General features: G+C 65.8%; 54 protein-coding genes, 1 tRNA gene and 1 other RNA gene (1 of these 56 only partly in view). 25 read left to right on the forward strand and 31 right to left on the reverse strand.

The genetic code is table 11. The features are described 5' to 3' along the window. Window positions 1–105: 105 nt before the first annotated feature. Window positions 106–1401, reverse strand: a complete 1296-nt coding sequence (locus ACQ3DC_RS10710; RefSeq protein WP_157239291.1) for an ABC transporter substrate-binding protein — start codon at window positions 1399–1401, stop codon at window positions 106–108. Window positions 1402–1748: 347 nt separating this feature from the next. Beyond that, complete coding sequence (locus ACQ3DC_RS10715; RefSeq protein WP_430752203.1) at window positions 1749–2969, reverse strand: ROK family protein; 1221 nt, start codon at window positions 2967–2969, stop codon at window positions 1749–1751. 148 nt (window positions 2970–3117) lie between these two features. Between ACQ3DC_RS10715 and ACQ3DC_RS10720 the strand changes: the two genes are divergently transcribed. The 5 genes from ACQ3DC_RS10720 to ACQ3DC_RS10740 are packed head-to-tail and all read left to right on the forward strand — an operon-like array spanning window position 3118 to window position 7746. Beyond that, window positions 3118–3858 carry a sugar phosphate isomerase/epimerase family protein gene (locus ACQ3DC_RS10720; RefSeq protein WP_430752204.1) on the forward strand — a complete coding sequence of 247 codons (741 nt, stop codon included), beginning with the start codon at window positions 3118–3120 and terminating at the stop codon, window positions 3856–3858. Further along, window positions 3855–4985 carry a Gfo/Idh/MocA family protein gene (locus tag ACQ3DC_RS10725; RefSeq protein WP_321215271.1) on the forward strand — a complete coding sequence of 377 codons (1131 nt, stop codon included), beginning with the start codon at window positions 3855–3857 and terminating at the stop codon, window positions 4983–4985. Before ACQ3DC_RS10720 ends, ACQ3DC_RS10725 begins: the two co-directional genes overlap by 4 nt. Continuing rightward, window positions 4982–6184 carry a Gfo/Idh/MocA family protein gene (locus ACQ3DC_RS10730; RefSeq protein WP_321215270.1) on the forward strand — a complete coding sequence of 401 codons (1203 nt, stop codon included), beginning with the start codon at window positions 4982–4984 and terminating at the stop codon, window positions 6182–6184. The genes ACQ3DC_RS10725 and ACQ3DC_RS10730 overlap by 4 nt, the downstream gene beginning before the upstream one ends. 1 nt (window position 6185) lies before the next feature. After that, a complete protein-coding gene (locus ACQ3DC_RS10735) occupies window positions 6186–7181 on the forward strand; it encodes a sugar phosphate isomerase/epimerase family protein (protein WP_321215269.1) in 996 nt (331 codons plus the stop codon). A 31-nt stretch (window positions 7182–7212) separates the two neighbouring features. Further along, a complete protein-coding gene (locus ACQ3DC_RS10740; RefSeq protein WP_323057712.1) occupies window positions 7213–7746 on the forward strand; it encodes a GNAT family N-acetyltransferase in 534 nt (177 codons plus the stop codon). A 19-nt stretch (window positions 7747–7765) separates the two neighbouring features. On the opposite strand, the gene ACQ3DC_RS10745 is transcribed toward ACQ3DC_RS10740, so the two are convergent. Together ACQ3DC_RS10745 and ACQ3DC_RS10750 are read right to left on the reverse strand one after the other, a co-directional pair. Next, window positions 7766–9904 carry an amylo-alpha-1,6-glucosidase gene (locus ACQ3DC_RS10745; RefSeq protein WP_157239305.1) on the reverse strand — a complete coding sequence of 713 codons (2139 nt, stop codon included), beginning with the start codon at window positions 9902–9904 and terminating at the stop codon, window positions 7766–7768. A 55-nt stretch (window positions 9905–9959) separates the two neighbouring features. Next, window positions 9960–11021 carry a glycosyltransferase family 4 protein gene (locus tag ACQ3DC_RS10750; RefSeq protein ID WP_430752205.1) on the reverse strand — a complete coding sequence of 354 codons (1062 nt, stop codon included), beginning with the start codon at window positions 11019–11021 and terminating at the stop codon, window positions 9960–9962. Window positions 11022–11241: 220 nt separating this feature from the next. Between ACQ3DC_RS10750 and ACQ3DC_RS10755 the strand changes: the two genes are divergently transcribed. Both ACQ3DC_RS10755 and ACQ3DC_RS10760 read left to right on the forward strand, forming a co-directional pair. Continuing rightward, the gene (locus ACQ3DC_RS10755; RefSeq protein ID WP_157239309.1) at window positions 11242–11940 is read left to right on the forward strand and encodes a DsbA family oxidoreductase; all 699 of its coding nucleotides are present in this window, start codon (window positions 11242–11244) and stop codon (window positions 11938–11940) included. A gap of 57 nt (window positions 11941–11997) precedes the next feature. Further along, on the forward strand, window positions 11998–12648 hold the full coding sequence (locus ACQ3DC_RS10760; protein WP_430752206.1) for a TetR/AcrR family transcriptional regulator: 651 nt from the start codon (window positions 11998–12000) through the stop codon (window positions 12646–12648). Between the two features lie 34 nt (window positions 12649–12682). Here the strand turns inward: ACQ3DC_RS10760 and ACQ3DC_RS10765 are convergent, their stop codons facing one another. Continuing rightward, window positions 12683–13357: a LytR C-terminal domain-containing protein gene (locus tag ACQ3DC_RS10765; protein WP_430752207.1), complete on the reverse strand. Its 675-nt coding sequence runs from the start codon at window positions 13355–13357 to the stop codon at window positions 12683–12685. Continuing rightward, window positions 13350–13649, reverse strand: a complete 300-nt coding sequence (locus ACQ3DC_RS10770) for a type II toxin-antitoxin system VapB family antitoxin (protein WP_199775313.1) — start codon at window positions 13647–13649, stop codon at window positions 13350–13352. The genes ACQ3DC_RS10765 and ACQ3DC_RS10770 overlap by 8 nt, the downstream gene beginning before the upstream one ends. 147 nt (window positions 13650–13796) lie before the next feature. Between ACQ3DC_RS10770 and ACQ3DC_RS10775 the strand changes: the two genes are divergently transcribed. Further along, on the forward strand, window positions 13797–14726 hold the full coding sequence (locus tag ACQ3DC_RS10775) for a hypothetical protein (RefSeq protein WP_430752208.1): 930 nt from the start codon (window positions 13797–13799) through the stop codon (window positions 14724–14726). 278 nt (window positions 14727–15004) lie between these two features. Then, window positions 15005–16420, forward strand: coding sequence for a stealth family protein (locus ACQ3DC_RS10780; RefSeq protein WP_430752209.1), 1416 nt, complete (start codon window positions 15005–15007; stop codon window positions 16418–16420). Between the two features lie 9 nt (window positions 16421–16429). Here the strand turns inward: ACQ3DC_RS10780 and ACQ3DC_RS10785 are convergent, their stop codons facing one another. The 3 genes from ACQ3DC_RS10785 to ACQ3DC_RS10795 all read right to left on the reverse strand — a co-directional run bounded on the left by ACQ3DC_RS10785 (window position 16430) and on the right by ACQ3DC_RS10795 (window position 19742). After that, window positions 16430–17383: a phosphodiesterase gene (locus tag ACQ3DC_RS10785; protein ID WP_321215264.1), complete on the reverse strand. Its 954-nt coding sequence runs from the start codon at window positions 17381–17383 to the stop codon at window positions 16430–16432. 164 nt (window positions 17384–17547) lie between these two features. Next, window positions 17548–18060 (reverse strand): glutathione peroxidase, encoded by a 513-nt coding sequence (locus ACQ3DC_RS10790; protein WP_321215263.1) that lies wholly within the window; start codon window positions 18058–18060, stop codon window positions 17548–17550. A gap of 113 nt (window positions 18061–18173) precedes the next feature. Then, the gene (locus ACQ3DC_RS10795) at window positions 18174–19742 is read right to left on the reverse strand and encodes a peptidoglycan DD-metalloendopeptidase family protein (RefSeq protein WP_430752210.1); all 1569 of its coding nucleotides are present in this window, start codon (window positions 19740–19742) and stop codon (window positions 18174–18176) included. 258 nt (window positions 19743–20000) lie between these two features. Here ACQ3DC_RS10795 and ACQ3DC_RS10800 point away from each other — a divergent pair, with 258 nt between their 5' ends. Next, a complete protein-coding gene (locus ACQ3DC_RS10800; RefSeq protein ID WP_430752270.1) occupies window positions 20001–20891 on the forward strand; it encodes an oxygenase MpaB family protein in 891 nt (296 codons plus the stop codon). Window positions 20892–20950: 59 nt separating this feature from the next. Here ACQ3DC_RS10800 and ACQ3DC_RS10805 read toward each other — a convergent pair. Then, window positions 20951–21035 (reverse strand) — tRNA-Ser (locus tag ACQ3DC_RS10805). Between the two features lie 311 nt (window positions 21036–21346). Here ACQ3DC_RS10805 and ACQ3DC_RS10810 point away from each other — a divergent pair. The 4 genes from ACQ3DC_RS10810 to recR all read left to right on the forward strand — a co-directional run bounded on the left by ACQ3DC_RS10810 (window position 21347) and on the right by recR (window position 25873). After that, window positions 21347–21670, forward strand: coding sequence for a hypothetical protein (locus tag ACQ3DC_RS10810; protein ID WP_430752211.1), 324 nt, complete (start codon window positions 21347–21349; stop codon window positions 21668–21670). A 45-nt stretch (window positions 21671–21715) separates the two neighbouring features. Next, an RNA gene (gene ffs / locus ACQ3DC_RS10815) (signal recognition particle sRNA small type) lies at window positions 21716–21812 on the forward strand. Between the two features lie 21 nt (window positions 21813–21833). Further along, window positions 21834–25199 carry a DNA polymerase III subunit gamma and tau gene (locus ACQ3DC_RS10820; protein ID WP_430752212.1) on the forward strand — a complete coding sequence of 1122 codons (3366 nt, stop codon included), beginning with the start codon at window positions 21834–21836 and terminating at the stop codon, window positions 25197–25199. 74 nt (window positions 25200–25273) lie between these two features. After that, complete coding sequence (gene recR / locus ACQ3DC_RS10825) at window positions 25274–25873, forward strand: recombination mediator RecR (protein ID WP_050056466.1); 600 nt, start codon at window positions 25274–25276, stop codon at window positions 25871–25873. Window positions 25874–25937: 64 nt separating this feature from the next. Here the strand turns inward: recR and ACQ3DC_RS10830 are convergent, their stop codons facing one another. The 3 genes from ACQ3DC_RS10830 to ACQ3DC_RS10840 form a co-directional block, all read right to left on the reverse strand. Further along, window positions 25938–27041 (reverse strand): hypothetical protein, encoded by a 1104-nt coding sequence (locus ACQ3DC_RS10830; RefSeq protein ID WP_430752213.1) that lies wholly within the window; start codon window positions 27039–27041, stop codon window positions 25938–25940. A gap of 108 nt (window positions 27042–27149) precedes the next feature. Beyond that, window positions 27150–28283, reverse strand: a complete 1134-nt coding sequence (locus ACQ3DC_RS10835; protein WP_430752214.1) for an ABC transporter permease — start codon at window positions 28281–28283, stop codon at window positions 27150–27152. Beyond that, a complete protein-coding gene (locus ACQ3DC_RS10840) occupies window positions 28280–29245 on the reverse strand; it encodes an ABC transporter ATP-binding protein (protein WP_430752215.1) in 966 nt (321 codons plus the stop codon). Before ACQ3DC_RS10840 ends, ACQ3DC_RS10835 begins: the two co-directional genes overlap by 4 nt. A 206-nt stretch (window positions 29246–29451) precedes the next feature. Here ACQ3DC_RS10840 and ACQ3DC_RS10845 point away from each other — a divergent pair, with 206 nt between their 5' ends. Beyond that, the gene (locus ACQ3DC_RS10845; protein WP_157239329.1) at window positions 29452–30810 is read left to right on the forward strand and encodes an aspartate kinase; all 1359 of its coding nucleotides are present in this window, start codon (window positions 29452–29454) and stop codon (window positions 30808–30810) included. Window positions 30811–30931: 121 nt separating this feature from the next. On the opposite strand, the gene ACQ3DC_RS10850 is transcribed toward ACQ3DC_RS10845, so the two are convergent. After that, window positions 30932–31147: a hypothetical protein gene (locus ACQ3DC_RS10850; RefSeq protein ID WP_104999594.1), complete on the reverse strand. Its 216-nt coding sequence runs from the start codon at window positions 31145–31147 to the stop codon at window positions 30932–30934. 115 nt (window positions 31148–31262) lie between these two features. Next, on the reverse strand, window positions 31263–31505 hold the full coding sequence (locus ACQ3DC_RS10855) for a hypothetical protein (RefSeq protein ID WP_157239332.1): 243 nt from the start codon (window positions 31503–31505) through the stop codon (window positions 31263–31265). 77 nt (window positions 31506–31582) lie between these two features. Here ACQ3DC_RS10855 and ACQ3DC_RS10860 point away from each other — a divergent pair, with 77 nt between their 5' ends. The 4 genes from ACQ3DC_RS10860 to ACQ3DC_RS10875 all read left to right on the forward strand — a co-directional run bounded on the left by ACQ3DC_RS10860 (window position 31583) and on the right by ACQ3DC_RS10875 (window position 34000). Continuing rightward, complete coding sequence (locus ACQ3DC_RS10860; protein ID WP_157239334.1) at window positions 31583–32065, forward strand: MarR family winged helix-turn-helix transcriptional regulator; 483 nt, start codon at window positions 31583–31585, stop codon at window positions 32063–32065. A 96-nt stretch (window positions 32066–32161) separates the two neighbouring features. Then, window positions 32162–32737: an SSI family serine proteinase inhibitor gene (locus tag ACQ3DC_RS10865; protein ID WP_430752271.1), complete on the forward strand. Its 576-nt coding sequence runs from the start codon at window positions 32162–32164 to the stop codon at window positions 32735–32737. Beyond that, on the forward strand, window positions 32709–33656 hold the full coding sequence (locus ACQ3DC_RS10870; protein WP_430752216.1) for a 3-methyladenine DNA glycosylase: 948 nt from the start codon (window positions 32709–32711) through the stop codon (window positions 33654–33656). The genes ACQ3DC_RS10865 and ACQ3DC_RS10870 overlap by 29 nt, the downstream gene beginning before the upstream one ends. Then, on the forward strand, window positions 33653–34000 hold the full coding sequence (locus ACQ3DC_RS10875) for a serine protease inhibitor (protein ID WP_430752217.1): 348 nt from the start codon (window positions 33653–33655) through the stop codon (window positions 33998–34000). Before ACQ3DC_RS10870 ends, ACQ3DC_RS10875 begins: the two co-directional genes overlap by 4 nt. A 95-nt stretch (window positions 34001–34095) precedes the next feature. On the opposite strand, the gene ACQ3DC_RS10880 is transcribed toward ACQ3DC_RS10875, so the two are convergent. Together ACQ3DC_RS10880 and ACQ3DC_RS10885 are read right to left on the reverse strand one after the other, a co-directional pair. After that, complete coding sequence (locus tag ACQ3DC_RS10880; protein WP_430752272.1) at window positions 34096–37200, reverse strand: S8 family serine peptidase; 3105 nt, start codon at window positions 37198–37200, stop codon at window positions 34096–34098. 279 nt (window positions 37201–37479) lie between these two features. Then, window positions 37480–37665: a hypothetical protein gene (locus ACQ3DC_RS10885; RefSeq protein WP_430752218.1), complete on the reverse strand. Its 186-nt coding sequence runs from the start codon at window positions 37663–37665 to the stop codon at window positions 37480–37482. 270 nt (window positions 37666–37935) lie between these two features. Here ACQ3DC_RS10885 and purS point away from each other — a divergent pair, with 270 nt between their 5' ends. Genes purS through purL form a run of 3 tightly spaced genes read left to right on the forward strand, consistent with a single transcriptional unit; the run spans window position 37936 to window position 41280 of the window. Further along, window positions 37936–38187 (forward strand): phosphoribosylformylglycinamidine synthase subunit PurS, encoded by a 252-nt coding sequence (purS, locus tag ACQ3DC_RS10890; RefSeq protein WP_157239345.1) that lies wholly within the window; start codon window positions 37936–37938, stop codon window positions 38185–38187. Window position 38188: 1 nt separating this feature from the next. Then, complete coding sequence (gene purQ / locus ACQ3DC_RS10895) at window positions 38189–38974, forward strand: phosphoribosylformylglycinamidine synthase subunit PurQ (RefSeq protein ID WP_157239348.1); 786 nt, start codon at window positions 38189–38191, stop codon at window positions 38972–38974. After that, on the forward strand, window positions 38971–41280 hold the full coding sequence (gene purL / locus ACQ3DC_RS10900; RefSeq protein WP_430752219.1) for a phosphoribosylformylglycinamidine synthase subunit PurL: 2310 nt from the start codon (window positions 38971–38973) through the stop codon (window positions 41278–41280). Before purQ ends, purL begins: the two co-directional genes overlap by 4 nt. Window positions 41281–41353: 73 nt before the next feature. Here purL and ACQ3DC_RS10905 read toward each other — a convergent pair whose 3' ends face one another. From ACQ3DC_RS10905 to ACQ3DC_RS10925, 5 genes are all read right to left on the reverse strand, one after another. Further along, window positions 41354–42295 carry a hypothetical protein gene (locus ACQ3DC_RS10905; RefSeq protein ID WP_430752220.1) on the reverse strand — a complete coding sequence of 314 codons (942 nt, stop codon included), beginning with the start codon at window positions 42293–42295 and terminating at the stop codon, window positions 41354–41356. Window positions 42296–42412: 117 nt separating this feature from the next. Continuing rightward, window positions 42413–42706 (reverse strand): DUF503 domain-containing protein, encoded by a 294-nt coding sequence (locus ACQ3DC_RS10910; protein WP_321215245.1) that lies wholly within the window; start codon window positions 42704–42706, stop codon window positions 42413–42415. 77 nt (window positions 42707–42783) lie between these two features. Then, the gene (locus tag ACQ3DC_RS10915) at window positions 42784–43101 is read right to left on the reverse strand and encodes a putative quinol monooxygenase (RefSeq protein WP_321215244.1); all 318 of its coding nucleotides are present in this window, start codon (window positions 43099–43101) and stop codon (window positions 42784–42786) included. Further along, entirely contained in the window at window positions 43098–43652 is a 555-nt protein-coding gene (locus tag ACQ3DC_RS10920; protein ID WP_430752221.1) for a DUF1990 family protein, read from the reverse strand. Before ACQ3DC_RS10920 ends, ACQ3DC_RS10915 begins: the two co-directional genes overlap by 4 nt. Further along, window positions 43642–44052, reverse strand: a complete 411-nt coding sequence (locus tag ACQ3DC_RS10925; protein ID WP_430752222.1) for an MmcQ/YjbR family DNA-binding protein — start codon at window positions 44050–44052, stop codon at window positions 43642–43644. The genes ACQ3DC_RS10920 and ACQ3DC_RS10925 overlap by 11 nt, the downstream gene beginning before the upstream one ends. 45 nt (window positions 44053–44097) lie before the next feature. Between ACQ3DC_RS10925 and ACQ3DC_RS10930 the strand changes: the two genes are divergently transcribed. Beyond that, entirely contained in the window at window positions 44098–45126 is a 1029-nt protein-coding gene (locus tag ACQ3DC_RS10930; RefSeq protein WP_430752223.1) for an isopenicillin N synthase family dioxygenase, read from the forward strand. A gap of 12 nt (window positions 45127–45138) precedes the next feature. Here the strand turns inward: ACQ3DC_RS10930 and ACQ3DC_RS10935 are convergent, their stop codons facing one another. The 6 genes from ACQ3DC_RS10935 to ACQ3DC_RS10960 all read right to left on the reverse strand — a co-directional run bounded on the left by ACQ3DC_RS10935 (window position 45139) and on the right by ACQ3DC_RS10960 (window position 50601). After that, the gene (locus tag ACQ3DC_RS10935) at window positions 45139–45564 is read right to left on the reverse strand and encodes a CoA-binding protein (protein ID WP_157239357.1); all 426 of its coding nucleotides are present in this window, start codon (window positions 45562–45564) and stop codon (window positions 45139–45141) included. Between the two features lie 60 nt (window positions 45565–45624). Further along, window positions 45625–46524: a hypothetical protein gene (locus tag ACQ3DC_RS10940; RefSeq protein ID WP_430752224.1), complete on the reverse strand. Its 900-nt coding sequence runs from the start codon at window positions 46522–46524 to the stop codon at window positions 45625–45627. After that, window positions 46521–47072 carry an RNA polymerase sigma factor gene (locus ACQ3DC_RS10945; RefSeq protein WP_321216336.1) on the reverse strand — a complete coding sequence of 184 codons (552 nt, stop codon included), beginning with the start codon at window positions 47070–47072 and terminating at the stop codon, window positions 46521–46523. Before ACQ3DC_RS10945 ends, ACQ3DC_RS10940 begins: the two co-directional genes overlap by 4 nt. A 305-nt stretch (window positions 47073–47377) precedes the next feature. Beyond that, window positions 47378–47731: a YegP family protein gene (locus ACQ3DC_RS10950; protein WP_157239376.1), complete on the reverse strand. Its 354-nt coding sequence runs from the start codon at window positions 47729–47731 to the stop codon at window positions 47378–47380. Between the two features lie 262 nt (window positions 47732–47993). Next, the gene (locus ACQ3DC_RS10955; protein WP_157239378.1) at window positions 47994–49283 is read right to left on the reverse strand and encodes an adenylosuccinate synthase; all 1290 of its coding nucleotides are present in this window, start codon (window positions 49281–49283) and stop codon (window positions 47994–47996) included. A 256-nt stretch (window positions 49284–49539) separates the two neighbouring features. Continuing rightward, entirely contained in the window at window positions 49540–50601 is a 1062-nt protein-coding gene (locus ACQ3DC_RS10960) for a M14 family zinc carboxypeptidase (protein ID WP_430752225.1), read from the reverse strand. 360 nt (window positions 50602–50961) lie between these two features. Between ACQ3DC_RS10960 and ACQ3DC_RS10965 the strand changes: the two genes are divergently transcribed. After that, window positions 50962–51594 carry a uracil-DNA glycosylase gene (locus ACQ3DC_RS10965; RefSeq protein WP_157239380.1) on the forward strand — a complete coding sequence of 211 codons (633 nt, stop codon included), beginning with the start codon at window positions 50962–50964 and terminating at the stop codon, window positions 51592–51594. Between the two features lie 151 nt (window positions 51595–51745). Here the strand turns inward: ACQ3DC_RS10965 and ACQ3DC_RS10970 are convergent, their stop codons facing one another. The 3 genes from ACQ3DC_RS10970 to ACQ3DC_RS10980 all read right to left on the reverse strand — a co-directional run bounded on the left by ACQ3DC_RS10970 (window position 51746) and on the right by ACQ3DC_RS10980 (window position 53987). Next, the gene (locus ACQ3DC_RS10970; protein WP_323057732.1) at window positions 51746–52168 is read right to left on the reverse strand and encodes a DUF3151 domain-containing protein; all 423 of its coding nucleotides are present in this window, start codon (window positions 52166–52168) and stop codon (window positions 51746–51748) included. Between the two features lie 2 nt (window positions 52169–52170). Continuing rightward, entirely contained in the window at window positions 52171–53190 is a 1020-nt protein-coding gene (gene fbaA / locus ACQ3DC_RS10975; protein WP_321215237.1) for a class II fructose-bisphosphate aldolase, read from the reverse strand. 137 nt (window positions 53191–53327) lie between these two features. Then, on the reverse strand, window positions 53328–53987 hold the full coding sequence (locus ACQ3DC_RS10980) for a TrmH family RNA methyltransferase (protein ID WP_157242735.1): 660 nt from the start codon (window positions 53985–53987) through the stop codon (window positions 53328–53330). Between the two features lie 79 nt (window positions 53988–54066). Between ACQ3DC_RS10980 and ACQ3DC_RS10985 the strand changes: the two genes are divergently transcribed. Next, window positions 54067–54841: the 5' portion of an HAD-IIA family hydrolase gene (locus ACQ3DC_RS10985; protein ID WP_157239385.1), read on the forward strand. 56 nt of this gene lie beyond the right edge of the window; 775 of the gene's 831 nt are visible here — the first part of the coding sequence; the start codon lies at window positions 54067–54069; its stop codon lies beyond the right edge, outside the window.

The raw sequence follows: 54841 nt of genomic DNA on the forward strand, positions 1-54841 counted from the left end.
TCCGTTTGGGGCCGGGGCCCGCAACCTTTGGGCCCGGGGGCCTGCCGCCCGGGGGGGGCCCCCCCCCGCGCCCACGACCGGAAGTCAGGACAGGGGGTGCCATGGTCAGAAGGTCGCCTTGGCGGTCTTGATCTCTTCAGCCATCTGCTTGGTTGCGTCATCCGCTGTGGCCGTGCCGGACAGGACCGCGTAGACGTTCTTGTTGATGGCCTGGGAAATCTGCGGGTACACCGGGGAGACCGGCCTGGGCTTGGCACCCTTGACCGAGTCGAGCAGTTCCTTCGCGAACGGCATCTTGGCCAGGACTTCGGGGGCGGAGTAGGCGGCCTCGTTCACCGGCGCCTGGGAGTTGTCCATGGCCACGTGCTTCTGCCACTCCGGGGAGGTGGCGAACTTGATGTAGGCCACGGCTGCGCCCGGGTTGGTGGAGTGGGCGGAGATGGCGAAGTTCCAGCCGCCCAGGACGCCGCTTGGCTTGGCGGAGCCGTCAAAGGAGGGCAGCGGTGCCACGCCGAAGGTGCCTGCCAGGTTGGTGGCGTTCAGGAGGCGGTAGACGTGGGGCCAGTTGCGCTGGTATCCGAAGTTGCCGGACTCGTAGGCCAGGCGTGCGGGATCTTCGTTGTAGGTCAGCACGGCACGGTCCGCGGAACCGTTCTTGATGCCGTCGGCCATGAAGTTCAGGACCTTGCGGGTGGTGTCGTTGTCCACCGCCACTTCGCCGTTGGCATCCAGGACCTCGCCGCCGGCGCTGTAGAGGAGTTCGAGGAAGTTCACCGTCAGGCCTTCATACTGCTTGCCTTGGTAGACCAGCCCGTTGCCTGGGGCCTTGGCTGCCTCTTTGTAGAGCTGCTGCCAGGTTTCCGGCTTGGCCACCTTGTCCTTCTGGTAGTAGATCAGGCCGGCGTTCGTGTAGAAGGGTGCGGCCCAGTACTTGCCGTCGTACTTCACCGTCTCAGTCGTGGACGTGATGAGGTTGTCCTTGATTCCTTCGACCAGTTCGGTCTGGTCAAGCAGCCAGCCCTGGGAGGCGAACTCGGCCGTCCAGATCACGTCCGTCATGAAGATGTCGCACTCGGTGGACTTGCCTTCAAGGCGCTGGACGGCCTGCGTGCGGGATTCGTCCGTCGTGGCACCGATCTCCGTGTACTTCGCCGTCATGCCCGGGTTGGCGGCGTTGAAGGCCGCCGTGGTGTTCTTGTGGATGCCGCTCGCGTCTTTGCCGCCGCACAAATGGATGTTTCCCTTGGCGCCTTCTGCGCTCTTGGGATCGGCTACGGCCGCGGCCGGAGCCTGGGTCGATTCCGATTTCGACGCCGGCTGGTTTCCGCAGCCCGCGAGCATGACTCCCGCTACTACGGTTGCTGCAACACTCTGGGCAAGACGACGGCGTCTTGCTGGCATGGATGCCTTCACGAGTTTCCTTTCGGGGTGGCCTGGTCCGCCCATTCGGTCCACGGCCATAATCGGACGGCCGCAGGTACCGGACAGCGGGACGATGAAGCGGTCAGCCGCAACTTTCAACCGCTATAGGTCAAAAGTATGTAGGCGAGCCGCTGTAAGCAGATTTCCATGGAGTGTGACCCATGTCAACAAGAATCGGATGGGATTTTTCGGTATCCGATTGGATCCCGGGGTACATCTGCCGGTATTCGAGGGCATGCCGCGGCGAGGCCTGCGTGCTTGGGTGCTTGCGTGCCTACGCGCTTGGGTGCACGGACCGTACAGGCCTGGAATTTGGGGGGACGCGCCTAATCAGCCTGGGTGGACGTCCGGATGGCGGTTTCCACCGCTTCGGGCGAGAGGACGTGGTCAATCACCATCCGGCTGGCACCAAGTATTGCGGCGTCTGCCGGAGCTTTGGACTGCTCGATGCGGAGCCGGGACGTGGCAAGCGGCAGCGATCTGCGGTAAACCGCCTCGCGTACCCCCGCCAGCAGCTGGTCGCCGGCGCGCGCCAGGCTTCCGCCCACCACAATGACGGAAGGGTTGAGCAGGTTCACGCAAATTGCGAGTACCTCCCCCAGGTCCCGTCCGGCCTGCCGCAGCGCATGGATGGCCTGGACGTTTCCCTTGGCCGCGAGTTCCACCACGTCTGTACTGGTGGTGGCCTCGATTCCTTCCGCACGCAGCTTACCGGCCAAGGCAGGTCCGGATGCCAGGGCCTCGAGGCATCCGCTGTTGCCGCAGCGGCACAGCACGTCCTCGCCGTCGGGGACCCGGACGTGCCCAAGGTCGCCGGAAGTACCATCTGCGCCACGCTGGATTTGGCCGTTGCTGATGATGCCGGCACCGATGCCCGTGGCCACTTTGACCAGCAACACGTTCTGGAATTCCTGCCAGTGGGCGTACCGCTCACCGATCGCCATGATGTTCACGTCGTTATCCACCAGCACGACCGTGCCCAGCTGCCGGCCAACGAATCCGGCCACATCGAACCCGTCCCAGCCCGGCATGATGGGAGGTTTCACCGGCCGCCCCGTGCTGTGTTCCACAGGACCGGGGAGTCCTATCCCCACTCCGGCAAGATCGCCGACGCGGCGTCCGACGTCTTCCAACAGCTTGCGCCCTATTTCGATGACGCGGTTCAGGACGGGTTCGGGACCTTCCCCAATATCGATCGCTTCGGAGTGCCTGGCAAGGATGGTGGCATTCAGGTCCGTGGCCGCCACCGAGGCATGGGTTGCGCCTATGTCGGCGGCGAGCACCAGCCTGACCCCCGCGTTAAACGCAAATTTCGACGGCGGCCGCCCGCCGGAGGAGGCCGCTTCGCCGGCCGGACCCACCAGGCCCATGGCAAGGAGGGCATCGATCCGGGCGGCAACAGTGGTCCGGGCAAGGCCGGTCAGGTCCGCCAGTTCGGACCGCGTGCGGGGCTTGCCGTCACGGAGCAGCTGGAACAGGTCACCGGTGCGCGAAAGCAGCCCGGCTTCCTGCTGTAGACGCGGTTGTTGCCTCGGAACGATCGCCATACCTAAGGAATAGCACATTCGGAAATACTTTGGTTCGAGTAATCCTTGACTTTTGATTGACTTGCGCCAAAAGTCGCCGTAATTTGTAAAAAACCCAACTCATGTGCTGCGGCGCATGCAACATCGAGCAGCAAGGAATGGGCAGGCCATGGACCACTCGCTTCAGCTTTACACTCTTCGGCGGCCCTTGGAAGAGGACCTTCCCGGAACCATCCGCAGGGTCGCGGACATCGGTTTCACCCGGGTGGAGCCCTACAATTTCGTGGCCACCGCGAGGGAACTGGGCAGTGCCCTGAAAGAGAACGGACTGACGGCGCCGTCCGGCCATGCCCCGCTGCTCAGCCAGGACCAGGACGAAATCTTCGCAGCGGCCAGGGACCTGGGCATCACCACGGTGATCGACCCGTTCATCCCCGCCGACCGCTGGCAGACGGCCGAGGACATCCGTGCCACGGCGGAGAAGCTGAACGAAGCTGCCAGAAAGGGCGCCGAGTACGGCATCCGGGTTGGCTACCACAACCACCAGTGGGAGTTGGAGTCAATCGTCGAAGGCCGGACCGCCCTGGAATACTTCGCCGACCTGCTTGACCCGGAACTGGTCCTGGAAGTGGACACCTACTGGGTGGCCGTGGGCGGGCAGGATCCGGTGGACATCCTCGCCAGGCTCGGTGACCGGGTAAAGCTGATCCACATCAAGGACGGCCCCCTGACCACGGATACCAGGGCCCAGCAACCGGCCGGCAAGGGCAAGGTGCAGGTCCTTGACGTCATCGCCGCAGCAAAGGCCCTGGAGGTGGGCGTGGTGGAATTCGACGACTACGAGGGAGACATCTTCCAGGGCATCGCCGAGAGCCTGGCATTCCTCAACAGCGCAGGAGCCAGCGCATGAGCACCCCCTCCCCCAGCAAAGGCCCGGTGGGCGTCGGCGTCATCGGCGCGGGCAACATCAGCAAGCAGTACCTGGACAACCTCACCACGTTCCCCGACCTCAAGGTCCACGTCATCGCGGACCTCTTCGAGGAAGCCGCCGAAGCCCGGGCCAACGAATACGGCATCCCCGAGTGGGGCGGGGTGGAAAAAGCACTGCACCACCCCGACGTCGAGATCATCGTGAACCTGACCATTCCCGCAGCCCACGTGGAAGTGGCCACAGCAGCCGTACACGCCGGCAAGCACGTCTGGACCGAGAAGCCTTTTTCCCTTGACCGCGAATCAGGCCTGGGGCTCCTCAAAACCGCAGACTCCGCGGGGATTCGCCTGGGCTGCGCCCCGGACACGTTCCTGGGTGCCGGGCTCCAGACTGCACTGCGCCTGATCCAGCGGGGCGACATCGGCACGCCCCTGACCGGCATGACCACCTTCCAGACGCCGGGTCCGGAGTCCTGGCACCCCAACCCCGCCTTCCTGTTCCAGTACGGCGCCGGCCCCCTGTTCGACATGGGCCCCTACTACCTCACCACCCTGGTCCAGGCCTTCGGCTCCATCCGCAAGGTGGCCGCCGTCGGCTCCAAGGCCAAGGACATCCGCGTCATCGGTTCCGGACCCAAGGCCGGCGAGGAGTTCACCGTGGAAGTCCCCACGCACGTCTCGGCCATGGCGCAATTCGAAAGCGGCGCGTCCTCCCACAGCGTCTTCTCCTTCGAATCTCCCCGCACGCGGATGGGATTCGTGGAGATTACAGGCACGGAGGCCACTATCTCCCTGCCGGATCCCAACAACTTCGACGGCGACGTCAGGCTTTGGCGCGCGGGCGACGAAGCCTGGACCACCATCCCGGCCACGGGCCCGGCGAACGGCCGCGGCATGGGCGTCCTGGACATGGCGCGTTCGCTGCGTGCCGGCGTCCCCCACCGCGCCCCCGGCAGCCTGGCCTACCATGTGCTGGACGCCATGGTCTCCATCTCGGAATCCATGGACTCGGGCACCTTTGTGGACGTGGAAAGCTCCGCCCCGGCCTCTGCTCCGCTCCCCGAGGACTGGGCACCGGAGACGCTGACCCTGGGGGAGGGCGCATGAGCCGGGAACCGGGAACCACGGCGCCACTGGGGGTGGCGATGATCGGCTACGCCTTCATGGGCAAGGCACATTCCAACGCGTGGCGGAACGTGGCCAGCTTCTTCGACGTCCCGGCGTTTGAACAAAAGGTCCTGGTTGGCCGCGATGCCGCCGCCGTCTCGGAGGCTGCCGGCAGGTACGGGTGGGCGGAAACGGCCACCGACTGGCGCACTGTCCTGGAGCGGGACGACATCCACATCATCGACGTCTGCGCCCCGGGCTGGATGCACGCCGAAATCGCCATCGCCGCCTTTGAGGCGGGCAAGCATGTGCTGCTGGAGAAGCCCCTCGCCAACACCCTGGCGGAGGCCGAGGCAATGACCGCTGCGGCGCAGGCCGCACGGGCCAGGGGCGTCCAGTCGATGGTCGGGTTCAACTACCGCAGGGTGCCTGCCCTTGCCCTTGCCAAGGAGCTGATCGCCGAGGGCAGGATCGGCACGGTACGGCACGTCCGTGCCGCCTACCTGCAGGACTGGCTGGCTGACGACCAGGCGCCCATGACCTGGCGGCTGAAGAAGGAAACAGCCGGCTCCGGCGCCCTGGGTGACATCGCCTCCCACGCCATCGACCAGGTGCTGTTCCTCCTGGGGGACCGGGTCACCGAGGTCACCGGCCGCCTGCACACCTTCGTGAACCGGCGCCCCGGCACGAGCGGTCCCGCAGGCGGCCTTGAGGATGTAACGGTCGACGACGCCGCCTGGGCAACATTGTCCCTCGCCTCGGGAGCAGTCGCCTCAGTGGAGGCCTCCAGGGTGGCCACCGGACGGAAGAACTCCCTCCAGCTTGAGGTCTACGGCGACAAGGGCGCCCTCCGGTTCGACCTGGAAAACCTCAATGAGCTTGCGTTCCTGGATGCCACCGCACCCGCCCGGGAGCAGGGATTCCGCCGGATCCTGGTCAACGAGCCCGAGCACCCGTACCTTAAGGCGTGGTGGCCGCAGGGCCACATCATCGGCTGGGAGCACACCTTCACCCACGAAGTCCGCGACTTCCTGCTTGCCGTCAGCTCCGGAACCGCGCCGTCGCCGTCGTTCGAGGACGGGCTGGCCGTCCAGCGCATCCTGGACGCCGTGGAGGAATCCGCCGCCGCGAAGAGCGCCCTCATCCAACTGGCCCCCGCCAACCCGGCCGCCACCGCCACCCACCCGCAAGGAGCCTGACATGCCCCGCCCGTTTACCCTGTTCACCGGCCAGTGGGCCGACCTGCCCTTCGAAGAGGTGGCCAAACTGGCCTCCGGCTGGGGCTACGACGGCCTGGAAATCGCCGTCTCCGGGGACCATCTGGACGCCTGGCGCTGGGACGAACCCGGCTACGTGGAGTCCAAGCTCGCCGTACTGGAAAAGTACAACCTGAAGGTTTGGGCCATTTCCAACCACCTCAAGGGCCAGGCCGTGTGCGATGACCCCATCGACTTCCGCCACCAGGACATCGTGGGCGCCAAGGTCTGGGGCGACGGCGACCCCGAAGGCGTCCGCCAGAGGGCCGCCGAGGAAATGAAGCACACCGCCCGGCTCGCCAAGGCACTCGGGGTGGACACCGTCGTCGGCTTCACCGGCTCCTCCATCTGGCAGTACGTGGCCATGTTCCCGCCCGTCCCGGAAAAGGTCATCGACGCCGGCTACCAGGACTTCGCCGACCGCTGGAACCCCATCCTGGATGTCTTCGACGAATGCGGCGTCCGGTTCGCCCACGAAGTCCACCCGTCCGAGATCGCCTACGACTACTGGACCACCGTCCGCACCCTCGAGGCGATCGGACACCGCGAAGCGTTCGGCCTGAACTGGGACCCCTCCCACATGATGTGGCAGGGAATGGACCCCGTTTCCTTCATCTGGGACTTCAAGGACCGGATCTACCACGTGGACTGCAAAGACACCAAGATCCGCCAGACCGGCCGCAACACGGTCCTGGGCTCCCACCTGCCCTGGGGCGATCCGCGCCGCGGGTGGGACTTCGTCTCCGCCGGCCGCGGCGACGTCCCCTGGGAAGCCTCGTTCCGCGCCCTGTCCGCGATCGGCTATGACGGGCCTATCTCCGTCGAATGGGAAGACGCCGGCATGGACCGCCTGCACGGCGCCCCCGAAGCCCTCGCGGCCCTCAAGAAGTTCGACTTCCCGCCGTCGAGCACGTCCTTCGACGCCGCCTTCAAGCAGTAGCTCCCGGGGGGCACGCACGTAGAATCCCTGCATGACCCACACCATCCGCCCGGCAACAACAGACGACGCCGGGGCGCTGGCAGCCCTGGCAACCGTCACCTTTCCGCTGGCGTGCCCGCCGTCGACGTCGCCTGAAGACATAGCAGCGCATCTGGCGAACACCCTCAGCGAACAGCACTTCCGGACGTACCTCAGTGACCCGGACGTCACCGTCCTGGTGATAGACGGGGAGGGCGCCCTCCGCGGGTACAGCCTCCTGGTGAACCGTCCCGCGGCGGACCCGGATGTGTCCGCGGTGCTGACATTGACGCCGTCGGTGGAGCTCAGCAAGTGCTATGTGCATCCCGGGCACCACGGCCTGGGCGCCGCTGCGGAGCTGATGCACGCCAGCCTCCAGGCGGCGGCCGGATCAGGCGCAGCCGGTGTGTGGCTCGGGGTCAACAGCCAAAACGCGCGGGCCATCCGCTTCTACGAGAAGTCAGGGTTCCGCAGGGTGGGAACCAAGTCTTTCCGGCTGGGAAATACCGTGGAGCACGATTTCGTGCTGGAGCGCGCCCTCCCGTGACCGGCCCCCCGCTGCCCTCTTACACGTACTCAGCCGGGTAAGCCAGTGGCGGGCGCGGTTCCGCCAGGAGCTTGAGGCCCGGCGGCAGCCCCTCCACGGTGCCGTGGGTCCCGGACGCCCTGATGTTGATGCGGGCGGTGTCCAGCAGCACGTTTTCGGCCCGGAACTCGCCCACCTCCTCCGGAAGGATCGGCGCCAGGTGCACTACCCCGTGCGTGAAGACGGGGTCGAAGCGGAGCAGGGCCCGGACCAGTTGTATGGGCGCCGCCGCCGCCCATGCCTGCGGCGAGCAGGCGGTGGGGTATGCCACCGGTCCGGAGAACTCGCCGCGGTCGAAACCGCAGAACAGTTCGGGCAGCCTGCCGTCAAAATGCTCAGCGGCCTCGAAGATGCCGGTGGCCACCCGGCGCGCCTCTTCCACGAATCCGTAGCGCATCAGCCCGGTTGCCACCAGGGCCGTGTCATGCGGCCACACCGAGCCGTTGTGGTAGCTCACCGGGTTGTAGGCGCCCATGTCCGAGCTGAGGGTGCGGATTCCCCAGCCGGTGAACATCTGCGGGGACATCAGGTGCTCCACCACGGAAGCCGCCTTGTCCTCATCCACGATGCCCATCCAGAGGCAGTGCCCCATGTTTGAAGTACACGCGTCCACCGGCCGCTTGTCCTTATCCAGCGCCACGGCGAAGTAACCCTTGTCCGGCAGCCAGAACTTCTCGTTGAAGGCGGCCTTCAAATCCGCGGCGCGTTCAGCCCAGTGCTGTTCCAGGGCGCGGTCGCCGCTCCAGCGGGCCAGCAGTGACCGGCCCACATAGGCGGAGTAAACGTAGGCCTGGACTTCGCAGAGGGCAATGGGCGCCTCGGCCATGGTCCCGTCCGCGAAGTTGATGCCGTCCCAGGAATCCTTCCACCCCTGGTTGACGAGTCCATGGTCGTTGGGCCGGATGTACTCCACGAACCCGTCGCCGTCGCGGTCCCCGTACTTCTCGATCCACTCCAAAGCCCTGTCCACGTGGGGCACCAACGGCTCCACAATGTCCTTTGACTGCCCCCACCTGCTCAGCTCGCCAACCAGGGCCGCAAACAGCGGCGTGGCGTCAGCGGTGCCGTAGTAGGCGCTGCCCCCCAGCGCCAGCCCCGCGGTGACGCCCAACCTCACCTCGTGCGGGATGCGCCCCGGTTCTTCCTCGGAGTCCGTGTCCACTTTCGTCCCTTGGAGGCCGGCCAAGGTCTGCAACGTCCCGGCCGCCAGTTTGGGGTCCACCATCAGGCTCATGTAGGAGGAGAGGATGGAGTCGCGGCCGAAGAGCGCCATGAACCAGGGGGCGCCGGCGGCGACGGCTACCCGTTCCGGATGGTGCGGGTCGAAGATCCGCAGGGATCCCAGGTCGCTTTGGCTGCGGTTCAGCAGATCCTGCAGGTTGGCGTCCGACACGGTGATCAGCGGGACGTTCTGCTCCCAGTGCCGGTGCCGGCGGGCGCCCTCCCGGTGGTGCGGCAGCCCGTCCTCGCTGAAGGCGTCGGCGGGGGCCTGCCCGTTGATTAGGGGGACCACAATGATGCTGGTAGCCCACTTGCCGCGGGGTGGAATGGTGGCCCGGAAGCGGAGCCCGTCTGTGCTGACGGCGGCGCCGCGGGCCCGGACGGCCGTTCCCCGCCGTTGGCCGTTGCGGGCGCTTTCAATCACGAGCTGGCCGTCGCGGACCGTTCGGACGGCCTCGGCATGCTTTGACGTGCGGCCCACCTTGACGTCGAAAAGATCGTCCTGGTCTGCACCAACGAGGAGTTCGATGTCGCATTCCACAGGCTCAGCCGAGTAGTTCTCCAGCGTGATGTCGTCCTGCAGGCCGGGGCCGATGTGGCGGGTTTGACGGACCACCAGCGGGCTGTCGAACCGGCCGTCCGGCCATTGGGCCCTCCCAACGAAGGTGGCTTCGAAGGGCTTGGGCCGTTGCGCCGCCAACGGTTCACGCAAGGAGCCATTTACTCGGAGGATCCAGTGGGAAATGATGCGCGTGTCCTGGTAGAAAGCACCGTTCGTGCCGGTGTCTGAACTGATGTCCCCGGTGCCGGAAGAGATGCAGAACGAGGATCCTTCCAGCACCGTCACCGAACCTGATTCGGATGCGGCGGCCTCGGTGTCGGCGTTCCATGCAGTCAAGGGAAAGGGCTCCTTCGCTAGGAGGCGGACTTACCGCGGTTCGGAAGACCGTCCCTTAAAGATTCTGGTGCAAACCGATCGCATCCGGAACCCCTGGGGGAGCCTCCCCTGCGAGCAGCTTCTCGAAGAGCCGGAGGTGCTCGTTCACCATGCGTTCCTCGCTGAACCGTTCCGCGGCGGCCTTTCGGCAAGCTGCACGGCTGAGGCTCTCCGCCTCATGCACAAAGCCCGCCAGCTGCTCCGTGCTTCCCAGGTACCCGGTCCGGCCATGGTCGATAATTTCGGGTGCGGAACCTATCCGGGTGCCTATTACAGGGGTGCCTGTGGCAAGCGCCTCGATCATGACCAGCCCGAAAGGTTCAGACCACTGAATCGGGTTGAGGAAGGCCAGCGCCTCGCCCATCAGCCGATACTTGATGGCGTCGTCCACTTCGCCGACGAAGTCCTCATTGGGCCCCAGCATGGGCTCGATGACCTCACGGAAATACCGGATTTCGTCGGGGTCGCGCATCTTGACCGCTATCCGCAGCGGCAGTCCCGCCTCCCTGCCGATCATAATGGCCTCCAGCAGTCCCTTATCGGCGCAGGCCCGCCCGACGAAGCACAGGTAGCCGCCGGTCCCCGACCCCATCGGAACGGAGGAAACGTCCATCCCGTGGTGGATGACCCGCGTCACCGGCACTTCCGGTGCGCGCGAGCACTGGTCCCGGGAGATAGCGATCACAGCCGCCCTCCGGCCGATGGCACGGTAGATATCCACTGCGTCCGCACTGAGCGGGCCGTGGATTGTCGTTGCCACCGGGACCTGGTCAGGCCGCTCCACGTACAGGGGGCCGGTGAGGGTGTGGTCATGGATGATATCCACGTCCCCCATGGCTGCGTACGCCCGGACTACGTGGCTCAGCTCAGAGATGGCTAAACCGAGTCCGTCACTGTGTGCAGGCCGCATGCCCGGAGCCCGGGGGACAGCGCATGTGCTGTCCGAGGGAGCTGCCAACACGACGTCATGCCCGGCCGCCGCAAAGCCTCTGGCGAGGCTGTCCACTACTCTTTCAATGCCACCGTACGTTACCGGTGGAACAGGAATCCAAGGTCCTGCAACCAGTCCTATCCGCATTCCTGGCCTCGCCTAGAACGGGCCTGGCTCCCCAGCCGGGCCGGGCAATACTGTCCGCGGAACCTGATATGTCCCGCGGTCTAATTCAGAATCATCCGGTGGCATCTGCTTAGCCTTCAACTCAGACTATGGCGCAGGATTGGCGGCAGACAAGACCCACTGTGCGGCAACTAACACCGGGCTCCGGAATGGCGGCCCGAAATCCGCGGTTACGTCCAACATGAAGATAGAGATCTGGTCCGATGTTGCCTGCCCGTGGTGCTTTATTGGCAAGCGGCGCTTCGAAGCTGCCCTGGCCGCCTTCCCGCACCGTGATTACGTGGACGTGACCTGGCGCAGCTACCAGCTGGACCCCACCCTTCCCGAGCACTATGACGGCACGGAACTCGAGTACCTGAGTTCCCGCAAGGGCATCCCCGCAGAGCAGGTCTCGGCGATGTTCGGCCACGTTGCCGGCCAGGCGAAGGCCGAGGGCCTGAATTACCGGTTCGACTCGGTGGTGGTGGCCAACAGCTTCACCGCGCACCGCCTGATCCACCTTGCCGCTGCCCACGGCAAGCAGGATGCTGCAAAGGAACGCCTGCTCAGCGACCACTTCGAGCATGGCAAGGACATCGGCAGCCGGCAGTACCTTGCGTCGCTCGGCGTCGAACTCGGCATCGACCCCGGCGCAGTGGATGAGCTCTTCACCACGGACAAGTACGCGGACGCAGTCCGCTTCGATTTCGAGGAGGGCCGGTCCCTGGGCATCAGCGGAGTCCCGTTCTTCGTGATCGACCGGAAGTACGGACTCTCCGGGGCACAACCCGTTGAGACCTTCACTGCCGCCTTGAACCAGGCATGGCAGGAAGCCAATCCCCTTGTCATGGTCAACTCCGGCGAGGGGGAGGCCTGCGGACCGGACGGCTGCCCGGCGTAGGAAAGTACGGCAGGAAAGGGCGGGGCGTTTACTGACACATGGCGGTAAAGTGTCTGTATGCCCAGGATTTCAGCGGCCAGTAATGCCGAGCAGCGAGCGGACACCCAGCGCCGCATCCTTACGGCCTTCGGCGAACTCCTTTTCTCCCATGGCCTGCCCGGGCTGACCATGACGGACGTGGCACGGCACGCCGGGGTGGGCCGGACCGCCGTCTACAACTACTACGCGGACATCGAAGAGCTGCTGATTTCCTACGCCCTGGATGAGACTGAGAAGTTCCTCTCCGAACTGCGGGACTCCCTGGGACGACTGGACAACCCCGTGGACAGGCTCGCGCTGTACGTCCGCGCGCAGGTGGTGGACCTCAGCCGCCGCCACCTCCCGCCGGGGCCTGCCATGGGAGCGGTGCTCTCGCCGTCGTCCTTTGCCAAACTCGCCAACCACGTGGGCGAGCTGAGCGTCCTGCTGCAGGGGATCCTGCGGGACGGAATGGAGCAGGGCTACCTTCCTGTGGCGGACGTCAACCAGCAGGCACAGCTGATCCTGGGCACGCTGTCCTCCAGCGCGGCCAGGGGCAGCGATGAGCCCGCCGAACTGGAAGCCCGGGTGGCCAGGACGGTCCGCTTCATCCAGCTCGGGGCCGGGGCAAGGTTCGACGACGACGGCCGCCCCGTCCGGCTGGCCCCGCTTCGCGCGGTGGCTGGCTGAGCAGCACCACAGCGGGTGGGCGGCCAACCCCGCGTCACGGAGTGGGCGCTGCAGAGGGGATGACTGGCCATTTGTCGTCGTCGGCAATCCGGCGGCTTTCCCGCGGACAACCCAGCTTTCCGGGCGTCTGGTCAACGAGCTCGGGCGGGGCCAGCGCCTTGTAGTCCTGGGAGAGGATCACGTCCACGCTTCCGTCTGTCCTGCTGTCCTGGAAGTAGTCCGAACCCGGCAGGTTGCGCTGGACACTGAAGGCAGCGGCCTGCCCGGCCGCCCCGGAAACCACGGCGGCAATGCCACGGTAGCCTGCGTCGATGTTGGACACCGCGCCCACTACGAACTTCCTGGCCAGGAACTCATCCGCCACCGAGCGGGCCAGCCCGGGCCTGCTGGTGGAGTTATAGACGTTGAGGTTGATCTGCTCGTGGGGGGTGTAGTCAAAGGTGGCGGCCGGGCAGGTGGAAACGGCCTCCTCGGCCGGCGCTGCGGCAGGAAACTTCAGCCGTTCATCGATGATGGCCAGCGCGGTGATGATGGCCGCAACGATCAGGCCGATCAGGAGGACCAGGACAACTCCGTGCAGCGCCCGGCGGCGCACGCGCGCCGTATCGTCGGCGTCGCGGGCGGCTTCAAAGGTGGCCCGCAGTTCGGGGCCGGTGACAACGTGGTGGCCGTGGAGGACACTGACGTCCTGCTGCTTTTTCCTAGCCATCTATCACCAGGACGCGAGCGTGGATTGCGGTGCGCTGGTGCAGGGCGGTGCGGACGGCGCGGTGCAGCCCGTCCTCCAGGTACAGGGTTCCCTGGTACTGCACCACGTGCGGGAAAAGGTCACCGAAAAACGTGGAGTCCTCGGCCAGCAGCGCTTCCAGGTCAAGGGTGCGTTTGGTGGTCACCAGCTCATCCAGCCGGACGGGCCGCGGCGGGAGCGAAGCCCAGTCCTTCGGCGTCATGTAACCATGGTCGGGGTAAGGGCGGCCCTCGCCCACAGCTTTGAATATCACCTTGCCACACTAGGCATCCTGCACGTCCAGCGAAAGTGCCCGGGCGTGCCTGTTGCAGGTTGTGGCCAAACAGTGACCATGTGTCACATGCGGTGCCCAAGGCCCGCCAGAACAGCCCGCCCCCGGCACTGCTGAGAGAATAGATGTATGACAGTATCCGAGTCCCCCGCCGTGCCCGCACCAGGAGCCCATGCACGAGCCACACCGCCTCTGGCACTCCTGCTCGACGTGGACGGGCCGGTGGCAAGTCCGGTCACCCGCGATGTGAAGCGGGAGATCATCGATGACCTGGTGGCCCTCGCCGCCGCCGGCATCCCCGTTGTTTTCAACACCGGGCGCTCTGACGCGTTCATCAGGGAACAGGTCATGGAACCCATGATCGCCGCCGGGATTCCGTCAGGCACCATCATCCACGCCGTCTGCGAGAAAGGCGCCGTCTGGTTCAGCTACACCGCGGCCGGGCCCGGCCCCATCCACGTGGACCGCGAACTCGCCGTGCCGGCAGCCTACGGGGACGACATCCGGCGGATGGTGGCAGAGGACTATGCAGCGCACATGTTCTTTGACGAAACCAAGCGGGCCATGGTGTCCGTGGAGCAGCACATCGAGGTGCCCAGCGCCGAGTACCTGGCGGAGCAAAAACTCTTCGACGCCGACGCCATGGACCTGATGGCCCGCCACGGGCTGGGAGTGGTGCGGCTGGACCACCACGCCCCCAATTCCGACGACGAGGTGGACTACCGGGTGGACCCCACCATCATTTCCACGGACATCGAATCGGTGCGGCTTGGGAAGGACCTGGGAGCCAGCCGGGCAGTGGAGCTGCTCGCGGCACAGGGCATCACCCCGGAGGCCTGGCGGACCGTTGGCGATTCGCGCACGGACTATGCCATGGCTGACTGGCTTCACCACAACGACCACCCGGTCAAACACGTGGATGTCCGGCCCGCGGACGGCATCCCGGAAAAACCGTACCAAGTCCTGACCGCCCAGGACCTGGGGCTTCCGGCGTCCGTAATCCATGACGACGCCGGCGGTGCTTTCCTGCGCAGCTGGCGGGAGGCGCTGGGCGGCTGAGCCCCTTCCGGGCATCGGCTGCCCGAACCCCTGCCGTTTTACCGGCGGGGCTATCATGCACATAGGAACGCTAACTAATACGCAGCACGGAGACCACCATTACAGAAGCACCGGTTCAAGACGAGGTCTACTACGGCGGCCAGGCATCCGTAGAGGAACAATTTCACGCAGAGATCACCTCCGCAGAAGCTGAGCAGCGCCTCAACCCGCGCCCTGACGTCATTACGCACAAGGGCCGCATCGCCCTGATCAACTACAACAGGACTCCCTACCAGGCCATGGTGGAGGACCTGCTGTTCGTCAGGAATGTGCTGGCCAACGCCGGCCTGGCATACCTGCTGGTCAGGGGCAACAACGACCGCCCTGTCGTTGCCTTGGACTGGAAAGACAGGAAGAAGCTCCGGGCCGCCCTGGTGGAAGCCTGCCAGGACGAACCCTTCTACTCCATGACCGTGGACGCCAAGAAGAAAACCTCCCTCCTGGTTGCGGACGGTGAGCTCTCCTCCAACCGGCAGGCGCGCATCTTCCGCCTGTACCGGCCGCGGGTGGAACCGGCCGGCGGCTTCGAGTTCGGTGCCTCCGCGGGTGTCCAGATTGAGCTTTGGTCCTTCAAGGGCGACGAGATCATCCTGCCGATCGAGAACTCCCTCACACGCAGGACCCTGCTCCGGCAGGACGCCGTCCGAGGCACCGTTGAACGCTACGGCCACACCTGGCCCACCATCGAGAACATGTTCGCGGACCACGCGAGCGACATCAGCTTCGACATCGACCTGGTGTTCTCCTGGGTGGACGGCAGCTCCCCTGAGTACATAGCCGCCCGGCGGGCCCAACAGAAGGACGTTGTCCTGGGCGAAGGCGATGACCACGAGGCCCGCTTCCGGCAGATCAACGAACTCAAGTACGCGCTGCGGTCCGTCTACATGTTTGCGCCCTGGATCCGCCGCATTTTCATTGCCACGGATTCACCGGCACCCGCGTGGCTGGCGGAACACCCGTCCGTGACCATCGTCCGCAGTGAGGAGTTCTTCTCGGATCCCTCCGTGCTGCCCACGCACAACTCCCAGGCGGTGGAGTGCCAGCTCCACAACATCGAAGGCCTGTCCGAGCACTTCCTGTACTCCAATGACGACATGTTTTTCGGCCGGCCGGTCAGCCCGGACCTGTTCTTCACCCCGGGAGGCATCACCAAGTTCATCGAGGCCGAAACCCGGATCGGCCTGGGCGAGAACGCTGCAGAGCGCAGCGGGTTCGAGAACGCGGCCCGCGTCAACCGCAAGCTGTTGTGGAACAGGTTCGGCCGCATCACCACCCGGCACCTGGAGCACACCGCAGCGCCGCTGCGGCGCAGCGTGGTGGCGAAGATGGAGCGCGAGTTCCCGGAGGAATTCCGAAAGACGGCGGCCAGCCGCTTCAGGGCGGCGGACAACATCTCCGTGACCAACTCCTTCTACCACTACTACGCCCTGCTCACGGGCCGGGCGGTAACCCAGACGGCGGCGAAGGTCCGTTACGTGGACACCACCATGCGGACGGGACTGAACTACCTGCCCAAGCTGCTGGCCAAGCGGAACATGGATTTCTTCTGCCTGAACGATGGCAGCTTCCCCGAGGTGGATGCCGACGAGCGCGCCGCACTGGTGACGGACTTCCTGGAGAAGTACTTCCCCATCAAGGCGCCCTGGGAAAAGTAGGCGGGCGGCCTACCGGCTTGTGGGGAGCCCGAGCTTCGCGCTGTTCGGCTGCTTGAGCTTCGCGCTGTTCCGCTGCTTGGCGGTTTCCGGAATCCGGATCCCGGCTGAGGCCAGCCGGAACTCGGTCTCTTCCGGCGAGACGTACTCCCCCACTGTCGTGGACCTTCCCAGCGGAACCACCGAGTGGACGATGGTGTGCTCGTACACATGCACCAGGTTGAAGGATTGCCCGCCGTCCTGGCCCCGGGTGCCGCCAACGGGAACATTGAGGTCCTGGGTGTAACAACTGGCCGACGCCACCGATACAGGGATGCCGGCGAAGCTCGCCGTCGTCGAATAATGCAGGTGGCCCGCGAGGATGGTGCGGACATCAGAGTTCCGGACTACTGCCTCCAGCGATGCCTGGTCACGCAGCTCCACCAGGACCGAGAGATCCAGGACGGAGGGTATGGGCGGGTGGTGCAGCGCCAGGATGGTGCCGTCAGGAGCGGGCGTGTCCAGCTCCCGCGTCAGCCAGTCCAGCTGCGCCGGGCTCAGCTCGCCGTGGTGATAACCGGGAACTGAGGTGTCCATGGTGATGACGCGCAGCCCGTTGACGAAGTAGCTCTTGTCCACCGGCGCGTCATTGGGGGCTTCGTCCAGCAGTCCCGCCCGGAAGTTTTCGCGGTTGTCGTGGTTCCCCATCGCCCAGATCACCTCGGCGCCGAGTTCCTCGCAGGCGGGCTCAACGATTGCCCGCAGTTTCACGTAGGCTCCCGGATCGCCCTTGTCGGCGAGGTCGCCGGTGAAGATCACGGCCTCCGGACGCGCCCCGGACGCCTTCACCTCTTCGAAGAGCTGAATAAGGCGTGCTTCGCTGTCAACGACGCCGTAAAGGGGATCCGGACCTCCCATCAAGTGGGGATCGCTCAGGTGGAGTAGGAAGTGGCGTGGCCGGGGATGTTCGGCCTCGATGTGCTCCATTGCTGCCTCTGTGGTCGGTGGGAAACGGCGCTTCCCTTGTACCCTTCAGTAATGTTTATCCAATCAGACATTTGGCAAACTTTGGGTGAATCGCCGTAGTTGATGTGAAAAAAAATGAAAGAACTGCGCTTTTCGGCCGTCCGGTTCGGCGAAGCGCCCCTTTTTCAACAGAGGGCCTCCTCGACGGCGTCGATAACCTCCGCCGAATCGGGCTCCACGGTTGGCGCGAAGCGGTTCACCACCTGGCCGTCCCTGTTGACCAGGAACTTCTCAAAGTTCCATTTCACCAATCCGGGCAGCAGCCCGCTTTTGAACTTGGTGAGCTCCGCGTAAAGGGGGTGCTGGTTCCTGCCGCGGACGTCCGCCTTGAGGGTGAGGGGGAAGGTGACCCCGAAGTTGCGCTGGCAGAATTCGGCGATTTCGCTGTCGCTGCCCGGTTCCTGCCCTGCGAACTGGTTGCACGGGACGCCGAGTACTTCAAACCCCCGGTCCCGGAACTTTTGATACAGCGTCTCCAGCCCCGTGTACTGGGGCGTGAACCCGCAGTTGGAGGCAACGTTGACCACCATCACCACTTTGCCCTTGAACCTGCCAAAATCGGTCGGGGAACCGTCGTTCAGGGTCAGCGGAACCCGGTACAGGTCAGTTACAGGCGGCTTCCCCAAGAAGTTGTCCATGCATGGAATTCGTTGCCAATGGATCACGGTATTGGTCCGGGCTTGGCGTTTCCAGCACGGATTTCCGGCGCACTTCAGGGCGCCGATGAGGAGCTGGTTGCCGATGCCGCCGGTTAGATGGGGGCCGGCTCGGTCGGGGCAGGCTCAACCGGGGCCGGCTCAATCGGCGCAGGCTCAACCGGGGCCGGCTCAATCGGCGCAGGCTCAACCGGGGCAGGCTCAACCGGGGCCGGCTCAATCGGCGCAGGCTCAATCGGGGCCGGCTCGATCGGCGCAGGCTCGATCGGGGCAGGCTCGATCGGGGCCGGCTCAATCGGGGCCGGCTCGATCGGGGCAGGCTCGATCGGGGCCGGCTCAATCGGGGCCGGCTCGATCGGCGCAGGCTCGGTCGGGGCCGGCTCGATCGGCGCAGGCTCGGTCGGGGCCGGCTCAACCGGCGCAGGCTCGGTCGGGGCCGGCTCGGTCGGGGCCGGCTCGGTCGGGGCGGGCTCAACCGGGGCCGGCTCGGTCGGGGTAGGCGTCCCAGTCTCAGTCGGCGACGGCGTCCCAGTCTCAGTCGGCGACGGCGTCCCAGTCTCAGTGAGCGACGGCGTTCCAGTTTCCGTCGGCGACGGCGACGGCGACGGCGTGCCAGTTTCCGTCGGCGTGGGGGACGGCGTGCCGGTGTCGACCGTCGCCACCAACAGCGACGAGGATGCTGGCCGCGCAGAGGAGCCAGCCGCCGTCGTCGGGACATTTGCCCAGGGGGCGGCCGAGGGAGCCTCGCTGCCCAGCCCCACCGGAATGGTCCAGCGTATGGGCCCCGTGGAGGCAACACCGGGGACTGGCAGGTAGGTCAGCAGCTCAGCGGGCCCGGCGCCAAGCGGGCGTACCGCCATGAGGCGCCATTTCAGCGGATTCGTGTGGCGTCCGTTGAGGATTGTTTCGAAATGCAGGTGGCATCCCGTCGACCACCCGGTAGTGCCTACCCGGGCAATGGCTTGCCCAACATTGACGAAGTCACCGCTGCGGACGGCAATGGACTCGAGATGGTTGTAGGTGGTGACGAGTCCGTTGCCGTGATCGATCTCAACCCGGTTGCCGCCGCCCCATGGATGCCATCCGGCGGCACGGACCACGCCTGAATCCGCCGCGTAGACCGGGGTCCCGCAGGGGGCCGAATAGTCCTGGCCCAGATGGAAGTCCCCTGCCAGCCCGGACAACGGGCTTACGCGGAATCCGAAGGGCGACGAGGGAATAAGCAGTTTGAGGGGCGCCATGAGATAGCCTGCCGGCGGCCTTCCCACCCCTGAGAGCCCTACCGTGACCGGCGCCGGAGCATCCTCACCGAGACTTCCTACGAGCGGGCGTGGAAAGGCAATTTCGGCTTGGGGAGCGGCCAGGACCGCGGCTGTCCGGGGAGCCGCCACAAGGCTGTCCGACGGCGGTCCCGCGGCGGCAAATCCAGTGGCCTCAGTACCAGCGACGGTGCCGGCACTGAGACCAGTCGAATTCCCCGCAGCACCGGCGCCCGGACGGGCAACGGATGCCGCTGCGGTTCCCGTTTCAGGAGCGCTGCCGGAGAGGTTGAAGGCGCAGACGGAAATGGCGAGCGCCCCCGTGGCGGCCAGTGCCCGCGCTACAGGCAGGCAAAAGCCCTTGGCGTTCTTATCGTCCTTCCCGGATACCGCGTGATTGCCCACAAGACTGACTCCAGGACTTGGCCACCCGCACGCGTCTTGACGGTACCTACCATGAGAGCATATGGCCGCAGCCCTGTGAACCCCGGAGCGGGGACACTGCGGGGTTTTTTGTGGAGACTGCCGTTTCCAGCGCCGCCAGGTGGTACAGGACCAGTCGCTGCGGCTGCACTAAAAGGTGCTTACGATAAGCTCTACAGCCGAGTTCTCCACAGGAGGGCGTGCACCATCAGGAACATTCTCAGTCCCATCAAGAAGCGTCTGGTCCGAACCTTCAGCAACGGTTCCGAAGGCGTTCAGCAGTGGCAATTGGATCTTGCGGAGGGCGATGACCCGGGGTACCACCTGCCCGGTTCCGCGGTATGGGCAGTGCACGGTTCAATGTCGCCCATTGTCGCCGGAATCCGCACTCTGTTGATGCAGTCCCTGCACCCCGGCGCCCTTGCCGGCGTCCACGAACATTCAAACTTCCGCGAGGACCCGCTGGGCAGGCTGGCCAACACCATCCGCTGGATCTTCACAGTGACCTATGGCTCCAAGGAGGCCGCCGAGAACGCCTCACGGAGGGTGCGCCGGCTGCACGAGGCCGTCCAGGGCAGCTACCGCGACAGCCAGGGGGCGCAGCGCACCTACAGCGCCAACGACCCGGAACTGGCCAGCTGGATCCATCTGGCCTTCACTGACGCCTTCCTCACCGCCCACAAGCTGTGGGGAGGCACGATTCCCGGCGGACCGGACGCGTACGTCCGGGAGTGGGCCCAGGCCGGCCGGCTGATGGGAGTGGAAGACCCGCCGCTCACCGAGGCGGAATTGCACAGGCAACTGGACCGCTGGTACGAAAGCGGTGATCTCCGCGGTGACGCCCGTGTGGCAGAGACAGTGGAATTCGTCTGCAACCCGCCCTTGAACCGGGTGCTCCGGCCGGGTTACCGGATCCTGTTCGCGGGCGCCGTGTACAGCCTGGAGCCAAGGTACCGCCGGATGCTCGGGCTGGACGTTCCCCGGCTGGGTCCCCTGCCGCTGCCGGTGAGGCTCGCGACAAAGCTGGTTCTCGGCGTCGTACGCCTGGCCTTGGGACGCAGGGGTCCAAGCGAGCTAGCCGCCAGGGAACGGCTTCGCCGGCTTGGCGTACCGTCTGCGGAGGCGGGATGATCGCTGCAACAAAAGAAAGGACCCTGCCCCCGATTGAACGGGGGCAAGGTCCTCACCGGCGGAGAATGGGGGATTTGAACCCCCGAGGGCGTTAACCCAACACGCGTTCCAGGCGTGCGCCATAGGCCGCTAGGCGAATTCTCCAGCTGCTTCTGAATCAAAAGCAGATACTAGGTTACCTGATGTTTTCCGCATCGCCCAATTGGCCGAAACCGGCTGGTCCTCCAGGGGCCCTAAGGACAGCGGCCCTGCTCCTTAACCACGAAATGGACGCCCCCAACGCGCCCATTCCCCGGACACCGTTGAGCTGCCGGGTCCGGCCCGTTCAGCCAGGCCACGCACCTCACAATCTGGAGATTGCCCCAATCGGTGTATGTACCCATATTCAGGGGAGTTGCCGGGATAAGCAACGGGTGTTGTCCGTTTGCCGGCCGCATTCGGGCACGATGGAAATCATGAATAAGCTGCATGCGCTGGTGGTCTACGTCCCCCGGTCCCACACGGAACGGGTCCTTGCGGCGATCGGTGACGCCGGAGCCGGCAGGATCGGCAATTACTCGCACTGTTCGTTCGTCATGTCCGGGACGGGCCGCTTTACTCCCCTGGAAGGCTCCGAACCGTACCTTGGGCAGGTGGGGAAACCGGAGGAGGCGGCCGAGGACAAGATTGAATGCGTGGTTGACCAGGCATTGCTGGGCGCTGTCGTTGCAGCGCTGCGGGCTGCGCATCCCTATGAGGAACCAGCCTTTATGAGCTGGCCGGTGGAGGGCTGGCGCTGATCGAAGGCCGATTCGAGTCGGGCCGGAAGTTCAGGTAAAGTGTCTGACGGCCCCTCATGTGGCGTCATCCTGTTGAACTCCCCCAGGACCGGAAGGTAGCAAGGGTAAATGGGCTCTGGCGGGTGCATGGGGGGTCTTTACTATTCCCCCACAGGGCGGCAGGATGTCGGCCCGGATTGGTAGGGTTTTCTCTGTGACAGTTACTACCGCCCTCTACCGCAGATACCGTCCGGATTCGTTTGCTGACGTTATCGGGCAGGAGCATGTCACCGAGCCGCTGATGACGGCTTTGAGGAAAAACCGGGTCAACCACGCCTACCTCTTCTCCGGCCCCAGGGGCTGCGGCAAGACCACCTCGGCCCGGATCCTGGCGCGCTGCCTCAACTGCGCCCAGGGCCCCACTGACACCCCCTGCGGCACCTGCCCCAGCTGCGTTGAGCTGGCCCGCGGCGGCTCCGGTTCGCTGGATGTCATAGAGATTGACGCCGCCAGCCACGGCGGCGTGGACGATGCCCGGGACCTCCGCGAGCGGGCCACCTATGCACCTGTACGGGACCGCTACAAGATCTTCATCATTGATGAGGCCCATATGGTCACGTCCGCCGGCTTCAACGCCCTGCTGAAGATCGTGGAAGAACCACCCGAACACATCAAGTTCATCTTCGCCACCACGGAACCGGACAAGGTCATCGGCACCATCCGCTCCCGCACCCACCACTACCCGTTCCGGCTGGTGCCGCCGGAACCGCTGATGGCCTACTTGGAGCTCCTGTGCAGCCAGGAGAACGTCCCGGTGGCCCCCGGCGTCCTGTCCCTGGTGATCCGTGCCGGCGGCGGCTCCGTCCGTGATTCGCTCTCCGTCCTGGACCAGCTGATGGCGGGCGCCGGGCCGAACGGTCTGGACTACGAACTTGCCGTGGCGCTGCTCGGATACACCCACGCTTCACTGCTCGACGACGTGGTCGAGGCCGTTGCCGCTTCTGATTCCGCTACCGTTTTCCGTGCCGTGGACCGGGTGATCCAAACCGGCCATGATCCCCGCCGCTTCGTTGAGGACCTGTTGGAGCGGTTCCGCGACCTCATCATCGTCCAGGCGATGCCTGAAAGCGCCCAGACCATTCTCCGCGGCATGCCTGCGGACCAGATTGCCCGCCTGAAGAACCAGGCCCACAACCTGGGGGCGGCCGAGCTGTCTCGCGCCGCGGACGTCACCAACACCGCGTTGACCGAGATGACCGGCGCCACCTCCCCGCGGCTGCACCTTGAGCTGCTGTGCGCCCGGATCCTTTTGCCCAGCTCGGAGCAAAACGAGCGCGGCATGGCCGCCCGGATAGACCGCGTGGAGCGCAGGCTGAACTACGCCGGGAACGACGTCGGTGCTCCCGCCGGGTCAAGTGCGGACGGCTCCACACCGGCCGCCGCCCCTGCCGCTGCCCCGGCACCCCATCCCCCGGCGTCCAATGCCCCTGCCCCGGAAACAAGGCCCTCTGCTCCTGAATCTTCAACTGGCGCCGCCGGTGCCAATGGTCCGGCTCGGGATGCCGCGAAAGCGGCGCCCGCAACTCCGGCCGTTGCGGGCCCGGCGCCCAGCGCCCCGGCCACGCCGGCAGCTGCCGGAGCGGGCTCCGTCGGGGAGGCTTCCCCTGCGGTCGGCGGACCACGCTCTCCCTTGACCGCCCCGCGGGTCAGCACCAGCGACTGGCCGGTAGAAGATTCGGCCGGGAACCGCCCGTCGCCCGCCTCTTCGGATCGTCCAGCCGGACGCGACCCGGGCTTTGCCTCGCCGCAGGCCCCGGTAGGGCCGGACGCTGCGTCCGGTCCGGCGCAAGGTGCCATGCAGACTCCGGGTTCCGGCCCGGCGCAGGCTTCGGGCCAGGAGCCCGCCTCCGAGCCCAAAGAATCCCCGTCTACCGGCCAGGCGGAGACGCCGTCCGCGCCGCCGGCGCCCGCCGCTGCGCCCGGACCCATGGGGGACGTGGAGGTCTTGCGCCGCGCCTGGCCCGACGTCCTGCAGACCCTGTCCAAAATCAAGCGCAGCACCTGGGCGCTCGTTGAACCCAATGCCCAGGTTGCTGCCTTCGACGGCCACAGCCTCACCCTTGCATTCACCACGTCCGGACTTGCCGGAGCCTTCGGCCGGGCGGACCATTCGGAGAATCTGCGCCAGGCCATCCACAAGACCGTAGGCATCGACTGCCAAATCACTGCGTCGGCCGGTGGCGGCACGCAGGCGAGCTCTGACCCAAACCCAAAAGTGCCCGCCAGCCGGGTGGCGGCGGCAACTTCGGCTGACGTCGCTTGGGGGCTGGCACCGGCTTCTGCCCCGACGGGCAGCGATGCCGCACGGCAGCCGGGCCCCGCAGGCGGGCCCGTTTCCGCGAGCCCGCAGCAGTCTGTGCCGGACGCAAAACACCAGCAAAAGGCACGTCCTGGGCAGGGACCGGCTGATCCGGGCCAGGCCGACGGCGTTGCGCCGGAAGGCGTAGCGGCCCAGGCAGCAGCCGCGGCACTTTCGGCCCCGCTTCCCGGAAGCGGCGCCGTGCGGCCCGCATCCGGACAACCCGCTGCGCAGGTCGCGGCCGGCGAAGGCTCCGCCCCGGTTTCGGTGCCACCCGCCGCCGTGGAGGAAGACTATTCATATTCCGACGACGACTGGGGTCCGGCCAGGGACGAGGACGCTCCGCCTCTGGACGAAGAACCTCCCCTGGACTGGGCCCCGTCCAACCGGTCCCGGCCCTCGGGAGTGCCGGCCGCTTCAGGCCCGTCGGGCACCCCCGGCACCGGTTCCGGTGTAAAGGGGCCGTCGCCGGCCACCTCCGGCCCCGTTGACGTCCCGGGCGTCCAGCCTCACGGGCCTGATGCTGCCGCCAGCACGGCTGCATCACCGCATGATCCTTGGACCCGCGCCGTGGAACAGGCCCCCGGGGTCTGGGTGGTCGGCGAAGAAAGCAATGTGGGCAGGGCAGCTTCCCCGGCGGCGCCGGACGAGGCACCAACCGGGCCGGTTGCCGCACCGCGCTACGAGCCCGCCACCGCCCAGGTGCCACCCTCAATCCCGGTCACCAGGGCCGGCGCCAGCCCGGAGCCGGACTGGGGCCTGGCTCCGTCTTCACCATCTCCAGGCGCCGGACGGTTTGGAACGGAGGAACCGGGCGGTGGCAATTCCTCACCGGACACCGCGAGGGCCCCGGAGTACGCCATGGCGTCAGCTTCCCCGGCTCCCGCAGCCGCTCCAACCCAGGCTGTCCCGGCCAAGGCTCCTCAGCCGTCCTCGGCTGCCGCAGCCCAGGCACGGCAAAGCCTTTACCAGCGACTCTCCAACAGCCCTGAAGCGGAAGCCGGCCGCGCCAAGGCCCCGGCCCGTGCCGTGGCAGCTGCTGCCACCTATGTCCAGGACATCCCGAGCGCAGATGATGAGACGATCGAAGAGTCCGGCGTGTTCGGCCGTGCCGCGGTGGAGCGTATTCTGGGCGGGAAGCTGATTGAGGAGCGCTCCCCCGACGGAAGTCCCATCACACCGCGATATTGACGGTTCCCGGTAAAACGGGGCCCCGCTCCAAGTCTTTGCCCTGCCCGCAATCCATCCCAAACTAAGGGGAAAACGTGTACGAAGGTGCTGTCCAGGAGCTGATTGATGAGCTCGGACGCCTTCCGGGGGTGGGCCCCAAATCCGCCCAGCGGCTTGCGTTCCACATCCTCGAAGCTGACCCCCAGGACATGAAGCGCCTGGTTGAAGCGATCACGACTGTCAAGGAACGGGTCAAGTTCTGCACCGTCTGCGGCAACGTCACAGAGCAGGAACTGTGCAACATCTGCCGTGACCCGCGCCGGGATCCGGCGGTGATCTGCGTTGTAGAGGAATCAAAGGATGTCCTGGCCGTGGAACGCACGCGGTCGTTCCGGGGCCGCTACCACGTGCTGGGCGGCGCCATTAACCCCATTGCGGGCATCGGACCCGAGCAGCTCCGCATCCGCGAGCTGCTGACCCGGCTCAATGACGGCGCCATCCAGGAAGTCATTATCGCCACCGACCCCAACCTTGAGGGCGAGGCCACTGCCACCTACCTGGCGCGTATGCTCAAGACAATCGGCATCACCGTGACCCGGCTGGCCTCCGGGCTGCCGGTGGGCGGCGACTTGGAATACGCGGATGAGGTCACCCTTGGCAGGGCGTTCGAGGGCCGCCGGAACGCCCTCACCTGACCTGGCCCGGCCCGGCCCGGCCCGGCCCGGGTAAGCGCGGCATGAGCCACACGCGCGACCTGCGTCAGGGCCGCGGACGCCGGCGCGAAACAGCCGCCCTGTTTCCGGCGGCCAGCAGCGCTCCAGCCACTATGGCCTGGCCGGCAATTCCCACCACAGGCAGGGGCATCCGGGCCGAATCCCTGGCCAGCGGTTCCCCGTTCACACAGGGGACCTGGGTGCCGTCCCCCGCTTCCTGGATGGCTGCCGGCACCCATCCCAGGACAGCCCCGGCCGGATCGGCGTCAGCGCCCAGCGCCAGGAAAACCACCGACGGGCTGATGGCGGCCAGCCACATGATGCGCTCGGTATGGTAGACCTCGGCTACGCCGGCCGGGACTTCCGAGCACTCGTAGGCCTGGCGTGTGCCGGCGGGCCCCCACTGCACATTCATAGCGACGGTTACTGGTTCCACCACCCGGACCAAAGGCACCAGGGCGGCAGCAGCACCGGCCGAGCCAGCCACCAGGATTCCCGCTAATACCCAGCCCGCCACACGGGCCGGTCCCGATTTCCGAACTGCAGCCGCCACCCCCACTCCAACGGCGCCGAAAACGGCGCCCTCAACAGCGGTGACCCCGGCAGCAGCTGCCGCCACAGCGCCTGATCCACCGGCCGCCAGCGACTGCAGCATCAGTACGCAGAGCGTTAGGGCAGCCAGAACGAGCCCACGGAATGTTGTGGCCAGCAACGCCGGGAGGATCCCGCCGCCCACGGCCGGCTCCCGGGCGGCGGCAACTTGTCCATGGCACTGCATGCCCCAGGCCACCGCGAGAAAGGCCGCGACGGACGGCACGAGGGTTGCGGCGAGCGCGTACACCAGCATCGGGGCGTTGTACCCGCCACTCCCCTGTCCCAGCGACGCAAACATCACTACGGCGGCGGCGGCAGCAGCCCAGGTTCCTACGACAGCGCCGCCCGCCAGCGCCCAGAACCTGACGCTACGGATGCTGCGGACCACATCAGCCAACGCCAGCTGCATGCCCGGCCGGCCGCCGCGCACCTGTTCCCGGCCGCCGTCGTCGTCATCCTCCCAGCTGGGGCTGCCCGTACCGCCGGGGTTCGCGCCTATCGGTTCGTAAAAGGGTTCGGCGACTGGATGCACAGCAGGCTGGTCGTCGTCGGCCATGGGGAAGCCCCGCCTTTCCACGGACAGGCCCCAGCCCCGGCTCAGACCGGCGAACGTGCCGGCTGGGTCCTATCGTTGCCCAACACGCCAGAGCTGTCCAGAGCCGGACTAGGCGATGCGCACGCCCCTGGCCAGCTTGTGCGCCGGCGTCCGGAGCGCCCGCCAGCCCAGCCACATCAGCAGGGTGGACAGCACCAGCTGAAGCCCCAGCCCAAGCGGCCACAGCGGTGTCTTCTGCCCCAGGTACGGCGGCTGGACCAGTCCGTTGGCGCACGGGACGGTGCCGTCCGGGCCCGCCATGGCCTGCCGGGCGCCCTGGCTGATTCCTTCGATGGTCCCGACGGAGGCGAAACCCGCCTGCGCCGTGCGGTCGCGGTAGGGGATGGCATCGGCCACCACCACAAAGGGGTTCATGCCCAGCAGCCAGGCAACCCGCTCGGTACGGAGGGCAGGCTGTTCCCGGAGCGGGCCCGAGCAGGTGTACTCCGGCCCAAACGGCCCGGACTCCAGGGGTGCGTACTGGCGGTACTGCGGGTTGTTGGCCATGACGGTGCCCTGGGCCAGGCCTGTGCCAAGCCCGAAGGAAATCAGCGTGCCGAAAACCAGCCCGGCCACCGCCAGGTAAGTCACCACGATGGAGAACAAGGGCCGCCCGGCCAGAGCTGAAATCCCTACGCCCAGGGCGCATACGATACCCACTTCAACGGCCAGCATCAGCAGTGCCACCAGCACGTGTCCCGGCGTCATTCCCCCAAGAGCCACACCGATGACCAGGAACGGCGCGCTGGCCACCAGGAACGCAAGGGCTGCCAGCCAGGCGGCAAAAAACTTTCCCCACAGGATCTGGCCGGGTTCGAGCAGGGTGACCTGCAGGATCGCCAGGGTGCCGCCTGCCCGGTCCCCGGTGATGGCATTGGCAGACAAGGCGGGCGCCACCAGCAATGCGAACAACAAGACAAATGCCAGCACCACTTCAAAGATCATGGAACCCGGGCCGGCTTGCTCCGGCGGAACATAGCCTCCATACGCCCGCTGGGCAGCCTGGGAAGCGTTCCAGCTGGCCCACGTCAGCAGCGTGACCACACCGGTCAGGACAAACCAGATGGCCAGCATGATGTACCAGCCGCGCGAACGCAGGCGCTGCTTCAGTTCCAGGACCACCACATTCCTGATTCCCGCAAGATAGGCGGCTGATGCGCCGCTTCCGGAGGTGTCCTGCCTGTTGTCGGTTGCCTGGCTCACTGCCGCTCCCCCTCGAGGTTCATGTAGGTCTCTTCAAGGGCCCCGCTGGCGGGGGCAAAGGAAATGATTCCGACGCCGGCCAGCACCAGGTCCCGCAGGAGGCGCTCCGCATCGCCGTCGTTATTCAGCACCAGGCTCACGCCCGGACGGCGGCCATCCTCGACGCGGAATGCCATTCCCAGCCCCGTAAGCCCGGCGGCCAGTGCTGCCGGGTCCGATCCGGAAATCGCGTACCGCCGGCCCGCGGCGGCTGCTTCCGCCGTGGTCTGCTGGCGGACTGTGCGGCCGTTGTTGACGAACACTGCGCCGTCGGCGATCTCGTCAAGTTCAGCGAGGACGTGGGATGAGACCACCACGGCCTTGCCCTCCGCCGCCAGCTGCCGCAGCATAGTGCGAAGCTCCACCCGCGAGCCCGGGTCCAGGCCCGAGGCGGGCTCGTCAAGGAGCAGGACGGAAGGGTCGTGGATCAGTGCCCTGGCGAGGCTCAGCCGCTGCTGCTGCCCGCGGGACAACACCCGTGCCGGCTGGTCCGCAAGATCGTCCAGCCGCACCTTTTCCAGCATGGTGGCAACCCGCTGCCCGAGGCCTTCGGCCGGCAGCCGGTAGAAGCGGGCCATCTGGGCCAGGATCTCCCGGGCGGTCAAAGACTCCCACACGCCCAACGTATCGGGCATCCAGCCCAGGCGCCTTCTGACCTGCGCGCGGTGGCGGAGTGGATCCAGGCCCCCCACGCTGATGGTCCCCTCATCCGGCGCCAGCAGCGATGCAAGCATTAGCAGGAGCGTCGTTTTGCCGGCGCCGTTGGGGCCGATCAGGGCGGTCACCTTCCCTGCCGGTGCATGGAAGTCCATGTGCTCGACGGCGCGCACCGCGCCGAAGCTTCGGCTGACACCCCGTGCCGATATTCCGTCGTCGGACACCGGCCCGTCCGAATCTCCCGGTACCTCAGAAATCATTGCCATCTATCTGCACCTGCCCCCACAGTCATTGCATTCTGACGCTCTGAGCCTACGCCGTCGCTGCCCTCCGGGGGCTGCTTAGCCGGCCGGAAATGGTCACAATTCAACCCCCGGCAGCGGGCGGCGATAAACTGTGGGGAGAAGTCGCGCCGACCAGGCGTCAGGCTGCCTGGCCTCCAAACTCCTACCGATCCAGTGAAGGTACGCGCATGAGTACGCCCACTACCGAAGTGCACAACGCAACGCAGCCGCAGGGGCTGCCCACCGGCCGTGCGGTGACAAAGCAGCTCATCGTGCAGAAGTTCGGCGGATCCTCCGTGGCGGACGCGGACGGAATCAAGCGGGTCGCCAAACGCGTGGTGGACGCCCAGGCCGCCGGCAACGAGGTGGTTGTCGTCGTCTCTGCCATGGGTGACACCACGGACGAACTCCTGGACCTTGCCGCCCAGGTGACAGACTCCGCCCCCGCCCGCGAAATGGACATGCTGCTGTCCGCCGGCGAGCGCATCTCCATGGCGCTGCTGGCCATGGCCATCAATAAACTGGGCGCCTCCGCCCAGTCCTTCACCGGTTCCCAGGCCGGCATGATCACTGACGGCATCCACGGCAAGGCCCGGATCATCGATGTGGATCCCCACCGGATCCGGACGGCGCTGGACAAGGGCAACATCGCCATTGTGGCCGGATTCCAGGGCATGAGCCGGGCCACGAACGAGATCACCACCCTCGGCCGGGGCGGGTCAGACACCACCGCGGTGGCGCTGGCGGCGGCCCTCGAGGCGGACGTGTGCGAGATCTACACGGACGTGGATGGCATCTACACCGCCGATCCCCGCGTAGTTCCCTCCGCCCAGAAAATCGAGCGGATCTCCAGTGAGGAAATGCTGGAGCTCGCAGCGTCCGGCGCCAAGATCCTCCACCTGCGATGCGTGGAGTATGCCCGCAGGTTCGGCGTTCCCCTGCACGTCCGTTCCTCATTCAGCCAGCACGAAGGCACCTGGGTCATCCCCAGCGCCGAAGACAAGATCACCACACAAGAGGGAGTTGCCTTGGAGCAGCCAATCATCTCCGGCGTCGCGCACGACCGTTCCGAAGCCAAGGTCACTGTTGTTGGCGTTCCGGACATTCCGGGCAAGGCTGCAGCGATCTTCCAGGTCATCGCCGACGCCCACTCGAACATCGACATGATCGTGCAGAACGTTTCCACCCACGGCACGGGCCGGACGGATATCTCGTTCACGCTCCCCATCGTGGAAGGCGCCGACGCGCTGGCGGCCCTCCATGCGGCGCAGGACCAGATCGGCTTCGAGAGCATCGAGTACAACGAGCAGATCGGCAAGCTGTCGCTCATCGGTGCCGGCATGCGCTCGCACCCCGGCGTCTCGGCAACGTTCTTCAAAGCGCTCTCCGACGCCGGTATCAACATCAACATGATCTCCACCTCCGAGATCCGCATCTCCGTTGTGACCCACGCGGATCTCCTGGACGAGGCTGTGCGCGTCATCCACAAGGCCTTTGACCTGGACAGCGAAAACGAAGCGACGGTCTACGGCGGCACCGGCCGCTAGTACGGCCGGCAAGCCAGGCCCAAGCCGGGCCGCCGGAGGCGCGGGAAAGCCGGGCTCCTTCCGATATTCGGAGGAAGCCCGGCTTTCCTGCGTTTGGGATGCCCCGGCCTGAGCCGGCGGTTCAGCTTTCCTTCTCGAGGTCTTCCCGGCGCACAGCGTAGTGATGGCCGGTCGAATCGGTTTCCACGACGAAGTGCGAGAGGTCCTCCTCCGAGGCTTGTTCGAAAGCGTCATGCTTGTGGACCACAGGCGTATCCGGGTCCAGCCGCGTGGCCGGGCCAAAGACGAACCGCAGCCTCTCGGTGAGATTCATGAAACCACTGAGTACATGTGCCACTGTTTCCACCCCCTTCCCGGACATCGGGGAAAGCGCTCCTGCCGGCAGGAGCCAGTGCCCTTATTTTATGCCTGCGGGCCGGAAAAGGCTCCCGGCCAGGACAGCTTTGCCGGGGTCAGCGGAGGGATTTGTCCTCTGGATTCCTGGGGACCACGTAGGTGCTGCCGTCCGGCCGCTTCACGGTCTCCCACTGCTGGGTCTCAGCCTCCCGCTGGGCCAGCAGCCTGCGGTTTTCATCCGTCATGGCGTGGCCCAGGGATGAGCGGTTGGCGGGGCCGAAGATGGCCCGGAGCCTGCCGGTGGCCCGCATGAAGCGCTGCGAAGCGTTTTCCTTGCCTGCTGAGTTGCCCTTACCCATGAAACTGGCTCCTTACCTGACATGCCTACCGCTGAAAGTGTACGCTAATGATTAGTGCACTAACAATCGGAGGATCCATGACAACGGCAACGGGCAGTGACCAGGGGCAGGACGAGGACCTGCTCCTGGAACACCAGTTGTGTTTCGCCCTGACGGTGGCGGCGCGAAGCGTTGTGGGCGCCTACCGGCCGGTGCTGGAGAAGCTGAACCTGACCCACCCCCAGTACCTGGTGATGCTGTGCCTGTGGGAAGCGAGCCCCCGGACTGTCCGGAATATCAGCGAGGCCCTCGCCCAGGAACCGGCCACCATCTCCCCGCTCCTCCGCAGGCTTGAGGCCGCGGGCCTGATTACGCGACGGCGGGCAGACGGAAATGAGCGCGCCCTTGCCGTCGAGTTGACCCCCGAAGGCGCCGCGCTCCGGCAGGAGGCGCTTAATGTTCCCGGGACCATGATGGAACGGCTGGGGTTGAGCAGGGACCAGGTCGGCGAACTGCATGCGGCCATGATGGGGCTCATTGCGGCCACCTCCAACACCGGCCAGATGCAGGACCGGCAGTAGAATAGCGGCATGAAGGGAAGGCCGCGATCCCCGGGCAGGACGCCCACGAGCATGATGTCCAGCACGATGATCTCCACAGGGGCGAGGCCCGCAGGAATGTTCTCCACCCGCAGAATTCAGGTCCAGTCGCTTGCCTTGCTCTTGGCAGCGGCGCTGCTCCCGGCCTGTTCCCCGGGCCAGGGCGGCAGCACCCCGACCGGCGGACCCTCCGCATCTCCCTCTTCCTCCGCCACCAGTTCCCCGCAGCCGTCCGGCAGCCCGTCTGCCGACGCCGAGACCTCCGTCCCTGCCCCGGCTCCCGAGCCTTCGCCGGCGCCGTCAGGACCGGGCAAGGGTAACGCCGAACTTGCCATCATCGTCGTTCCAGCCGAGGGGGAACCGGAGATCAGCTACACCCTGGTCTGCGCCGACGGTGTCCCTGCTGCTGAAAGCGTCCACCCGGCCGCTGATGCGGCCTGCGCTGCGCTGAAGGAAAACGCCGTGCTGTTAAGCCCCTCCGCTCCGGCAACGGACCAGGCCTGCACTGAACAGTACGGCGGCCCGCAGAAAGCCACCGTGACTGGTGTTGTGGACGGCGTGCCGGTAGACGCTGCCTTCTCCCGCACCAACGGATGCGAAATCAGCGCCTGGGACGCTGCGAAGGATGTCCTGGGTGCCGCCGGTGGAGCTTAAGCTTCTGGCGGCGGATGTTTGGCGGCCGCTGGAGGAGGCCCACCACCAGCGCGTCAGCCGCTACGCCGACCCCTACCTTGCCCGCAGGTCTGCGGGCAAGAAGCACCCGGTGGAAGACTTCCTGTTCACCTACTACACCCAGAAACCGGGCCAGCTGCGGCGCTGGCACCCCGGCGCCGGGTACGTCCTGGCGGGCAGGGCAGCGGCCGCACGTACGGCCTGGAAGCACTACAGGACGCTCGACGACGGCGAGCTTGCCTTCCTGGGGCTGCCGGAAGGAAGCACCGCGGTCACCTTTGACCGGGACGCTTTTCTTGCCGAACGCAGCGAGGCTGTTGCCTTTGCCGGCATCATCGTGCGGGGGACCGCCGCACGCCCGGCCCAGTTCGGCTGCTTTGGCCTGCACGAATGGGCGATGGTCTACCGCCAGGACAAGTTCGACCTGCGCCATGAATACCTCCAGCTGCGGCTGGGTTCGGCAGGCACTGACAAGGTGGTGGAGGACAACAGGATCCGCTGCACGCACTTCGATGCCTTCCGCTTTTATACGCCGGACGCCGTTCCGCTGAATGAGTTTGCGCCGAGCCGGGACAGCCAGCGCCACCAGGAACAGCCGGGCTGCCTCCACGCCAACATGGACCTGTACAAGTGGGCCTACAAGCTGCTGCCGGCCCTGTCCAGCGAACTGGTGATGGAATGCTTCGAGCTGTCCTGGCGGATCCGCGCCATGGACATGCAGGCTTCTCCCTACGACCTGGCGGAGTGGGGCTATCCGGCCATTCCCATCGAGACGCCCCAGGGAAAGGCAGCCTACGTGGAGCACCAGCGCTCCTTCGCCACCGAGGCAGCAGCCCTACGCGAGAGGCTGGCCGTTGCGCTGGACGCACTGTCCCCGACCGCTCCCGGCGTGACCGCATGATCGATCTCACTGTCAGGCTCAAGGAGGATCCGGCCGCCGTCGAGCACGTATTTCGGCTCATAGCCGACGACGGACGTAACCAGCCCGGGAGCACGCTGCCGGACCCCGAAGCTGCCCTCGCAGCCGTGGAGAAGTACGGCGAGGACATCTTTTTTCCCAAGCCCGGACCACCACGCTTGTGCACGCAGCAGTATGGCGGGCCGCAGGTGGCCGTGGTCACTGGAATTTTCCATGGCCGCCCTGTCAGTTCCATTTTCAGGCGGACGGACGGCTGCGAAATCGCGCGCTGGAACGCGATGGCACCGCTGCTGGGCAGTGCCGGCGGGGCATGGGGCAACACCTAGGACCCCGATGCGGCACGGCCCTTCACACAAAGCAGGATCCCCGGACGGTTCGACCGCCCGGGGATCCTGTTTTTCCTTACAAGAAGGGGAGGTTCCTATGACGCTGGTACTGCGTCCGCGACCGCGACCTGCGGAGCCCCTGCCGGGGCAGTGGGCGCGGCGCCCACCTGGACGTTGACCCACGTCCTGATGCCGTTCCCGCCCAGGCTGAGCCGCGAAACGTAGGCACCTGCGGACAGGCCGGTCCAGGAAAGCGTGGCGGAGGTGGCGGTGCCGTTCGGGGCCACGATCGGATTCGGGTCCACCGCGAGGTTGCCGGCATCGCCCGCGAAGGTCACTGCCTGGACGGAAGCGGTGGCCGGTCCATTGTCCGGCGTGGAGTACAGGTTGGCCACCACGTAGTACGTGCCCGCACGGGGCGATTCAAGGTCCAAAAACTCGCTGGCCGAAGCTGTCGCCACCTGGGTGGCCGTCAGGCCGCCCGAAGCATTCGGTGCGTAGACCACCATGTCCCAGTCGACGTCGTCCGATTGCGCCTGGACGCCCAGGCGGGCGAAAGAGGCTCCCTCCGGGACTGCCACCTGAAGCAGCGCGTTGTGGGCGTCGTTCCGGGGGGCGTACGCGCCGGGAGTCTTGGAAATGGCCGTTTGGCTCAGCGGAGCAAGCCCTTCCACCCCGACGTTGATCGGGCTGTCCGAACCGGACACCAGTTCCATCGTGCCGGTCCCGCTGCCGGAAGCGGAGCTGAAAGAGAAGGACGGGGCGATCTGTGCATCAACAGGCCGGATTGCGATGGGAGAGCTCACGGTACGCGGGCCCTTCCAGGTCAGGGTGCCGCTGCTGAACTTGCCCACCGGAGCGCTGACGTTCCGGATGGTCAGCGTGACATCGCGGGTCTGGCCGGCCTTGGCGAAGTTCAGTGCGTTCGGCTCAACCTGGACGTTGAATCCCGGCATGTTGACTTCCGGGCGGTAGATTCCTGGAACCAGGGCAGTGAGCTGTCGCTTGACCTGTACTTCCCCAACCAGGCTGCCGAGCGCGATCGACGGAACGTTCAGGTCGCGGGCCGCAATGGAGCCGGCCTGCGGAGCACCGGTGTCCACGCCCTGGCCGTTAAGGAAGCCGAGCCAGTCCTTGATGCCTGAGTTGTAGACCAGGCCCGGATCCAGGACCCGGGTGGAGTCGATGTGGCCGGCGCCGCCCTGGAACGGATCCGTATTGGGCGTACCGTCGGCTTTCACCAGCGGGTAAGCGGTGGTCATCATGGCCGATTTGACCATCGCGGGCGTCCATTTGGGCTGCTTGCTGAGCACCAGGGCGCCGAATCCGGCGATGTGCGGCGCAGCCATGGAGGTTCCGGACATAAAGCCGAACTGGTCACCGTTGTTGCCGATAGTGGAGACGCCGGCAAGGACGTTCACGCCGGGAGCCGCAATGTCCGGCTTCAGCAGGTCACCGCCGGCGGCGAGGGTAGGTCCACGGGAGGAGAACCCGGCGATCTGGGGCGCAGGCGCCGCCGGCAGGCCCGTGAGGTCGCCCTTGACGAGGCTGACTGTCAAGGCGGGGTTGGACTCCAGCTTGGCTTTCAGTTCCAGGCTCTTGGGTGCGTTGACATGAACGGTGGGGAGCACATGGTTGTCCGCATCCTCGGAGCTGCTGGTGAGGTTCACCAGGATCATGCCGACGCCGCCCTTGTCCTGGACTTCCTGGCTCTTGGCCGTCCGGTCCACCACGCCGCGGTCGCAGACCACCACTTTGCCTGCAACCTTGGCCGCGTCGAGGGAGCCCGGGGCGCACAGGTTGGCGTTGGTGGCTCCGGCTGCTGCCGCGGCCGAGGCGACGATAACCGCTTTGTCCGCAACCTCGGATTTCATGATCGAAGCTCCGCGGTAGAGCGAGCCGTCCGAGACCTTGACGGTGCCCAGCAGGTCACTGGGGAATGTGGATGCGGCAACCGTGGTCAGCCAGGGTGAGGCGTGGTTGACCGTGGACACCGTGGGCCCGGAGTTGCCGGCTGATGCGGACACGAAGACGCCTGCAGCGGCAGCATTGAGGAACGCCAACGCGACGGGATCGGTAGTGTTGTTGTTGTTGCCGGAAATGGAGTAGTTCAGGACATCCACGCCGTCTTTGATTGCGGCCTCCACCGCCTCCACGGAAGCGGAGGAATAGCAGCCGCCGGTGTCCGGGTTGGTGTCCTCCCAGCAGACTTTGTATACCGAGACCTTCGCGGCGGGGGCAACGCCGGAGCTCCTGCCGAAGTTTGCGCCGTCAATCACCTGCTCCACATTCGCGTTACCCGCAGCGGTGGTGGCCGTGTGGGTTCCGTGGCTTCCGACGTCGACCGGGGAGATGAGTTCCTCCGGGGCCCGGTTCTGCGGGGCTACGTATTGCAGGAACGAATCGGCGAAGTACCTCGCGCCAACGACCTTGGAGTTGCACAGGGAGCCGTCGAACGACGCTCCGGTGCCCTGGCCCTTTTGGCATTCACCCTCGAAGGTGGTGCCGTCAGCCTTGAGCATGGCGATCCGGCCTTCCGCGGTGCGGTACGGTACGCCCACCTGGGCCGGGCCGCTCAGGGGCTGGACCGGTTCGCCGTGGAGGAACGGGTTGTCCGGTGCATAGCCCGAGTCGATGACGCCAACCACCACGCCCTTGCCGGCGTTGGCTTCGCCGCCGAACTGCTTGGCCCAGACGCCGTCGGGGCCCGTCAGCTTGAGGAAGTCGGTGGTGGTGTAGTCCGGAGCGTTTTCCACGTCGGGCGCAACCACCATCACGCGCTCATCCTTGGAAAGTTCCATGGCCTGGGCGGCAGTAAGCTCGGCGGTGAAGCCGTTCAGGGCGGCCGTGTACTGCTTTCCCGGGGTCACCCCCTGGCTTGCCGCCACCTCCCGCTGCTGCTTGCGCAGGTGTGCGTCATAGGCCCTGTAGCTGGCGCTGCCGGAGTCCAGCTTCCGCCCGTTATCGGGCTTAGTTGCGCCCAGCCCGGGGGTGCCGCCCTCGTAGGCGGCGGCCGCTGCTTCCGCCAGGACCACAATGTAGCGGCCGTCCTTGAATTCGGCAGGTGCAGTTTCCTTGGCAGCGACTGCCTGATCCAGCCCGGCAGGCGCCGCGGTGGCGGGACTGATGGCCATCGAGGTGAGGAGAAGCGGCAAGCCCACGGCAAGCGCCGCTGCCTTCCGGAATCCCCCGCCCCGGATGGGGCTCTTTCCAGTAGATCTCACGTGCAAACCTTTCACGATGTACCGGCCCAGCCACGGTTGGGGGCCCGAAACGACTGACTTGGCACACGGAATTACAGATCTTGTCATTCCATGAGACCATTCGATTCAAAGAGTACAGAGTGATAGCTGAATATGACATAGGACACAAAACCAATATTTTGGCCAGTCACACGGGAGACAGGAGACTGCGGCGGAGCATCAAAAAGGGCGCCCCGAAGACGCCCTTACAAGTTCTCAGATGGCAAACGCCTCCCGCTACTGGCGCGGGGTGCGGACCACCTCACTGATCCACTGCCTGGTCTTTTCATCCACGGGACCTGCCACCCGGTTCTCCCGGGCGAACCGGTCAGCCTTGACCTTCTGGAGCACCATCCGGCCCAGCCCGGCGAACACTGCTGCGGCAACCACTGGCAACAGCAGGGATTTCGAATTCTCAGCCATCCAGCAATCCTAGTGACGCAGGACGCACAACTCCAGAACTCCCGCCGATACCTGTAGTCACGCCGAAATCAACCCCGGAACCACCGTCAATCGCCCGAATACAGGGTGGGGCGCTGCGGCCGGTAGAATGGGCTAGCAAGCTCGCGGAGCGCCCGTCCACAAGGTCTAGGAAACAGTGCCTGGCACAGCATGTCCCAGACACCCCGGTACGGCGTGAGACGGCACCACTCCGCTGCGCCCTTACCCAAGCTCACGCACAGGAGTTACCGGATGCCCCGGATCGTTGTTGACGTCATGCCCAAGCCCGAGATTCTGGACCCGCAGGGGAAGGCGATCGTCGGCGCTCTCCCCCGTCTGGGCTTCACCAGCTTCAGCGCTGTCCGCCAGGGCAAGCGGTTCGAACTGACCGTCGACGGCGAGGTGACCGAGGAAATCCTGGCCCAGGCACGCAATGCCGCAGAGACCCTCCTGTCCAACCCCGTCATCGAGGACGTCGTCAACGTCGAGGTCGTCGAGGCCTGACATGACTGAACTTCCCCTGATCGGCGGCGCAACCGCCGTCGCCGCAGATGCGCGCCTCGCGGACGCGAAGATCGGCGTCGTCACCTTCCCGGGAACGCTCGATGACCGCGACGCTGCCCGCGCAATCCGCCTGGCCGGCGGCACCGCCGTCGAACTCTGGCATGGCGACTCCCAGCTTGGTGACGTGGACGCCGTGGTGATTCCCGGCGGTTTCTCCTACGGCGACTACCTCCGCGCCGGCGCCATTGCCCGCTTCGCGCCGCTGATGTCCAAAATCATCGACGCCGCCAACTCCGACGCCAAGCTGCCGGTCCTCGGCATCTGCAACGGCTTCCAGATCCTCACCGAGTCGCACCTGCTGCCCGGCTCGATGATCAAGAACGACCACCTGAAGTTCCTCTGCCGCGACCAGGTGCTGCGCGTCGAGAACAGCAACACCGCGTGGACCCTGGACTACGAAGCGGGCCAGGAGATCACCATTCCGCTCAAGAACCAGGATGGCCAGTACATCGCGGACGAAAAGACCCTGGACGCCCTTGAGGCTGAGGGCCGCGTGGTGTTCCGCTATGTGGGCTTCAACCCGAACGGCTCCCGCCGCGACATCGCCGGCATCTCCAACGCCGCCGGCAACGTGGTGGGCCTCATGCCGCACCCCGAGCACGCCGTGGAGGTCGGCTTCGGCCCCGAGACTGTTGTGTCCCGTGAGACGGGTATCGCCGGGTCCGACACCGACGGCCTCGGTTTCTTCACCTCCGTCCTGAACAAGATTGTGGGAGGCGACAAGTGACCACGGAAACCACCAAGAAGTTCAACATCGACACGGTCGAGCACGCCGCGAAGACGCCGGACACGGAACTGCCCTGGGCCGAGCTGGGCCTGAAGCAGAACGAGTTCGACGAGATCGTCAAGGTCCTGGGCCGCCGCCCCACCGGCGCGGAACTGGCCATGTACTCCGTCATGTGGAGCGAGCACTGCTCCTACAAGTCCTCCAAGAACCACCTGCGCCAGTTCGGCCAGAAGGTCACCGAGGAAATGAAGAAGGACATGCTGGTGGGCATCGGCGAAAACGCCGGCGTGACCAACCTTGGGGACGGCTGGGCCGTGACCTTCAAGATCGAATCGCACAACTCGCCGTCGTTCGTTGAGCCCTACCAGGGCGCAGCCACCGGCATTGGCGGCATTGTCCGGGACATCATCTCCATGGGTGCCCGCCCCGTGGCCGTCATGGACCCGCTGCGCTTCGGCGCCATCGACCACCCGGACACCGCCCGCGTCATGCATGGTGCAGTGGCCGGCATCGGCGGCTACGGCAACTCCCTGGGCCTGCCCAACATCGGCGGCGAAATGGTGTTCGACTCCGTCTACCAGGGCAACCCGCTGGTCAACGCCCTGGCCGTCGGCGTCATGCGGCACGAGGACATCCGCCTGGCCAACGCCTCCGGCAAGGGCAACAAGGTGGTCCTGTTCGGTGCGCGCACCGGCGGCGACGGCATCGGCGGCGCCTCGGTGCTGGCCTCCGAGTCCTTCGACGACACCAAGCCCTCCAAGCGCCCCGCAGTGCAGGTGGGCGACCCGTTCGCCGAGAAGGTCCTCATCGAATGCTGCCTGGAGCTCTTCAAGGGGTCGCTTGTGGAAGGCATCCAGGACCTTGGCGCCGCGGGCATCTCCTGCGCCACGTCCGAGCTGGCCTCCAACGGCGACGGCGGCATGCAGGTTGAGCTGACCTCCGTCCTGCTGCGCGACCCCACGCTGACCCCGGGCGAGATCCTGATGTCCGAGTCGCAGGAACGCATGATGGCCGTGGTCACGCCCGAGAACGTGAAGGCGTTCGAGGCCGTGATGGACAAGTGGGCCGTGGAGTACTCCTGGCTGGGCGAGGTGACCGATACCGGCCGCCTGATCATCACCTGGGAAGGCGAGGTGATTGTCGACGTCGATCCCCGCACCGTGGCGCACGACGGCCCGGTCTACGACCGCCCGTTCGCCCGCCCCGAGTGGCAGGACGCCGTGCAGGCGGACACCTTCACCGGTTCCGTTCAGGACGCCGGACGGCCCGCTGCCCCCGCTGATCTGGCCGCGGCCGTCACCGAACTGGTGGCGTCCCCGAACATGTGCTCCAAGTCCTGGATCACCAACCAGTACGACCGCTACGTGGGCGGCAACACCTCCATGGCGTTCCCCGACGACGCCGGCGTGGTCCGCGTGGATGAGGAAACCGGACTGGGCGTTGCCCTGGCCACCGACGCCAACGGCCGCTACACCTACCTGGACCCGTACCACGGCGCGCAGCTGGCACTGGCTGAGGCCTACCGCAACGTGGCCACCGCCGGCGCCGTCCCGATGGCTGTCAGCGACTGCCTGAACTTCGGTTCCCCCGAGGACCCGGATGTCATGTGGCAGCTCGCCGAAGCCATCCGCGGCCTGTCCGACGCCTGCATGGTGCTGGGCATCCCGGTCACCGGCGGCAACGTCTCCCTGTACAACCAGACGGGCACCACGCCCATCCACCCCTCCCCCGTGGTGGCGGTCCTGGGCAAGCTCGACGACGTCGCCCGCCGCACGCCGTCGGGCTGGCGTGAGGACGGCCAGGCGATCTACCTGCTGGGCACCACGGGCGCGGAACTGGACGGTTCAGAATGGGCCAACATGCGCGGACACCTGGGCGGCCAGCCGCCGAAGGTGGACCTCGAGGCCGAACGCGCCCTGGGCGAGATCCTGATCAACGCGTCCCGCGACGGCATGATCGACTCCGCGCACGACCTCTCCGAGGGCGGCCTCGCGGCTGCCCTGGTGGAGTCCTCGCTGCGCTACGGCGTGGGTGCCCGGATTGCCCTGCAGGACGTCATGGACCGGGACGGCGTGGACCTGTTCACGGCCCTGTTCTCCGAGTCCCAGGGCCGCGCCGTTGTGGGCGTCCCGCGCTCCGAGGAAGTCCGCTTCACGGACATGTGCACCGCCCGCGGCTTCGCCCACACGCGTATCGGCGTGGTGGATGCGGCCAGCGGCACCCTGGAGATCAACGGCGTGGAGTCCCTGTCCCTGGACGCCCTCCGTGAAGCCCACGAGGGGACCCTGCCGAAGTACTTCGGCTGACCCTCCCCTCCGATCGATTGCTCCGTATTTGTCGTTTTGAACCCTCAGAACGACAAATACGGAGCAGTCGTTTTTAATCGCCTCGACGCCAGCCAGCCTGGATCAACGCCGTCCGGATCTTGGCGACCGCAGGTTTCGCATCGTTGAACATGTGGCGCTTCGAGATCCTTACCTCGGTCCAGCCCAGGGCTGCGTAGCGCTCGGACCGGTCGATGTCCCGCACAATCTGTCCCTCTTCGCCGTGGTGTTCGCCCTCGTATTCGATCCCGATCCGGTACTTCCGGTAGGAGAGATCCGGCTCGTGGTGCCTCATGCCGTCCTCCGAGATGACGGGAACGTTCAGCTCGGGTTCGGGCAGCCCGGCCCGTGCCACGGCCAGCCGAAGCACGGTTTCCTGGGGCGAATCCGAGCCCACCCGGATGAGCTCTATGGCTTCTTTGGCCTTGCGGAGTCCCCGCTTGCCTTTGTGCCGGTTGATCATCCGCTGAAGATCGCCGATGGAACACAACGGCATGTCCCGGCCCTCGAGCTCCGGCCTGGGCACCCGCACACAGCTGTCCCCCATGACCACGAGTTCGTCCACCGTCAGCATCTCCGCCATGTCCAGCCAGGTGCGCTCCGGAGTGGTCACGGGAATTCCATCGACTACCGTCACCTCGTCGCTGTAAAGCTTCATTCTGTGCACGATGACATGCGGCCTGTTAAGGTGGGCCGCACCCTCCGGCCTGATGAGGTGAAACATTTCCGGATTCCCTTTCTGCCGGCGTCGCGGCAGGACCAGGATCTCCGCCGCAGTGAGGTGCGAGGCGGCACATCGCACATTGACCTCAAGGAAGGGCCGCACCCTGGCACTCAAGGGGAGCGCCGCCGTCGTGCGTTCCATGCGGATGCCCCTGCCACGGCGCACCAATGACCCGTGACGCCAGCGCCGCGGGGATACTCCTGCGAGCGCCGCATCTGCAAGGGTGAAGGGGCCGGTCCGGAGTTCGTCCGGCAACGGGCGGGGCGTCTTCATCGGTCCATGAGACCAGAATCGGGGAAAGGCCGCAGAAGTTATCCACACCCCTCATCGACTGCTGAGTACTTGTCGTTTTCGCGCGTGAAAACGACAAGTACTCAGCAGCCGATGGGGTTAGTCCTCGCTGTGGTGGTCACGCTGCCGGGCACTGAGCAGTTCCAACTCGGGCCGGGCTGCCACGAAGCGTTCGACGGCGTCCAGCACCTCAATGAGGTGGGCGCGGTCTGCTGCCACCAGGCCGACGCCCACTTGGGAGCGCCGGTACTGGTCGTGATCACCCACCTCGGCAACCGAGACGTCGAAACGCCTCCTGATCTCGGCAAGCAGCGGCCTGATCACGGAGCGCTTTTCCTTAAGGCTTTGGACGTCGCCCAGGAGGATGTCGAATTCGATCCAGCCGATCCACATGCCTTCATGCTATCGAGTGCTCCGTAACTGCCGTTTAGGAGGGCCAGAACGGCAGGTACGGAGCAATCGATGGAGGTTTAGATGGCGAGCTCGCCCATCTGGTCCCAGCCCTCGCCGTCGAGCTGGCGGCTGATGATCCGGGGTGTTTCGGCAAGCGCCTGGGGCATGTCCGCCATGGCCTGCTTGAAGTGCGGGCTGTTGACGTGGTCTCCGGCGGCGTCGTCCTTGAAGGCCTCCACCAGGACGAACTCGTTGGGGTCCTCCACGCTGCGGGACCAGTCGAACCACAGGTTGCCCGGCTCCTCCCTGGTGGCTTGGGTAAAGTCGGCAACCAGGTCGAGCCACCGCCCGGACCATTCAGGCTTGACCTTGAACTTAACGACAATGAAGATCACGTTGGTGTTCCTTCCGCGGCGAGAGTGCGTGCCCCTTCAATGTACCGGGACGTGACATAGCGCTGCGCCGCGCGCGTGACGATGCCGCCGGCCGCGTAGAACCAGTTGGCAGGTTTGCTGAACGCCCGGATCCGCAGAAACACCTCCCCGCGGGCGCTGATTTCCACCTCGAAGGATTCCTCGCCCCTTGCCGGATGCCCGGGCAGCGTTCCGTACCCGAATCCGGCGGACTGCGGCATGTCCTCCCCGGCCGGTGCCCGGACCCACACCACCTGGCATGGCGCGTCCAGCCGGAAGGGCCCGGCGCCGAAGCCGCTCACCACCCGCGCCCCCGGCACCGCCACGGGGGAATCGGCACGGACGCGGAGCCCTGCCCTCCGCTGCAGCTCCCAGCCCAGGATGCCGTCCGCAATGCGCCGGTACACGGCAAGGCCCGTGCCCACCCTGACCTCCTTCAGCACGGTGGGGTAGCCCGCAGGCGCGGTGCCCTGCTCCGTGCTTCCGATGCCAGGATAGTTGAGCGCTCCGGCCGCCCCGCCCTTACTGCCCATCCGCGCCGTCCAGGCGGGCCCAGCCCAGCTGCTCCTGCTGCTTCCTGGTGAGGCCCGCCACCACCAGGTCATAGGAGTCCTCCACCATGTCCCTGATCATGCCGTCCGGCAATGCCCCGTCCAGCTGCACCCCGTTCCAGTGGGTCTTGTTCATGTGCCAGGCCCCGTTAATTTCAGGGTGCGCGGCGCGGAGCTGAACCGCAAGGCCCGGCTCGCACTTGAGGTTCACGTACCCGTCCTTCGTGTCCATTGAGGAGAGCGCGAAAACCTTGCCCCCGTTCCGGCCGTTGCCGGCAACATCGGCGCGGACTTTGAAGACGGCGGTCTCAGGCCCGAACGGATAATCCTCGTACGCGCCGGGTAAGGAGAGGCAGATTTTCCTCAGAGCGTCCGGGTCCATGGAGGAAGCCTATAAAGCCATCGCGTCCGGTGCTAGTCTGCGAAGATGTCACACGATCAGGGGGCCATACCTGTTCTGGACCTGGCGACGGCGCGGCAGGCCGACGGGTCATTCCACCCGGACTTCATCGAGCAGCTGCGTTATGCCACCCATAACGTGGGCTTCTTCCAGATCACCGGCTACGGTGCGGCCAGCGGGCAGGCTGAACACCTCCTGGACGTCATCAGGCGGTTCTTTGACTTGCCGCTGGAAGAACGCATGAAGCTGGACAACCGGCTTTCGCCACATTTCCGCGGCTACACGCGGATGGGCACCGAAGTGACCCAGGGAAAGGCTGACGCCCGGGAGCAGATCGACTACTCGCCCGAACGGACGCCGGTAGCGGAGTATCCGGTGGACCAGCCGTACTGGCTCCTGCAGGGCCCCAACCTCTGGCCTGACGAATCCTTTCCCGAACTCCGACCCGCCGCCATGGCGTGGGCGGAATTGATGTCCCGGGTGGGGATGGAACTGCTCAAGGCGATCGCCGTTTCCCTGCAGCTTCCGGAGGACTACTTCGACGAGCCGTTCCGGGGGTCGCCGGCCTGGATGGGCAAGCTGGTGCACTACGTGGGAGGAGTGGTGGAGGCCGCCGGCGACCAGGGCGTGGGCTCGCACGCGGACTACGGGTTCGTCACCCTGCTGCTCCAGGACGGCGTGGGCGGGTTGGAGGTCCTGCCGCCCGGAGCCACCGAATGGGTTCCTGTGGAGCCGGTACCCGGAGCGTTGGTGGTGAATCTTGGCGAGATGCTGGAGGTGGCCACGGAAGGGTATCTGGCGGCCACCATCCATCGCGTGCAGGCTCCTCCGCCAGGGGTGGACCGCTATTCCGTGCCCTTTTTCTGGTCGCCGCGGCTTGATGCCGTGATCGATCCTGTCCCGCTGCCACCGGAGCTGAAGGCGGCCGCGAGGGGAATCACCGATGATCCGGCCAATCCCCTGCTGTCGTCATTCGGCCTCAATATGCTCAAGGGCAGGATGCGCGCACACCCGGACGTCACCGAGCGGCACTATCCGGAGTTCATGAAGGGCTGAAATTTTCCCCTGTCAGAGGTTGAACTTCCAGGCCTGCTGGGCCGGGCAGCTGTCCATCACGACGTCCAGCCCCGCCGCCTTGGCCCGCTCCGCCGCAGCCTCATCAATGACTCCCAGCTGCATCCACACTGCTTTTGCTCCCACCGCGATCGCCTGGTCCACCACGGCCCCCACCTTTTGGGAGTTAACAAAGCAGTCGACGACGTCGATGGGCTGCTTTGACGCCGGAATGTCCAGGAGGCTGCGGTACCCGGTTTCGCCGTGGACGGCGTCTCCGGGGAGGTTGACCGGGATGATTTCCATGCCCAGGCGGTCCCTGATGAACAGCGCGGTATCGAAGGCGGCCCGCCACTCGTTGGTGCTGAGGCCAACGATGGCCCAGCGCCCTTTGGTGCGCATCAGGCGTTCAATGACTGCGGGATCGTTAGTGTGGCCCATGGGCCCAGCCTACGCGGAGAAGCAGGCGGCAAGGCCAACACCCCGCCAACCAGGGACCGCTTAGCGAATGAACTTTTCCAGCCACTTGGCCCCCGGCAGGACCTTTGCGACAGTGGAATCAGCGCCTCGCTGTGCTGCTGCCAGCTGCCCGGATTCGGCAAGAATTCCGGATGCAGGGCCAACCCCGCGCCCGGATTCTTCTTCGCCTGCATCCGGTGCGTTGCCAGGGCCGGTGCCCGGGTCCGCCCTGTCCGGCGAAGCAGCATTTGACCCGCCGTTTTGCGTGGCCGCGCCGCCGTTCTTCCCCGCTTCCTTCGCCCCGCCGGGTCCGTTGACGCCGGAAGGTACCCCCGAACCGTTCCGGACCTGCCCGGGCGATTGAGGCGAGGAAACCTGCCCGGATCGCTGTGACTCCAGGGCCAGCGGAGAATCCTCGGCCAGCGGGGCTTCGTTGCCTGCCAGCCCGGCGTCACGCTGCGCAGGGACGTCGGTGCCGTCATCGCGATTGGCCTTCTGAAGGAACCCTGAGGTGGTGGCCTGGGGCGTGCGGATGGTCCAGGACGGCGCCCAGTCCTTGAGCATCTGCTGTATCGAGAGGCTGCCGGAAGGGGCGGAGCCGGCCGGGCTGGCCGCAACAGTACCCACACCCATGCCCATTCCAGCCACGAGCGCCAACCCGACGATCGTCGGACGGTGTGAACGGAGCCGGCGGCGCCTGCTGAGCTCGTCACCCGGGCCGTCCGCTGTGTCATCGCGGCGCCGGTCGGGGGCATCATCCAGTGCCGCATGAACGGGGGCGCCCAGCAGCGCTGCCAGCCGTCCCGATGGAACCGGCACAGGCAGGTCCGCCAACTGGCCTATGGCGAGGAGCGCGCGGCGAAGTTCCGCGTCCTGTGCCAGGCCTGCGTCGAGGAGCATCTCCTCCGCAACGGCGGCGAGGTGACGTGCTTGTGGTTTCATGGCTTCAGGTACTCCTTCACTTCCGCAAGGTCCCGCAGCTTGAGGAGCGCCCGGCGCTGGAGCTGCTTCACGGACCCCTCGCTCCTGCCCATGGCGTCCGCTGCCTGCTCGACGGTAAGTCCGGCCACAAGGCGGAGGGACAGTACGTCGCGCTGGTCCTGCGGCAAGGAATCAAGCAGTCCAAGGACTTCCTGCGGCGAAATACGCTCAAGGGCTTCTGATTCAGCCGACGAATCTTCCCGCTGGTCCAGCTCCGGCTCAAACGGCAGTTTGGCGGGCATCCGGCTTTGGCGCCGGTGGTCGTCCACCATCCTGGCGTGGGCCACCGAAAAAATGAATGTGCGGAGTCCTGCGGCTCCCCCGTGCACAGAGTCGAGGCGCGGCAGGATGGAAAGGAACACTTCCTGCATGGCCGCCTCCGGATCTTCGACTCCCCGGGCTGTCAGGTAGCCCAGGACCTGGGATGCATACGTCCGGTAGACAAGGCTGAAGACGGCTGCCCCGGCGGGCCCGTCCCGCAGGTCCTCGTCTGTCAGGGCATCAGTCACGGACGTAGTGCTTTCAGTCAAAAAGGGGTTCGTGTGAGCGGAGAAGCTGTCCGGCCTGCGTAAGGCCCGGTTCCCCGCACAACTTTACCCCTCAGTAATCACCGTCCGGGACCGCCACGCGTACTCCGCCGGTCCCACAAGGCAGCTGCCCCTGCCCTCGGAAAGTGAAAGAGCCGGCCTGGAACGTGATGGGGGACAAGTTCCAGACCGGCGCTACATAGAGGTAATCGCCCGGAAGGGCGGAAGGGTTACGCGTTTCCGAAAAAACTTTTGGAACTTTTTTCGACGGCGGCCCGGCTGGAGGTTCAGCGGGCTGCTGCCGTGGTCCAGCGCGGCGGGTTTGCCTGCCGGCGGGACCCCTGAACGATGGCAAAAGGGTGCGTCCTGGCCGGGACACGCTGGTCTTCGCAGTCGGGCTGCGGCTTTGCGGGGACCGGTGCCGGCGCCGCGGCGGGGGCGGGCCTGGTGACCGCCCCGGCAGGGCAAAGATCGGTGACCAGTCCGGTGCCCGCGCATTCGCGGACGGCGGAGATTCCGGCCGCGAGGGCGGACTTGTCCTCAAAGGGCCCGGATACGGCCATCACCGTTCCATCCGGGGCCAGAAGCCTGAACCTGAAAAACAACTCTGAGTCAACAAAAGCTTCGAACTTTCCGGCCATGATAAATCCTCCCGGTTTGCGGGATCCTGTCCAGCGACGTCTTTGTCACGAACCGGTCCATGCACATCGCTGCGCCTGTGCCCGCGGGTTTGGTCGAACGAATTGGTGATCGCATCACGTGGTGCTGATAAGTCTGTCGTCCAGGTGCCCCGCCCCACAAGAGCTACCGCGTAAACCCTGTGTAAATTGCCGGACTTTTGGAAAAACAAAAGCGGCGGGCACCCGTGTGGGTGGCCCGCCGCCGTCGTAATTCCTGCCCCGGTCAGTCGTTGATGAGGTCGTTCACCACGATGGTCTGGTCCCGGTCCGGTCCCACGCCGATTGCGGAGAAGCGCGTGCCGGACAGCTTCTCAAGGGCGAGCACGTAGTTGCGCGCGTTTTCCGGCAGGTCAGCCAACGTACGGGCGCCGGTGATGTCCTCGGTCCAGCCCTCGAAGTACTCGAAGATGGGCTTGGCGTGGTGGAATTCGGTCTGCGTCATGGGCATTTCATCGTGCCGGACGCCGTCCACGTCGTAGGCCACGCACACAGGGATCTGCTCGATGCCTGTGAGCACGTCCAGCTTGGTGACAAAGTAGTCCGTGAAGCCGTTGACGCGGGAGGCGTGGCGGGCCAGGACGGCGTCGTACCAGCCGCAGCGGCGGGGACGGCCGGTGTTGACGCCGAACTCGCCGCCTGTCTTCTGCAGGTACATGCCCATCTCGTCAAAGAGTTCCGTGGGGAACGGGCCGGCGCCAACGCGGGTGGTGTACGCCTTGATGATGCCGATGGAGCGGGAGATGCGGGTGGGCCCGATGCCCGAGCCAACGGAGGCGCCTCCTGCCGTGGGGTTGGAGGAGGTGACGAACGGGTACGTCCCGTGGTCCACGTCCAGGAACGTCGCCTGGCCGCCTTCCATCAGGACAACCTTGCCCTCGTCCAACGCCGAGTTCAGGACCAGCGTGCTGTCGATGACCAGCGGGCGGAGCCGTTCGGCGAAGGACAGGAAGTACTCCACGATCTCGTCCACCACCACGCCGCGGCGGTTGTAGACCTTGACCAGGAGTTCATTCTTTTGGCGCAGCGACCCTTCCACCTTCTGGCGGAGGATGGACTCGTCGAAGACGTCCTGCACGCGGATGCCCAGGCGGGCCACCTTGTCCATGTAGGCCGGGCCAATGCCGCGGCCGGTGGTGCCGATGGCACGGCTGCCGAGGAAGCGTTCGGTGACCTTGTCCAGCACCTGGTGGTACGGGGCCACCAGGTGGGCGTTGGCCGAGACGCGGAGCTTGGAGGTATCGGCGCCGCGGGCCTGCAGGCCGTCAATTTCCTGGAAGAGGGCCTCGAGGTTGACCACGCAGCCATTACCGATAATGGGGACTGCGTTGGGGCTGAGAATGCCTGCCGGCAGCAGCTTGAGTTCGTACTTTTCACCGCCTACGACGACGGTGTGCCCGGCGTTGTTGCCGCCGTTTGGCTTGACGACGTAGTCAACACGGCCGCCCAGGAGATCGGTGGCCTTGCCTTTTCCTTCGTCGCCCCACTGGGCTCCTACGATCACAATTGCTGGCATGGGATCCTCCCCCATTCGTTCGGGCTGCCCGGTTGGCCACAGAGTGGCGGTCCTGCGCAGCGCCGTTCATGAGAATGCCCCGAACGTACCGGCCTTCGCTGGTCCGCGGGGCGTTGCAGCGACGCAAGAGTTCCGGGGCTCTTACCACCCAAGTTTAGCCGATGAGGGACTTTGTCCACTCGTTGGCCGCCGCGGTCCTTCCTGCAGGGTAAAAGGCTCCTGCGTAAGGACCGCGGCGGACTGTCAGCGTGGGCTGCTACTCGTCGTCTGCTTCCTCTCCCGGGCGGGAGGCCTGGGTGGCGAGGCTGTCCCAGAAGGAGGTGTCGGCGTCGGCAATTGAACCGTCAGCAATGGCGGCGGCGGTGGCGGTCAGCGTGGTCACGGTCTGCTTGATCAGGTAGCCGTTGCTCCGGAGCCCCAGGGCGTAGCCGTCCAGGTAGTGGTCGGACATGCCGCGCATCTCGAACAGGAGCGTTGCGATCCCGTATTCCACTGCGATGCCGTTGCGGCTGATGGTTTCAGCGCTGCCGCCCACGTACTTGCCCAGGTGGCCCCAGCCGGTGGAATCAACGTTGTGGAACACCACGGCACCCAACTGCTTGGACTTTTCCACCACGGCCGGATCAGCGTTGGGGGTGGTGGGGTACAGGATGGACCCCGACACCAGTTCACCGTCCCGCTGGCTGCGTGTGCCCTGGTGGTGCAGGTCGATCATGTAGTCCACGTTGTACTTGCGCATCACGTTGTTGTGCAGCGCCTGGGTCTCAGGCTGGACCTTGGCCACGTGGTCCCGGTTGAGGTCAACCTCCTCCGCGTTGTAGCGGGTCATGTTCCGGTCGCCCTTCGCCAGGTAGTCGTCCAGCGGGAAGTTCACATCGCCCATGGCGCCGTCCGCATTCAGCATGGGCACGATGAGGATGTTCACTCCGTCCAGGACATCCTGGGATTTGCCGGTGCCAAGGTGCTTGACGAACTCCAGCGCACCTTCGGTGGTGAGCTGCTCGTTGCCGTGCTGCTGCGTCAGGTAGAGGATGGTGGGCTTGGCCGGGTCCGAAATGTACTTGACCAGGTGGATGTCCCGGCCCTTCACCGTTTGGCCGATGACTTCCAGCTCCATGGCGGACTGGCGGGCGTCCTGGTCTTTGAGGAACGAGACCATTTGGTCGTAGGTGGCAAGCTTCGATGTGGTGATCTGGCCGTTGCCGTCATAGTTGGGCCCCTCTCCGACGGCGAGCGCGGGTGCGGGCGCAGCTAGTGCCGCCAGGGCCAGGGCTCCCGATGCTGCCAGGGTCCTGAAAGTTGCCAGGGTATTTCTCACGGTGCGGTACCTCTTCCGGTGCAGGTGGGGTGCGACCAGCCCGCCATGTCCCCCATCACGGGCTGTGACAAAAGCCAACCAACCTGGATGAATCCTGTCAATGGATGTGACTGGATCCTGCAGGCAGTTATTACGTTCCGAAAAGAACGGCGTCCGGAGCCATCGCGGGCGGCTTTGGCCAACTGCCAATGAGTATTGGCTCGACGCGACCGGCGTTTCGTTTGCCTGGGCTTGCTAAACTGGTAAAGGCCGACCAGGAATCGGCCCACCCCAATTAACCGCCGTTGATGAGCTGTGCCACCGTGCGCCCATTTTCGCCGGCGGAAGCACCATCAATCCCCGCAGGAGATCAAGCACTTCATGACAGCCCTGGCACCCGAATCCTTCCATGAGCAACTCCTGAGCCGCCGCTACGAACCCAACGTTGCTGCCGTCAACGAACTGTGCGATTCCCTGCAGGATGCCAAGCCCGGCACCGTGGTGCCCTACGTCGATCCCATGCACGATGTGGACGAGTGCCGCATCATCAGCCTGTACTCGAACATCGGCGAGGCAGACAAGTCCGGTTTCATCACCCCCGGGGACGAGGACGCCGCCACCCGGATGCTGGGTATCCAGTGGAAGCTGGGCCTGCGTCCCGAGTTCGTGATGCCGTGGAACGTCCACCCGTGGCACATCCCGGGCGAGGCGAACGGCAAATTCACCCCGGACCAGATCTCGGCAGGCCTTAAGCCGCTGCTGAAGTTCCTGGCGGTGGTTCCCCGTGCGTCGGTCATCGTTGCCCACGGCACGGAAGCCAACCGCCTGGCCAACCTGCTCCTGAAAACCGAAGTCCCGCTGCTCTGGCGCCGCGGCCTGAAGACGTACAAGGTGCGCTCCCTCAGCGGCCGCGCCTTCGCCGGTTCACCTGCCCGCCAGGAGGAGTACCTCGAGGACATGCGGGTCGCCTACGCGGACGCGATGGCGCGGACAGGGCTGCAAAAGGCAAGCTAATCCGGCTCCGGACCCTTAAGCCGAACGACGGCGGGCGGCCACTTTTCTCGAAAAGGTGACCGCCCGCCGTCGTTCGTTAAACCAATGCGGGGTCGCTAAACGCCGTCTCCGAGTCCCGGAAAGGGCGGTAAGTGACCCCGCGTCGCTGTTGCTAGGAGGCTTCGATGGCCGCCTTGGCCGCCGGGTCGGAATCGTTGAGGAACTTCTCGATCCGTTCCGGCTCCTCCGCTTCGCCAATCGCAGCCGAGGCGCGGCCGAGCGAGTACAGTGCCCGCAGGAAACCCCGGTTGGGTTCGTGCTCCCAGGGAATGGGACCGACGCCCCGCCAGCCGTTGCGGCGCAGCGAGTCCAAGCCGCGGTGGTAGCCCACGCGCGAGTAGGCGTAGGAATCGATGGTCCGTCCTTCTGCCCAGGCCTCTTCCGCCAGCACTGCCCACAACAGCGAGGATGTGGGGTGCTTGGCCACCAGGTCCAGGGCTTCCTGGCCCGCTTCGAGCTGCTGGTAGACCTCAGTCTCGGCAGGCAGGAGCGTGGGCTCGGGGCCCATCAGGTTCCTACGGAACTCATCGGACATTCCTAGAAGGTCTTTCCGGCGGAACCGAGCTGCTTGGTGGCTTCCACAACGCGGGCCGCCAGTCCTGCTTCGGCGGCTGCGCCCCAGACGCGGGGATCGTAGGTCTTCTTGTTGCCCACTTCGCCGTCAACCTTCAGGACGCCGTCGTAGTTCTTGAACATGTGGTGTGCCACGGGACGCGTGTAGGCGTACTGGGTGTCGGTGTCGATGTTCATCTTGATGGTGCCGTAGGAGACGGCGTCCGCGATTTCCTGGTCCGAGGAGCCGGAACCGCCGTGGAAGACGAGGTCAAACGGGTTGTCCTTGCCGATCTTGGCGCCCACCTGGGCCTGGATGTCCTTGAGGATCTCCGGGCGGAGCTTGACGCCGCCGGGCTTGTAGACGCCGTGGACGTTGCCGAAGGTCAGTGCGGTGATGTAGCGGCCGTTCTCGCCGGCGCCCAATGCCTCAACGGTGGCCAGGGCGTCCTCGACGGTGGTGTAGAGCTTTTCGTTGATCTCGTTCTCAACACCGTCCTCTTCGCCGCCCACGGTGCCGATCTCCACCTCGAGGATCATCTTGGCGGCAGCAGTGCGCTCCAGCAGTTCCCGTGCGATGCGCAGGTTCTCCTGCAGGGTCTCGGCGGAGCCGTCCCACATGTGCGAGTTGAACAGCGGGTTACGGCCGGCCTTGACCTCAGCCTCGGAAGCGGCCAGCAGGGGCAGGACAAAGCCGTCCAGCTTGTCCTTCGGGCAGTGGTCGGTGTGCAGCGCGATGTTCACGCCGTAGTTCTTCGCCACTTCGCGGGCGAACGCCGCGAAGCCCAGCGAACCGGCAACCATGTCCTTGGTGGACGCGCCGGACCAGTAAGCCGCACCGCCGGTGGAAACCTGGACAATGCCGTCGGACTCAGCTTCGGCGAAGCCGCGGAGGGCGGCGTTCAGCGTCTGCGAGGACGTCACGTTCACGGCCGGGAATGCGAAGCCGCCCGCCTTTGCGCGGTCGATCATCTCGGAGTAGATCTCTGGGGTTGCAATGGGCATGCTGACTCCTATGCTGAGGTTCGTCTTTGGGTTGGTAACCCTGGAGTACCGCTTACGGCTAGCACCATCCTAGTCATTTCCGTGCAGCCTGTGCTCCCGGTTACGCCCGCATCCCAAACCCGCAAGCCCGGCGCAAGCTACACGTGCTGGTTGAACACGTGCCGGCGCACCCAGGCGTGCATGGCGATGGCCGCGGCAGAGGCTGCGTTGATGGACCGGGTGGAGCCGAACTGCTCGATGGACAGGGTGGCCACGGCAGCCTCGTGGACCTCCGGCGTCAGCCCGGGTCCTTCCTGGCCGAACACCAGGACGCAGTCCCTGGGCAATTCATACGTCTCCAGCGGCACGGAGTCCGGGAAAATGTCGATCCCGATAATCGCCAGCCCCTCCCCCTGCGCCCAGGCCACGAAGTCCGCCACAGTGGGGTGGTGCCGGACGTGCTGGTAGCGGTCGGTGACCATGGCGCCCCGCCGGTTCCACCGGCGTCGTCCGATGATGTGCACTTCCTTGGCGAGGAACGCGTTGGCCGTCCGCACCACGGTGCCGATGTTGAGGTCGTGCTGCCAGTTCTCGATGGCGACGTGGAAGTTGTGGCGCCTGGAGTCCAGCTCCGCCACAATCGCCTCGTGCTTCCAGTAGCGGTACTTGTCCAGGACGTTGCGGCGGTCGCCGTCGGCGAGGAGATCGGGGTCCCAGTGGTCGCCTTCGGGCAGTTCGCCTTCCCAGGGCCCGACGCCGACCTCCGCCTTTTCAGGGGCAGCCTCCTCAGGTTCGGGCTGCTGGGGGTCGGACGTCATGCCGGGCGTTTGGTTCACCCCTCAACACTAGACTGGACCTTTCGGGCTTTCATCACAGGCATCACACGCGGAGGTAGGCATGGCAGACGAGGACAAGGTCAAAGGATCACCGGCGGTATACCGCAGCGGCCAGGAGATTGAATGCTGGCTGACGGACATGGACGGCGTGCTGGTCCACGAGAACCAGCCGATCCCCGGCGCCGCTGAGCTTATCCAGCGCTGGGTGGACACCTCCAAGCGCTTCCTGGTGCTGACCAATAACTCCATCTTCACCCCGCGCGACCTTGCTGCGCGCCTGCGCTCCTCCGGCCTCGAAATCCCCGAGGAGAACATCTGGACCTCCGCCCTGGCCACCGCGCAGTTCCTCAAGGACCAGGTGCGGGGCTCGGAATCCGGAAACCGCGCCTACACCATCGGCGAGGCAGGACTGACGACGGCGCTGCACGAGGCAGGCTTTATCCTCACGGACCAGAACCCGGACTTCGTGGTGCTCGGCGAGACGCGCACGTACTCTTTTGAAGCCATCACCATGGCCATCCGCCTGATCCTCGCGGGCGCCCGGTTCATCGCCACCAACCCGGACGCAACCGGCCCTTCCAAAGACGGCCCCATGCCTGCCACCGGAGCCATCGCGGCCCTGATCACCAAGGCCACCGGACGTGAGCCGTACATCGTGGGCAAGCCGAACCCCATGATGTTCCGTTCGGCGATGAACCAGATCGACGCCCACTCCGAGACCACCGCCATGATCGGGGACCGGATGGACACGGACATCATCGCGGGCATGGAGGCGGGGCTCCACACCGTCCTGGTCCTCAGCGGCATCACCCACAAGGACGACATCGCTGCCTACC

Origin of the sequence: Paenarthrobacter sp. NEAU-H11, assembly GCF_050573415.1 — a bacterium.
In the GTDB taxonomy this organism is placed as follows: Bacteria; Actinomycetota; Actinomycetes; order Actinomycetales; family Micrococcaceae; genus Arthrobacter.

What these genes read in the sequence shown, in the direction of transcription:
- ACQ3DC_RS10785 (WP_321215264.1), bottom strand. Translation starts at nt 17,383, where the DNA reads ATGGAGCACATCGAGGCCGAACATCCCCGGCCACGCCACTTCCTACTC.
- ACQ3DC_RS10775 (WP_430752208.1), top strand. Translation starts at nt 13,797, where the DNA reads ATGACAGTATCCGAGTCCCCCGCCGTGCCCGCACCAGGAGCCCATGCA.
- ACQ3DC_RS10845 (WP_157239329.1), top strand. Translation starts at nt 29,452, where the DNA reads ATGAGTACGCCCACTACCGAAGTGCACAACGCAACGCAGCCGCAGGGG.
- ACQ3DC_RS10760 (WP_430752206.1), top strand. Translation starts at nt 11,998, where the DNA reads ATGCCCAGGATTTCAGCGGCCAGTAATGCCGAGCAGCGAGCGGACACC.
- ACQ3DC_RS10830 (WP_430752213.1), bottom strand. Translation starts at nt 27,041, where the DNA reads ATGGCCGACGACGACCAGCCTGCTGTGCATCCAGTCGCCGAACCCTTT.
- ACQ3DC_RS10955 (WP_157239378.1), bottom strand. Translation starts at nt 49,283, where the DNA reads ATGCCAGCAATTGTGATCGTAGGAGCCCAGTGGGGCGACGAAGGAAAA.
- ACQ3DC_RS10925 (WP_430752222.1), bottom strand. Translation starts at nt 44,052, where the DNA reads ATGGACCCGGACGCTCTGAGGAAAATCTGCCTCTCCTTACCCGGCGCG.
- ACQ3DC_RS10855 (WP_157239332.1), bottom strand. Translation starts at nt 31,505, where the DNA reads ATGGGTAAGGGCAACTCAGCAGGCAAGGAAAACGCTTCGCAGCGCTTC.
- ACQ3DC_RS10820 (WP_430752212.1), top strand. Translation starts at nt 21,834, where the DNA reads ATGTCGGCCCGGATTGGTAGGGTTTTCTCTGTGACAGTTACTACCGCC.
- ACQ3DC_RS10970 (WP_323057732.1), bottom strand. Translation starts at nt 52,168, where the DNA reads ATGTCCGATGAGTTCCGTAGGAACCTGATGGGCCCCGAGCCCACGCTC.
- ACQ3DC_RS10725 (WP_321215271.1), top strand. Translation starts at nt 3,855, where the DNA reads ATGAGCACCCCCTCCCCCAGCAAAGGCCCGGTGGGCGTCGGCGTCATC.
- ACQ3DC_RS10710 (WP_157239291.1), bottom strand. Translation starts at nt 1,401, where the DNA reads ATGCCAGCAAGACGCCGTCGTCTTGCCCAGAGTGTTGCAGCAACCGTA.
- ACQ3DC_RS10740 (WP_323057712.1), top strand. Translation starts at nt 7,213, where the DNA reads ATGACCCACACCATCCGCCCGGCAACAACAGACGACGCCGGGGCGCTG.
- ACQ3DC_RS10935 (WP_157239357.1), bottom strand. Translation starts at nt 45,564, where the DNA reads ATGGGCCACACTAACGATCCCGCAGTCATTGAACGCCTGATGCGCACC.
- ACQ3DC_RS10920 (WP_430752221.1), bottom strand. Translation starts at nt 43,652, where the DNA reads ATGGGCAGTAAGGGCGGGGCGGCCGGAGCGCTCAACTATCCTGGCATC.
- ACQ3DC_RS10750 (WP_430752205.1), bottom strand. Translation starts at nt 11,021, where the DNA reads ATGCGGATAGGACTGGTTGCAGGACCTTGGATTCCTGTTCCACCGGTA.
- ACQ3DC_RS10950 (WP_157239376.1), bottom strand. Translation starts at nt 47,731, where the DNA reads ATGGCCGGAAAGTTCGAAGCTTTTGTTGACTCAGAGTTGTTTTTCAGG.
- purQ (WP_157239348.1), top strand. Translation starts at nt 38,189, where the DNA reads ATGACTGAACTTCCCCTGATCGGCGGCGCAACCGCCGTCGCCGCAGAT.
- ACQ3DC_RS10840 (WP_430752215.1), bottom strand. Translation starts at nt 29,245, where the DNA reads ATGGCAATGATTTCTGAGGTACCGGGAGATTCGGACGGGCCGGTGTCC.
- ACQ3DC_RS10875 (WP_430752217.1), top strand. Translation starts at nt 33,653, where the DNA reads ATGATCGATCTCACTGTCAGGCTCAAGGAGGATCCGGCCGCCGTCGAG.
- ACQ3DC_RS10860 (WP_157239334.1), top strand. Translation starts at nt 31,583, where the DNA reads ATGACAACGGCAACGGGCAGTGACCAGGGGCAGGACGAGGACCTGCTC.
- ACQ3DC_RS10885 (WP_430752218.1), bottom strand. Translation starts at nt 37,665, where the DNA reads ATGGCTGAGAATTCGAAATCCCTGCTGTTGCCAGTGGTTGCCGCAGCA.
- purS (WP_157239345.1), top strand. Translation starts at nt 37,936, where the DNA reads ATGCCCCGGATCGTTGTTGACGTCATGCCCAAGCCCGAGATTCTGGAC.
- ACQ3DC_RS10730 (WP_321215270.1), top strand. Translation starts at nt 4,982, where the DNA reads ATGAGCCGGGAACCGGGAACCACGGCGCCACTGGGGGTGGCGATGATC.
- ACQ3DC_RS10965 (WP_157239380.1), top strand. Translation starts at nt 50,962, where the DNA reads ATGACAGCCCTGGCACCCGAATCCTTCCATGAGCAACTCCTGAGCCGC.
- ACQ3DC_RS10715 (WP_430752203.1), bottom strand. Translation starts at nt 2,969, where the DNA reads ATGGCGATCGTTCCGAGGCAACAACCGCGTCTACAGCAGGAAGCCGGG.
- ACQ3DC_RS10790 (WP_321215263.1), bottom strand. Translation starts at nt 18,060, where the DNA reads ATGGACAACTTCTTGGGGAAGCCGCCTGTAACTGACCTGTACCGGGTT.
- ACQ3DC_RS10930 (WP_430752223.1), top strand. Translation starts at nt 44,098, where the DNA reads ATGTCACACGATCAGGGGGCCATACCTGTTCTGGACCTGGCGACGGCG.
- ACQ3DC_RS10765 (WP_430752207.1), bottom strand. Translation starts at nt 13,357, where the DNA reads ATGGCTAGGAAAAAGCAGCAGGACGTCAGTGTCCTCCACGGCCACCAC.
- ACQ3DC_RS10910 (WP_321215245.1), bottom strand. Translation starts at nt 42,706, where the DNA reads ATGTGGATCGGCTGGATCGAATTCGACATCCTCCTGGGCGACGTCCAA.
- ACQ3DC_RS10810 (WP_430752211.1), top strand. Translation starts at nt 21,347, where the DNA reads ATGAATAAGCTGCATGCGCTGGTGGTCTACGTCCCCCGGTCCCACACG.
- ACQ3DC_RS10905 (WP_430752220.1), bottom strand. Translation starts at nt 42,295, where the DNA reads ATGAAGACGCCCCGCCCGTTGCCGGACGAACTCCGGACCGGCCCCTTC.
- ACQ3DC_RS10980 (WP_157242735.1), bottom strand. Translation starts at nt 53,987, where the DNA reads ATGACGTCCGACCCCCAGCAGCCCGAACCTGAGGAGGCTGCCCCTGAA.
- ACQ3DC_RS10940 (WP_430752224.1), bottom strand. Translation starts at nt 46,524, where the DNA reads ATGAAACCACAAGCACGTCACCTCGCCGCCGTTGCGGAGGAGATGCTC.
- ACQ3DC_RS10735 (WP_321215269.1), top strand. Translation starts at nt 6,186, where the DNA reads ATGCCCCGCCCGTTTACCCTGTTCACCGGCCAGTGGGCCGACCTGCCC.
- fbaA (WP_321215237.1), bottom strand. Translation starts at nt 53,190, where the DNA reads ATGCCCATTGCAACCCCAGAGATCTACTCCGAGATGATCGACCGCGCA.
- ACQ3DC_RS10720 (WP_430752204.1), top strand. Translation starts at nt 3,118, where the DNA reads ATGGACCACTCGCTTCAGCTTTACACTCTTCGGCGGCCCTTGGAAGAG.
- ACQ3DC_RS10865 (WP_430752271.1), top strand. Translation starts at nt 32,162, where the DNA reads ATGTTCTCCACCCGCAGAATTCAGGTCCAGTCGCTTGCCTTGCTCTTG.
- ACQ3DC_RS10755 (WP_157239309.1), top strand. Translation starts at nt 11,242, where the DNA reads ATGAAGATAGAGATCTGGTCCGATGTTGCCTGCCCGTGGTGCTTTATT.
- ACQ3DC_RS10780 (WP_430752209.1), top strand. Translation starts at nt 15,005, where the DNA reads ATGGTGGAGGACCTGCTGTTCGTCAGGAATGTGCTGGCCAACGCCGGC.
- ACQ3DC_RS10870 (WP_430752216.1), top strand. Translation starts at nt 32,709, where the DNA reads ATGTCCTGGGTGCCGCCGGTGGAGCTTAAGCTTCTGGCGGCGGATGTT.